We start from the raw sequence: 57482 nt of genomic DNA, 5'->3' as shown, positions 1-57482 counted from the left end.
GGTTTGCGAAAACTGCAAGCAGGACCTTGAGCAATACTGCCTTGAAGGCAACACAGGTACATACAATAGCATGGAACGTGATGGTTCGATGCCTACCTATGGTGGGTATAGCAATACCATTGTAGTACGTGAAGAGTTTGTATTGCACATATCTGAAGATGTTGATTTGGCTGCAACAGCTCCTTTACTTTGTGCCGGTATTACCACTTATTCGCCGCTGCGCCACTGGGGCGTGGGCAAAGGCCACAAATTGGCCGTGTTAGGCTTGGGCGGCTTAGGCCACATGGGCGTTAAGTTTGGCGTTGCTTTTGGCGCCGAGGTTACGGTGTTAAGTACATCGCCTAAAAAAGAAGAAGATGCTAAAAAGCTGGGCGCACATCACTTTGTAGTTACCAGCGACCCGCAACAAATTGAGGCCGCAAAGGGTACGTTCGATTTTATACTGGATACAGTATCGGCAGAGCACGACTTTAATATGTACTTATCATTACTACGCACAAATGGCGTAATGATGTGCGTGGGTGCTCCATCAAAACCTGCGGAAATTTCGGCTTTCAGCCTGTTGGGTGGCCGTAAAAGCGTTGCCGGTTCTGGCATAGGCGGTATCAAGGAAACTCAGGAAATGCTTGATTTCTGTGCCGAAAATAATATTGTATCTGATATCGAGCTGATCGACATCAAAGATATTACCGCTTCATATGAGCGTATGCTTAAGGGTGATGTACGTTATCGCTTCGTAATTGATATGGCTACTTTATAGTTAAATTAATTTGACTGAAAGGCCGCTGATCATCTAATCAGCGGCCTTTTTTTGCTTGTGAAGTTTCTCTTAATTTTATACACACTTAATAACTGTAACTTACTTTCGCCGCCAAACCAATAGAGATATGGAAAGACGATCAGTATTAAAAGGTATAGGCAGTTTGTTTTTGGCGCCGGTGTTAGCGGGCAGAGCAGGAATAGTTTCAACTAAAAAGCGTGTTTTACGGGTAGCCCACATAACTGACGTGCATTTGAAAGACAGGTTTGGTGCACCCGCTAAGTTTGTAAAATGCCTGCACCACATGCAGCAGCAAAGCCCTAAGGTAGATTTTGTGCTTAACGGCGGCGATATCGTATTTGATATGAATAAAGAAAATATCGACACTATTTACACGCAATGGAAGCTTACCAAAGACATTATGAAAGCTGAATGCAGCCTGCCTGTTCATTATTGCCTGGGCAACCATGATATTTGGTGGAGCGAAAACAATAGGGGCCAGGCTATTTACGGTAAGCAATACTCAATGGATCAGTTGCAGCTTCCTAAACCATATTACAGCATAATTAAAAACGGCTGGAAGTTTATCGTGCTGGACAGTGTGCACCTTGATGTTGACGGCACCTGGTACATTGGCAAACTTGGCGACGAGCAATTTAACTGGCTGCAAACCGAACTTCAAAATGCTGATCCATCCATGCCCATACTGGTGTTGTCTCACATTCCCATACTTACTGCCACCAGTTTAATTGAAGACGACACCGTTAATAAATGGGTAATGTTGGGCGGCGATATGCATACAGACAATGCAAAGATCATAAAGCTGTTCTATCAGCACCCAAATGTTAAGCTATGCCTGTCGGGCCATATCCACCTGCGCGATAAGGTGGTTTATAATAACGTAACCTACATTTGCGACGGTGCCGTGAGTGGAGCATGGTGGGAGGGGAACCGCCGCGAAACGGCGCCCGGTTACGGCATTATCGATCTTTATGATGACGGCAGCTTTGATGAGCAATATGTTAATTATTTAGTTTAGTCATTGATTAACCTGAGCATCCAAAACCGAATTTAGTTTACCCGCACCTCAATAATCCTTTACAAAGGCTAATTGCTTGTCTTTATACTCCGGCTTTTTTAATTGCAGCTTTAGCGCTTTGAAACTTTGTATTGGCCCTTCGGACGCAAACATATTAACCAGCCATGCGGGGATGGTGCCGCCCGGGTCAACCTGCAATACGTATTCTACCTTCACCTCATCTTTATCTATAGGTATTATAAGCCATTTGCTTTTCGAGTCGGTTATGCGTACAACGCCTTCTTTAACCGGTATTATGTTTTCGCCCAAGGGCCCATCAATAGTAACAACTTTTGTGGTATTGTTTTGTGAGGTAACCAACTGCGCTATAAAATCGCGGTTTTGCAAGGGCCAGGGCATGGCTACTTCCGAGTAGTAATAAATATCGGTAGGCGAGGCCTGTTTCAAAAATTTAAAAGATTTGGTATGATACACCCATTCGCCACGGTTTTTAACATCAGTCAGTATTGCCGTCATTTGGGTAAGAGTTGCATTAAAATTACAGTCCACCTTAAGCGCTTTCAGCTTTGAATTGGGCACGCTGCGGGTATAAACTTTTATGCCGTCTTTTTGAGTGCTTAACTTCCAGTCCTCTTGTGCGCTGGCGGTGATCGCACAGCTAAGTGTAAGCAGCGCAGCAAGTATATATTTAATCATTTTTAGTATTATAGGGTGCGCTAAGTTAATACGCCGTTAACAATATATTGTCATGCACAAAACATAACATGGTGATGTGAAGGCATTTGTTTTTGATAGTGCGCGGCTAAAACATTTATTGTTTCTTTGCGTAATTCTTAAAACTGATAAGTATGTCGATATCTACCGAAGCCGAACGCCTGGCAATGGAACAAGTGAGTGATGCAGTTGCTGTAACGCTTAAAGAAATGAGAGAATATGCAAAACCCGGCATGACGGCAAAGCAACTCGACGATTTTGGCGGCGAAATACTTAATAAACTTGGCGCACGCTCTGCCCCAAAACTTACATATGATTTCCCGGGTTGGACCTGCATAAGTATTAATAATGAAGTAGCGCACGGGATCCCATCTGCCGACAAGGTATTGCAAGAAGGAGACTTAATCAATATTGACGTATCTGCCGAGCTTAACGGCTTTTGGAGTGATAACGGCGGATCATTTGTATTGGGTGAAGATGTAAACGGCCATCAAAAATTAGTTGATGCATCAAAGCAGATCCTGCAAAAAGCTATAAACAATATTAAGGGTGGCGTGCGAATAGCCGATATTGGTAAACTGATAGAAACCGAAGCGAAAAAATCGGGCTATACAGTTATCAAAAACTTAACCGGTCATGGCGTTGGGCGCAGCCTGCATGAGGAACCGCATAATATTGCCAATTATCATGACAGGCTTGAGCTGGGCCGCTTTCGTAAAAATTCGGTAGTGGCTGTCGAGACGTTCATATCAACCAAATCAACCATTGCCGAAACTGGGGCCGATGGTTGGACATTGACAGGTAACCGCGGTGGTTACGTTGCCCAGCACGAACACACCATTATTATTACCGGTGAGAAGCCAGTTATACTCACGGCTGCAAACGGCATTTGGGATTAATTGTGGATAGGCAGCGTGAACCAAAAAGTGCTGCCTTTTCCGCTTTCACTTTTCACGCCAATTTTACCGCCGTGCCTTTCAATAATTTCGGCGCTGATATATAAGCCCAGGCCAAGGCCCGAGTACTGCAAGCCGGTAGAGTCTACACGGTAGTAGCGTTCAAATAAATGCGGGATTTTGTCTTGCGCAATGCCCTCCCCAAAATCCTGTACAGATACTCGGGCTACATTACCACGCTTATCAATTGTTATGATAATTTGACGGGAAGCTGGCGCATATTTCACCGCGTTGTTAAGCAAATTAATTACAACCTGCTCAATTTTTGCGCTGTCGGCATATACATCAAGATTGGCGTCTCCCGTAACAACCAGTTCCTGATCGCTTGTCATACGAACATGTTCGCAGCTGTCGTTAATCAAGGCAGCAAGATTAAAAGAAGTTTTTTGTAGGCCCAACTGCCCCGCACTTATCCGCGACACGTTAAGTAAGCTTTCAATCAGGTGCTGCATTTTTAACAAGCTCGTGTTAGCTTTCTGTATAAAAGTGCTCACCTTATCAGGACTGGTGCCGGTTTTAATAAGCTTTTCTAATATTTGTATTGATGCCTTGAGCGATGTCATAGGCGTTTTTAGCTCATGACTTGCAATGCTTATAAAGTCGTCTTTTTGCTGCTGCAGGCGTTTAAACTCAGTAATGTCCAATATTGTACCCAGCATACGCACCGGGGTTTGTTTTTCATCAAAGTACAGTTTCCCTTGAAATCGTATCCAATGTACGCTATTGTCGGGGTGTATAACCCTTGCCTCATAAAATAACCGCCCACTTATCAATGAGGCTTCGTGAGCTGCCAACCTTATTTCCCTGTCCTCGGGGTGAAAGCAGCTAACCATCATCGAGCGCGTTATAGGTTTATTATAACCAAATATAGCATCAAATCGTGGCGAGGTTATCGTTTCCTCGGTAAGCATGTTAAGGTCAAAGGTGCCTATCTCGGCTGCCTCAATGGCCAGGCGGCTGCGCTCTTCAGTGTCCTCTATATTTCGCCTGGACTGTACCTTATCGGTTACGTCAAACGCAATAACCATTACCGAACTGATTGATCCGTCGAAATGCCTTATAGGCTCATAAACAAAGTCTACATATAACTTTTCGGCTACATTGTTGCGTATAAGCAGCAGTTCATGTTCGTTGGCTATATATGGCACGCCGGTATCAATAACCCCTTTCATTATAGGTGCATATAAGTCGGCAGCTTCCGGTACTGCTTCCCAAATGGTATTATTTTCTAAGTCGATGCGTTTCCTGCCAACAAGTTCAAGGTAGGCATTGTTTACCACCTCAATGGTCATATCACTTGCGCGAATTATGCAAATACCCACGGGGGCCTGGCGAACAAGGTTGTTAAGCTTTAATTCGCTTTCTTCAACGGCCTGTTTTGCACGTTCAAGTTCAGTTACATCGGTATTGAATGCAACAACACCATATATGCCACCTTCAGTATTAAAAAGAGGTTTGTAAGTAAACTTATAATAAGAAGTTTCCAGTCGGCCGTTAATCATAATATCAACGCGCGAGTTGCCGCTGTCAAAAACTTGGCCCGTATGATAAACGCTTTGCAGATATCCAAAAAAAGGTTGATCGTGTAATTCAGGTAAAGCTTCGGTAAACTTTTTGCCTATAACGCTTTCATCTCTGCCCCAGGCTTTTAAAGTGGCATCATTAGCAACAGAAATAATCATGTCTTCGCCAACGCACACAAAAACCGGGAAGGGCGATAGCTCGACAATGTTGCGAAAAATAGATTCGGCGGGCTGCAATTTGCTTGTTTTAAACTAAAAAGGATTATTTCAAAAATAGCAAAATTACTGGCGTTTTAAAGTTTGTTTTAAATACATTTAACCCTGCGGGCAGCTTTGCTCATAATAAACGGGCGAAAATATTTTGCGTGTATTATTGATCAAGTACTTATATCAATGAAGACTGAAAAGCAAAAGATGATAGATGGCGAATACTACCTGGCCAGCGACGAAACACTTGCTGCTGAACGCCGTGCATGTAAAACATTATTGAAGCAGCTTAATACTACAGGTTACGTATTTGGCGATGAAACTAAGCAAATCCTGCGCAAGTTAATCCCCAATGCGCCTGCAAGCCTTTATATAGAACCGCCGTTCCATTGCGACTATGGATATAACATCAGCTGTGGTGAAAATGTATACTTTAACGTTAACTGCGTAGTGCTTGATGTTACCTATGTTAAAATTGGTAGCAATGTATTTTGCGGCCCCGGTGTGCAGATCTATACTGCGACACACCCGCTTGATGCGGTGCTGAGGCGAAGCCATGAAAACGGAAAACCCGTAACCATTGGCCATGATTGCTGGATAGGTGGGGGAGCTATAATTTGCCCGGGCGTTACTATTGGCAGCCGTTGCGTAATAGGCGCAGGGGCGGTTGTAACCAAAGATATACCTGATGACAGCCTTGTCGTTGGTAACCCGGCGCGCGTAATAAGGCAGATAGAACCGCTCGATAAAAATGTTTAAAACTTTACATGTGTAAACATCAAAATAAAGCCGTATGCGCTTGCCCGATCATATTTTTTTGATACTTTTACCGCTACCCCTCCTTTAATTAACTATTGGCAGCGTTAAATAACATTAACGCTTTTTTAATTTTAATTGAGATATAGTAGCCTTATATAGTTAATGAGTAATTTTCCTAGTGGCTTTTCGGCTGAACAGATACTTGACGTGCTGTCGCAAACCAACACAGCAACCGCCATACATTCTACCGATGAGATGATCATCGAAACTGCGAATAACGCTATGATTGCCATTTGGGGCAAGGATAAAAGCGTTATTGGCAAACCAATTGAAGAAGCTTTGCCCGAGCTTAAAGGGCAGCCTTTTTTAAGTATGCTGCAAAAAGTATTGCACACCGGTGTTACCGTTTCCGGTACCGATACCATGGCCGAATTGGTAGTTGATGGGCAGTTACAACCTTTCTATTTTGATTTTGAGTATCGCGCCATTAAGAATAGCAATGGAAAGCCTTATTGTATTCTACATACAGCTACTGATGTAACGCACAGGTATTTGTCAAAGCTTCGTGAGAAGGAACTTGAGGCCGAAGTGCAGGCCATGAACGAAGAACTTTCGGCAGCTAATGAAGAGCTTGCAGCAGCCAATGAAGAAATGGCTGCTACCAACGAGGAGTTATTAGCTACAAATGAAGAGTTAAGCGAATCGCAGCAGGAATTGTTACTTGTGAATGAAAGTTTGGCCGAAAGCGAAGCCCGTTTCAGAAATACGGTTATGCAGGCACCCGTTTGCATAGGCGTATTGAAAGGTCCAAATTTGATTGTTGATGTTGCCAATGCTGAAATGCTAAAGGTGTGGGGCAAAACAAGCAGCATAATAGGCTTGCCGCTTGATGAGGCGCTTCCCGAACTAGAGGGCCAACCATTTCTGGACATTCTTCGTCAAACGTATAGTACCGGTGAAGTATATTACGGCGATGAAGCTATGGTTACTATAGAGCATGAGGGCGTTCTGCATAATGGTTATTTTGACTTTATTTACCAACCCCTGCGCGATAAACATGGTGTATCGGGCATAGTGGTAGTTGCCGTTGACGTAACCGAGCAGGTTATTTCACGCAGAAAAGTGCAACAAAGCGAAAACAGGCTAAACAGCATGGTTAGCACCGCGCCAATAGGCATGACGGTAATACGCGGCTATGACCTGATCATCGAACGTGCAAACAAGCGTATGTTCGAGATTTGGGATAGAAAGGAAGGTGAGGTGCTTGGCAATAAACTGCTTGATGTTTTTCCGGAATTGATAGGCCAGCCATATCCCGAAATGCTTTACAGTGTGTTACAAAGTGGTGAGCGTGTTGCTATACCCGAGCTGCCTGTAAAAGTGCAAACGGACAATGGGTTGGTGGATTACATAGTAGACTTTGCTTACGACCCGCTTTTTGACATGGATGGCAAACCGGAAGCTATATTGGCAACTGTAGTTAATGCCACTGAAATGGTTAAAGCAAGGCAGGATCTTGAGAAAGCACAAGACACCCTTAAACAGGCTATCGAGTCGGCAAATATTGGTACCTGGAGTGCCGATCTGCAAAATGATTCCCTGGTAACTTCTGATGTGTTTAATCGCATTCATGGTGTCCCAGAAGCCACTGCGCTTAAACTCTCAGACGCTTTGAAAATGATTCCGGCAGATAACATTGACAATTTAAAGAATGCCGTGAAAAGTGCTATTGATATGCACGAAAATTTTAACCTCGAGTATTTAATGAACCCGATGGATGGCGGCAAACCGAAATGGCTGAAAGCTACAGGTAAGGCCTACTATGATGCTGATAATAAAGCGAATATAATATCCGGTACGGTAATAGATATAACTGAGAATAAATTCCATGATCAACAAAAAGATGACTTTATAAGCATTGCAAGCCATGAGCTTAAAACACCTGTCACCAGCCTTAAGGCGGCTTTGCAGTTGATGGATAAAGTTAAGAATAACAATCCACCATCACCCATGATGGGCAAGCTTATAGAGCAAAGCAACCGCAGTATGGAAAAGGTGAGTACTTTGATTGAAGATCTGCTTAACCTAAGCCGCATGAACGAAGGGCAGCTGCATCTCAATAAAACAGAATTTGATTTGAGCAAAACGCTAGGCCAATGTTGCAATCATGTGCGTTTGGATGGAAAACATAACTTGGTGCTTGAGGATTTGGAATCACTTATCGTTTATGCCGATGAGCACCGCATAGACCAGGTAATAACAAATTTTGTAAACAACGCAGTTAAATATGCACCCGATTCAAGGGACATCGTATTTAACCTGAAAAGACAAGGTGATTTTGCCCTAGTGTCTATAAGTGATTCGGGCCCCGGTATATCTGAAGAGAATCAAGAGCACCTATTTGAACGTTATTACCGCACTGATGCCGCCGGTTATCAAAATTCAGGTTTGGGCCTTGGTCTATATATTAGTGCCGAGATTGTGCGCAAACATGGCGGTGAAATTGGTGTAGAAAGTGAGTTAGGTAAAGGTAGTCGGTTTTGGTTTACACTACCACTTTAAACAACGGCATCTATATTAAGCGAAAACAAAAAGCGTTTAAAAGCATTGTTTAACTGATTAATTTATTGCAGATACTCGATATATGGCATCGTACCCTATACCAGATAATGAAACAGAGCGTGTTGAAGCGCTGCAATCATACAAGATACTAAATACATCTCCCGAGGAGGATTTTGACGAACTGACTGCACTTGCTTCTGAAATTTGCAAGACACCCATAGCGCTTGTATCCCTGATAGATGAGGACCGCCAATGGTTCAAATCAAATCACGGCATGTCTGATACCAAAGAAACAGCACGCGAACTGGCATTTTGTGCCCACACCATCGTTAACGAAAATGATGTTATGGTGGTAAATGATGCCCGCAAGGACGAACGCTTTGCTAATAATCCTATTGTAAAAGGAGACGAGAAAGTTGTTTTTTATGCAGGGGTACCCCTGGTTAATCCCGATGGTTATGCGCTGGGTTCACTTTGCGTTATCGATCACGAGCCTAAAAACCTTACCGAAAGTCAGCTAAAGGCCTTACGTACACTGGCCAAGCAAGTACTTGCACAAATGGAGCTTCGTCGTAAAATTGCGACATTGCAAAAAGCAAATGACGAGTTACAAGAGGCGAATGCGTTTATACAACGTTTTGCTACCACTGCGGCGCATGATATTAAAAACCCACTTAGTAGCATCGTATTAACATCGCAGGCCCTACAAAGCCGTTTAGACGGTAAGGTGGACGAAAAGAGCCGCAACCTTGTTGATATGACCATCAGTTCATCACAGCGCCTGATGGCTATGGTTGATGATATGTTGCAATATTCAACAAATCCGGCAACACTGGTAACAAAACAACAGCCGTTTGATCTGGAAAAATTGCTCAACACCGTGATTGGTCTGATAAACCCGCCTTCAGATATTAAAATTCACCTTCCAAAAGTTGATCATAAATTAACTTGCTCTTCCGTGGCGCTCGAACAAATATTCTTGAATTTGATTGGTAATGCTGTTCGATATAACGACAAGGAGGAAGGCGAGATTAGTATCAAATTCAGTCAAGATGATAAGTACTACCACTTTAGAGTGGAAGATAACGGTATGGGAATGGCCGAGAAAAACCTGGAGCGTATTTTTCATAAAGACGTTACCCTAAACGTGACTGACCGCTTTAATAAAAAGGGCACGGGCATTGGATTGTACACGGTACGTTCGCTGGTCGAAAAGTTGCAGGGTAGCATTTACGCAGAGTCGCGTATAGGTGTTGGCAGCTCATTTAACTTCTCTGTACAAATAGGCTTATCTATTGATGAACGCGCCATTTTAGCTAACTAAAAAGGCCGACGGTGTGATGCTTTAGCGTTATATTTAGCGGTTGAAAAATCGTTAGCATGGCAAGTGAAAGCATTATACCGTACAACATCATAGATCTAATTGCCGAATTTGAGATCGATGGACATATTGCTAATATAGAATCTATTAAACGGTTTGGTTTAAATGAATCATTCAGATTAAGCAATGGTGATTCTAATATGCCTGACTATCTTTTACAGCGTGTAAATCATCTTGCATTCCGTAACATTCCCGGCATGATGGAAAACATTACGCGCATTTCAACCCATATTCCCAATGGCTCGATAGAGGATGCAAATTACCTTTCATTCCCTAAGCTTGTAAAGCTGCATGATGGTAGCCTATATCATAAAGATCATGATGGCAACTACTGGCGCATGTTTTTTTATGAAGATGGTAATGACTTATCAGCCGCCACTGATAGGGCTTCAGTGGCAAGCGAAACCGGTAAAGTTTTCGGCGCTTTTTTGAGCCAATTCTCCGGCATGGATGCCATGCAGCTGCATGATACAGTTATTGGCTTGCATGATACGGAATACAAGTTAGGCTATCTCGAAGATGCTTTTCACAACAATATAGCCGGGCGGGCAGCATTGATACAATCGGAGTACGATTTTATAAACGAGAGGGGGGATATTATGTGCGGCGTGCTGTATCTCGGTATGGCCGGGCAACTGCCGCTGCGGGTAGTTCATAATAATGCCTGTCTAGGTAGTCTGCTGCAACGCAATGATGGTAGGGGGATTGTTATTGCCAACCTTGACACCGTGATGGCCGGCTACCTGGCGTACGACTTTGGCCACGCTTTCATGAGTATTACGATTGCTAACACCGATGATGATGCAGAAATTGCTCCCGATATTGATGTTAAGTTATTTGAGGCCTTTACAAAAAGTTACCTGCAGCGAGTTGCCAATGTTATACAGCCAATGGAGGTACAGTCCTTAATGCTTGGTGTTTTAATGATGCCCTATCTTCGTGCTGTGCAGTATCTTAATGATTATCTAAATGGCGACATAAGCCACCAAGTCAATTACCATGATCAAAATCTTAAAAGGGCAAGGTTTTATATCAACCTCGTCAAAAACATTGAAAACGCACAGCCGGAGCTGAAGCTGGTTATCGACAAATGTGCAGGCGAGTATGTTTCATCAATGACTAAGCCGCAATAATACACAGTCCTTTGGGATGGCGCTATAGCTTCACGTTTACAAGTTATTTATATCTATCGATTTATCAAAACTGCGTAATCTGGTATTAACTATAAAGAAAATTAGAATCATATTATATTGTAAACCAGAATTTTATGCTATTTAACGAAAGTGATTTAAAAGTTTTGATATTGCTAGGTTTGCTTACATTTGTGAGTACCAATTTAAAACAACTATGAAAAAAGCAGTTCTTATTGTGGTGAGTATGTTTTTTGGGCTTACTGTTTTTGCGCAGGATACTATTATCCCAGCAGCGCCCGGGGTAATATATGGAAAAGCCCTAACTGCTGATGAAGCAGTTAATATTGACGCTTTGAACGCAACCCTTTCGAAAGACAGTGCATACACCGGCAAAATAACAGGCACCGTAGTAGAGGTTTGCAAAAAGAAAGGCTGCTTTATTAAACTCGAGCAGGCTAATGGTAGCCCGGTAATGGTTCAGTTTACAGACTACGCTTACTTTATGCCGCAAAACATTGTGGGTAAAACTGTAGTGGTTGAAGGCAAAGCGAGAGTTAAAAAAACTTCTGTTGAGAAGTTGAAACACTTTGCAGCTGATGCCGGCAAGAGCGCCTCGGAGATTGCGATGATAACGGAACCTAAAAAGGACATAGCCATTATGGCCGACGGCGTGTTGGTAGTGAAGTAAAGCTTTCAATATAAAACAGCGGCCGGTAATCGAATGTTACCGGTCGTTTTGTTTACATGCGCCAACGTTTTCGTTAAATATTTCCCTTTTTTGCAGGAATAACCCTATAATTACAATCCGCTTGGTGAACAATTATGAAAAGTTTTCTTGACCAGGATTTTTTACTGCAAACCGAAACTGCCCGAAGGTTATACCACGAGTATGCCGCTGATATGCCTATTATAGATTATCATTGCCATTTGCCACCGGCGCAAATTGCTCATGATATCAATTTCGATAACATTACAGCTGCTTGGTTGCATGGGGATCATTACAAATGGCGGGCGATGCGCGCAAATGGCGTTAACGAAAGTTATATAACTGGCGGCAAAAGCGACAAGGAAAAGTTTGAGATGTGGGCGGCCACCGTGCCTTACACATTGCGTAATCCGCTTTACCATTGGACCCACCTGGAACTGCAACGCTACTTTGGTATAAGCTCCAGGTTAATGCCGGCAACTGCCGATGATATTTACAACGATTGCACGGTTAAATTGCAAAGCCGGGAGTACAGTGTTCAAAAGCTCATCAAGTCGCGCAACGTGGAAGTGATATGCACTACAGATGATCCTGTAGATAATTTGCAATACCATGATTTTATTTCGAAGAACGGCTTTGGCGTAAAGGTATTACCAGCTTTTAGGCCTGATAAGGCAATGAACACTGATGACCTGCCCGCGCTTAACATTTACATCAACCAGCTTGAGCAAGTTGCTGATATAGCGATGGTTAACTTTGATAGCTATTTAACGGCGTTGAAGAAAAGGCATAACTATTTTGCTGCGCACGGTTGTTGTGTATCTGATCATGGTGTGGACCGCATTTATGCCGAGGATTACACCGAGCGCGAAATAGCAGACATTTTTTACAAGATACGTTCGGGGCAGTTACTTACGCCGTTGGAAAGTGCAAAGTTCAAATCAGCAATGCTGTACCAGTTTGCCATATGGGATCATGAAAAAGGCTGGGTACAGCAATACCACATCGGCGCCATTCGCAATAACAGTACCCGTGGTTTTAAACAATCAGGACCTGATACCGGCCGCGATTCCATTGGCGATTTGCCTCAGGCCCGTAGCCTTTCAAAGTTTCTGGACAGGCTTGATGCCGACGGGCGATTAGCAAAAACCATATTGTACAACTTAAACCCGGCCGATAATGAAATGATGGCCACCATGGCCGGTAATTTCAATGATGGCTCGGTAGCCGGTAAAGTTCAGTATGGATCGGCCTGGTGGTTCCTTGATCAGAAAGATGGTATGGCAAGGCAGATCAATACACTCTCAAACATGGGCCTGCTGAGCCGTATGGTGGGCATGCTTACAGATTCGCGTAGTTTCCTGTCGTTCCCTCGCCACGAGTATTTCAGGCGCATACTGTGCAACCTGTTTGCCGATGATATCGAGAACGGAGAACTACCAAACGACTTGCAGTGGACAGGTAAGATAATACAGGATATCTGCTACTTTAATGCAAAGCGCTATTTTGACTTTGATAAAAAATAATTCAATCCTTATAAATTGATGAAAGCTAAAGAAGCTGTTTTAGATGCTATTTTAACACAGGGTATGTTGCCGCTGTTTTTCTACCCTGATGCAGATGTAAGTCTGGAAATCATTCGTACGCTTTATAAGGCAGGTGTACGCGTTTTAGAGTTCACTAACAGGGGTGATGAAGCGCTTGATACATTTGCCACCCTTAGCAAGGCTGTAAAGCAGGAAATGCCAGATATGCACTTAGGGATCGGTACGGTTAAAACGGAAGCCGATGCAGAAGCATTTGTGGCGGCAGGTGCCGATTTTATTGTATCGCCCATTATCGATGCAGGTGTGGCCAAAGTGGCCGCTAAAAATAGCATGTTATGGATACCCGGTTGTATGACACCTACAGAAATTCACCAGGCACAACAGCTCGACGCAGCGCTTATTAAGCTTTTTCCGGCTAATATTTTAGGGCAGGCATTTGTATCATCAATACGCGATTTATTCAGGGGACAGTTATTTATACCAACAGGTGGGGTGGAGATTGAGGCCGACAATATTTCAGGATGGTTCAGGGCCGGCGTGTGCGCCGTTGGTATGGGTAGCAAACTGATCAGCAAAGAAGTGTTGGACGAGCGTTTGTACGATAAGCTTTATGCTAATACCATTAAAGCGCTTGAACTAATTCAAATGAGCAGATAATGGCAGAGCAGGCTAATAATCCGCTACACGGCAAAACCCTCGAAGCCATTCTCAGCGCGTTGGTTGCCCATTTGGGCTGGCCGGAGATGGGCTATCGGATCCGCATAAATTGCTTTTTGGATAACCCAAGCATAAAATCAAGCCTCAAATTTTTAAGAAGAACCCCATGGGCGCGCCAAAAGGTTGAGGACCTATACCTCGAATATTATAAAGAGATATCGGCCAAAAATTAGTGCTTTTTCTTTTTGTTCATCTTCGCCTTCATTGACGAAGGGTAGTTGTAAGTTTTGGCATTCTCAGGTTTTTTCTGATGAAAGGCCTCACCTTTAACATACTGGTTAGGATCAACTTTATGATTTTGTTTTGGTTTTTCGGCCTTCTCAGCTTCCTTCTGCTTTCTGTCTTTTTCTATAACCAGTTCGTCAGGCAGTTCGGCGCGTTGCATCTTTTGGCCTGTAGCCTGTTCAATCTTAACTACCTCATCCAATTCAATATCCGTGGCAAATGTTAAAGCTAAGGTTTGGTTGTCGTCACTGTCAGTAGCCGTTTCAACACGTGCAATATATAGCTCCTTTTCAGCAGGGATATCAAAGTGTATAACAAATGGCAAACCCTCAAGGTCGGCAGTTACATCTATTTCATTAGCAATAATCAGCACACGATAATTGGCATCAGTCTTAAAAGCATCCACTGTATCCACGCTGTTATGCTCGTATGATAATGGCTTTATCAAGGCTGCTCTTTTACGCAACCGGTTATTTAAGCTTTTGTAAATTGTATCGGCTGTTTGGCGGGTATTAACAAAAACAATTGCTTTTGTAAACACTTCCTCATCCTGTAAAAACAGATTAAGCAAATTAAGCTTGGTGCCAAAGTTCGGTACGTTATAAAGCATTTGGGGCAATACGGGTAATTGCTCTTCCGCCGCTTCTTCAATTTCAATTGTCGTTGCGTTATCCATAAAAGGCGCAATCATTTTTTCAAGCTTATCATGCATCACCTCGGTAAATACCAGGCGCTGCGCTTTGCCAATACTATTGGCCAGCTCAACGGTAGGTAATTGAAGGCCCTTTTTAACTATAAGCTGGGCATCATCTATAACCAGCAGTTCAACCTTGTTAAGGTTAAGCGCAAGCTTTAGGTAAATAGCGCGGGCCTTGTCAGGCGTAGCTATTACAATGTCTGCACCATCGGCAAGTTCATCAAGCAAATGCTCGGTACTAACGCCCGCATGCAGCGTAACAATGCGTATGGTTTTATTTTTGTTTATCCGTTCAAAATGGGCGAGTATATCAAACACTTTGTCCTGGTCGGATGTAAGTATCAGCGCCATGGGCACGCCTTCGGCAGTGTGCTTAAAGCGGTTTAGCGTGGCCAAAACATGCGTTACTGTTTTGCCGCTGCCACCCGGGGCTATGGTTACAACATCCTGGCCGCCAATAATGCGTTTAAGGGTTTGCAGCTGCACCTCTTTAGGATGCGCATACCCAAGTTCCGTTACCGATCTTACCAGTTGCTTATTAAGCTTAAATTTTTCTGCCCAGGCCATTGTAAAAATTATAAAGAGCGCAAAGATACCATTTTAAGCTTCATGAGTTGGCACTGTAGTTTAAATAGCCTGCTCGCCAATGTCAAAAAAACCAATCTGTTTATAAATCCTCCCGCTAAATGATTTATATTGAGCCCACCAAAACATAAACCATTATTCATGGCAAAAGATAAAAACCTGGCTGCCGTAGCGCTTATTACTTCACTGTTTTTTATTTGGGGCTTTGCACTCAACCTTAACCCTATACTAATACCGCACCTCAAAAAAGCATGCCAGTTAACAGACTTTCAATCATCGCTTATCGACTCTGCATCATACGTGGCTTATTTCTTTTTGCCAATACCCGCTGCACAGTTCATGAAAAAATATGGATACAAGGGAGGTATTATATTAGGCCTGCTACTATTTTCATTAGGGGCCATGTTGTTTTATCCGGCAGCTGCCGTGCGTAACTATGGTTTTTTCCTTGGGGCGCTGTTCATCGTTTTCTCGGGCATGGCTTTCCTGGAAACCGCTGCTAACCCTTTAATTACACTCATTGGCGATCCTGCAAGTTCAACCCAACGCATTAACTTTGCCCAATCCTTTAATGGCCTGGCAGCAACGGTTGCGCCTCTAATGGGCGGCCTTTTCATATTATCTGGCAAAACACTTTCGGAGGCTGAAGAAAAACGCATGTCGCCTGGCCAGCTTAATGAATACCTAAACAAAGAGGCATCGTCTGTACAGATACCATTTGTTGTAATAAGTATTGTTGTGTTTTTAGTTGCGCTGATGGTATGGCGTACTGCTTTCCCGGCAATTAAAGAAGAAAATGACGAAAGCGTAACCGCTGATGGACAAACATTGCTATCAAGAATAGGGGTGTTGCTTAAAGATAAGCAGTTGATGAGCGGTGTGCTTGCCGAATTTTTTTATGTCGGCGGTCAGGCTTGCGTAAGCAGCTTTTTCATTCGCTTTAGTGAAAAGGTTGCGCAGATCGACGAGAAAACAGCCTCTACCATTTATCTGCCGCTTGCCTTTGCCGGCTTCATGGCTGGCAGGTTCATCGGCACATTGTTAATGAAGTATTTCAACCCCGTAAAGCTTTTGGTGCTTTATGCTGTTATTAACATCGTGCTGATCATCTCGGCAGTCAACCTTCATGGTATGGCGGCTGTGTATACGCTTATGGCGGTATGGTTCTTCATGTCAATTATGTTCCCAACCATATTCTCGTTAAGTATCGGCCACCTGGGAGCCAAAACAAAGCTTGGCTCATCATTGGTAATTATGGGGATAGTTGGCGGTGCTATATTGCCGCCTGTAATGGGCCAGCTATCAGACATGTTTAATATACAGGTAGCATACCTGGTTCCTGGTGTAAGCTTTGCCGTAATATTATGGTTTGCACTACGCAATACCAGGGTTAAAAACTTAGCCATAGCAGCTGGGCATTAATTTTATAACAATGGATCTGAATTTAAAAGATAAAGTTATTATAGTAACCGGCGGGGCAAAAGGCATTGGCGAGGGGATTGTTAAAGCGCTTGCCTCGGAAGGTGCCATACCTGTCATAATTGGCCGTAGTGAATCCGACAACATAAAAGTTGTTGACGATGTTATTGCATCTGGCGGTAAAAGCAGCCATGTTGTTGCAGAACTAACCAACCCGGCCGAATGTGAAAGTGCCGTAAAAGCAGTTGCCGATAAATACGGCCGTATTGATGGCGTAGTGAACAATGCCGGCGTTAATGACGGTGTCGGGTTGGAAAGTGGCAATTACGAGGCCTTTATGGCATCGTTGCACAAAAGCCTTGTACATTATTACCTGGTGGTACATCACGCCTTACCTTGGCTTAAACAATCAAAGGGTGCGATATTGAATATCACATCAAAAACTGCCGATACTGGGCAGGGTAATACATCTGGCTATGCTGCGGCAAACGGAGGGCGTAATGCATTGACAAGGGAATGGGCCGTGGAGCTGCTAAAATATGGCATTCGCGTAAATGCTGTTGTAGTAGCCGAGTGCTGGACACCCCTTTACGAAAAATGGATTAGCACATTGCCAAACCCCGAGGAGAAACTAAATGACATCCAATCAAAGATACCACTTGGCCAGCGCATGACCACAGCAGCAGAGATTGCCGACACTGCAATATTTCTGCTTTCGGACAGGAGCAGCCACACCACCGGGCAAATAATTTATGTTGATGGGGGATATGTGCACCTGGATAGGGCTGTAAGTTAACAACCAGCCTTTTTAATATAGCCCCGGGCCTTAATTTAATTTTGATTTAATTAGGGGATCGGTATTTTTGAGAACCAATTATTTCCTGATGCCTTATGCAATATCCTGACATACAAAAAATATTAGTAGCTGTCGACAATATAATTTTCGGTTTCGATGGCTTTAATATCAAACTGCTTTTAGTTGAACGGCCGCTAAAACCTTACAACGGTAAGTGGAGTTTGATGGGAGGCTTCATCAATGCCGACGAGTCGCCGGAAGAAGCAGCAACGCGTATATTGGAAGAACGCACAGGGCTCAAGGATATTTATATAGAACAATTCCATGTTTTTGGCGACCCAAACCGCGACCCGGTAAAGCGTACGCTATCAATTGCCTACTTTGCGCTAATTGATATACAACAATACGAAAAGCAGATAACCGACGAAAATAACCCGGAGTGGTTTTTACTGACCGAGTTGCCAGAAATGGTTTTCGATCATGCCGAAATGGTTAAGCTGGCTTTGCGCCAATTGCGTTATAAAGCGGCATTGCACCCTATATTATTCCAATTATTGCCGGGCAAGTTTACTATCCCGCAGTTACAGGCCTTGTATGAAGGTGTTTATCAAACCCGGTTTGATGATCGTAACTTTAGCCGTAAGCTACTTTCTACAGGCCTATTGGTTAAGCTGAATGAGAAAGACAAGCAATCGTCCAAAAAAGGAGCCTTTTATTACAGCCTCGATCAGTCTAACTACGAGCAAAAGTTTGGATCGTTCCTCAACCTGGTTCCTAATCCCGATAAGTTTTTTTAGTTAACGGGCGCATTGCAGATGTTCATTAATACACACAAAAATCATGCTTCCGGTTAACGGATGATTGTGTATTTTTAACCTATTCTGTATTAAGATGCCCTGTTACCCTTTTTCTGTTAATTTAAACTTTAAAGCATTTGCTGTTTTGGCTTTACTGCTCGCGCTGATGTGCAGCAGGGGCCATGGGCAAACCAACCAGGGCAAGGAGTTTTGGACAGCTTACATGTCGCACCAGGAGGATACGCAGGAAAGCCAGATGAGCCTATACATTACCGGCGATCAAAATACAACCGGTACTGTTGAAGTTGCCGATGGCTCGTTTACAATTCCGTTTAATGTAACTGCGCGGCAGGTAACGGTGGTAACAGTACCACACTCGGCGTTTATAAAGCAAGGCGGCAAGTATTTAAAAGGCGTACACATCACGGCAAAGCGAAACATTGCTGTATACGCCCATATTTTTGCGCAATCGGTTTCTGGAGCTACATTACTATTACCTGTAAATGCTTTGGGCCGTGATTATAAATCTATCAATTTTACACAAAAGTCAAACGCGAGGCAACCAAGTTACTCCACGCTGATGGTAGTTGCCACAGAAGACAACACAACTGTTGAAATTACACCTACTGCCGATTTGATAAGCCCTGCGGCCAATGCATCATTTGTGCCGTTTACAGTAGTGCTGAAGAAAGGCGAAGTGTTTCAGGGCTTGTCCCAAAAAGATTTGACAGGTTCGCGCGTCAGGTCGGTTGCATCAGCCACGGGCGAATGCAAAAAGATAGCTGTTTACTCAGGCAGTACTAAAATTGGCATCGGCTGTTCAGAAGGGGCTAACCTTGATAACTTCTTTTCCTCAGACAACTTATTCCAGCAGGTTTATCCAACATCATCATGGGGCAAAAACTATGTTACCGTGCCGCTCAAGAACAGGAGCTACGATATTTGTCGGATTGTATTTAGCGAGCCTAACACTATCGTTAAAATTAACGGTTTTGAACTCAATGCTGCGTCGACAGCAAATTCCACCTATTATGAATTTAATTCGAGCATAGTAAATGTAATTACGGCCGACAAGCCGGTTCAAGTTGCACAATATGCTGTTACTCAAGGTAAAAATGAATTTGATTGTTCCATCGACGCCAGCGATATAGGCGACCCGGAAATGATCTATTTAAATCCGCTCGAACAAACTATAGATCATGTCACGCTTTATTCATCGCCCAATGCTTATATAGTCAGCAGCTATATCAATGTTGTTATTCCAACAAGCGCTGTTTCAACGTTCTTGTTGGATGGAACGAGCGTCTCGTCGGCATTTAAAACGGTAGACGGTAACCCTGCCTATTCTTATGCGCAATTGAATGTTGCTGCTGGCACGCATTACGTAAACGCGGCTAAAGGATTTAACGCGATAGCTTATGGCTTTGGCCAACGGGAGTCATATGGTTATTCGGCCGGCACCAATCTGCAAAACCTCAACCAAAAGATTGAGTTTGTTGATGTACAAAATGGCAGTATAAAAGTAGGGGGCTGCGCTGATGTTGAATATAAGCTAAAGCTCACATTGCCTTATCAACCCAATCAAATAAGGTGGGTGTTCAGCGATGGGTCGCCAAGTTTTACTGATGCAGCACCCGTAGCAAAATCGGTATCGGTTAAAGACGGGCAATCATTATACACGTTTGAGTTTTATAAGTCTGTTAAATATGCACCAGGCGACTATACTGTAATTGCCAATGTAGTTAATCCGCAGGGTAATGATTGCGGAACGGAATCGGCCATTGAGTTTGATTTTAATATCTCTGCTTTTCCACAAGTTGTTTTTACTGCCGATAATACTTGCTTAAATGAGCAAACACAATTTACTGATGTTACCGACCAAACTAACAATACAATTAAAAGCTGGCATTGGGATTTTGGCGACGGGCAAAGCAGTAACGATAAAGACCCCATACACCCTTTTTTAACCGCTGGATCGTATACAGTAACGCTTACTGTTATCAATGAAAACGGTTGTTCATCTTTTACTTCAAAGCAGTACAAAATTTTACCAAAGCCGGCTGCATCTTTCTTGGTAACTACACCTGCATGTGTCAATACGCCACTGACCTTTACAGATCAATCTGTATCCGAAGGTGTGTTGAAACAATGGATTTGGGAATTTGGTGACGGCGCTGTAGAAACCCGGACGAACAATCAATCATTTACACATACTTATATTGCGGCGGGCACCTACCAGGTTAAACTAACGCTGGTGACAGAAAGCGGTTGCACAGCTCTAAAGCAACAACAGATCGTTATAGGCCTTAAACCTATTGTTGATTTTGCCCTGCCCGACGTTTGCATTGCCGATGCCTTTGCGCAGTTTACTAATAAAAGCGCGTTGGATAGTAGCGCAAATGGCCTTACTTACTTATGGAACTTTGGTGATAATGCAAGTGCACCCGGTCTCAATACTTCAACAGAGGCTAATCCTAAACACAGGTATGCAGCAGCCGGAGTCTACACGGTTTCATTAACCGTTACGAGCGCAGGCGGCTGTCCGCAAACCTTGAGTAAGCAATTTACAGTAAACGGCAGTGTACCCAAGGCCCGCTTTACAGTAGTTGATCCTAACAACTTATGCAGTGCAGCCGAGGTAGTGATTAAAGATGCATCAACGGTCGATTTTGGCCGGATCACCAGGATCATACTTTATTACGATTACGGTAATCAGCCACAAATATTTGAAACCTTTGCTAATACTAATATACCGACCGATGGTGTATACAAGCATCTATACCCGGTGTCTACTTCTACTAAAATATATAAAATACGTATGGCTGCTTTCTCGGGTGGGGTTTGCGAAAGCATCTACGAGCAGGATATAACAGTTAAGGGCAATCCGGTGGCAAGTATTGTACCGGTACCTCCCATGTGTTATAATGACCCGCCCGTGCCATTAACGGGTATCCACGATGGGTATAACGGAACAGGAACATTTAGCGGCCCGGGTGTAACGGCGAACGGTTTTTTTGACCCGAAACTTGCAGGTATTGGAAACTTTACCGTATCTTATCAATTTATTGCCGCAAATGGCTGCGATGTTGTTGCCCAACAGGTTATAACCGTTAATGCGTTGCCGGTTGTAAATGCCGGGGCAAACTTCACTATGCTTGAAGGTGGCCAGGCTGTATTGCCTGCTGTTGCCAGCGGTACAGGGTTAAAATACAAATGGACGCCCAGTACCGGCCTTGATCACGACGATGTGTTAAACCCGGTGATATCGCCCGTTGAAGATATTACTTATACGCTAACCGTTACAAATAGTTACGGTTGTAGCGTAAGTGATGCTATATTTGTGGCGGTATTGAAAAAGCCAATAGTTGTAAATACATTTACACCTAATGGTGATGGGGTAAATGATCTTTGGAACATAAGATATTTAGACTCTTATCCGGGCAGTACGGTTGAAATTTTTAGCCGTGCCGGGCAAAAGGTTTACTCATCTGTAGGATATGCTCACCCGTGGGACGGCAAGCTCAACGGAAGTGAGTTACCTGCGGGTACATACTATTACATTATAAACCCTAAAAATGGCCGTCAAGTTATTGCAGGCAATGTCACAATTATAAGATAATGACCAAGAACCTATACCTGCTTGTTTTACTTCTTGCATGCTCTGTTGTAACCCGTGCTCAGCAACGCCCGCAATACACGCAATACATTTTCAATAATTATTTATTAAATCCGGCAGTAGCGGGTATCGAGAACTATATAGATACCAAGTTGGGTTACCGCAGCCAGTGGACAGGACTCGAAGGCGCTCCCGTTACCAGCTATTTTTCGATAAATGCACCGATAGGCACCGATTTCCTGGAAGGCGATGCTACAGCATTTCCCGTATCAGGTGGGCAGTATCCCTCAAGCAGGATGTATACACGCGATTATCGTGCATCAGAGCCGCACCATGGTGTTGGCTTTATGGTTGTGTCTGACAAGGCGGGCCCTATAACCCAAACCAACCTAAGTGCGAGTTATGCTTATCACTTAGGTATTACAGACAGGTTAAATGTTTCGGTAGGGGTATCCGGCGGGTTTAACCATATCATATTAAATACAAACCAAATAACGCTCGAGAACCCGAATGATCCAACCATTAACAACCTTGGGCCAAACCAATGGCGGCCGGATATTGGGGTGGGTATATGGGCATATTCGTCTAATTACTACTTTGGGGTTTCGGCGCAGCAGCTTTTACCGCAAAACCTTTATTTAACATCCGGCCCTACTGCGCAGCAAAGTAAATCGAGCCCGCATTATTTTGTAACGGGCGGTTATAAGATTTTTCTCACTGATGAAGTATCCTTATTGCCATCAGCATTGATAAAGTTTATCAAGCCTGCACCGGTTACCTTTGATGTGAACATGCGTTTGTCTTTCCAGGACAGGTTTTGGTTTGGCGGCTCATATCGCCGTAATGACTCATTTGCTGCAATGGCCGGCTTCAACCTAAGCTCGTTTGTAAACGTTGGTTACTCTTACGATATGACAACATCTGCCTTGCGCACAGTAAGTAATGGCACGCACGAAATTGTATTAGGCATAATGCTTAACAACCGTTACAAGATAACCAGTCCGCAACATGGATGGTAGCAGGTAGGAGAATCAAGAGTCAAGAATGAATATTAAAAGAAATGCCCTTCAACTAAATAAAGGGCATTTCTTTATATCACTATTTTGTTTTTAGATTTGCACGTCTTGATTCTTGAATCTCACGTCTTGATTCTAATCTATAGCTCCTTCCTGAGCCTTGCCACCGGGATATTCATCTGCTCGCGGTATTTGGCAACGGTACGGCGGGCTATGTTGTAGCCGGCTTCCTTTAAAATCTCAGTAAGTTTTTCGTCGGCAAGCGGATGACGCTTATCTTCTTTACCTATATGTTCTTCCAATATTTTCTTTACCTCTTTGTTAGATACTTCTTCGCCGCTTTCGGTTTGGATGGCTTCGCTGAAGAACGACTTTAATAAGAATGTTCCATGTTCGGTTTGTACGTATTTGGAATTGGCCACACGAGATACGGTAGATATGTCCATGCCAATGCGGTCGGCAATATCTTTCAGGATCATCGGCTTTAAATTTTTATCGTCGCCGGTCAGGAAGAAATCGTACTGATATTGCATGATGGCATTCATGGTTTTAAGCAGCGTTTGCTGGCGCTGTTTTATGGCATCTATAAACCACTTTGCCGAATCGAGCTTTTGCTTTACAAACTGTACAGCCTCTTTAAGCTTTTTATCCTTTTGAGATGCCTTATCATAATGCTGAAACATCTCCTGGTACGATTTACTCACCTTAAGCTCAGGCGCGTTTTTGGAGTTTAGGGTAAGTATTAATACACCATCATTATTGCTGATGTGGAAGTCAGGAATAACCTGCATTTGCTTAGTGCTTACCTCGTTGCTGTCGCCCGGTTTTGGGTTAAGCTTCAATATCTCGTTTACAACGGCACGCAATTCTTGCGATGACATATTAAGTGAGCGCTCCAGCTTATCGTAATGCTTACGCGTAAATTCCTCCAGGTAATTTTCAACTACCAAAATGGCCTTGCGCACAATTGGGTCGCCTGCGTCTTTCTTACGTAATTGTATAAGTAAGCACTCCTGCAAGGTGCGTGCACCAACGCCGGCCGGGTCAAAGCTTTGTATCACCTTAAGCATGTCCTCAACCTCTTCGTCTTCGGCCATTACGTTCTGCGAGAAGGCCAAATCATCAGTAAGTGACATGATTGGCCTGCGCAGGTAGCCGTCATCGTCAAGGCTGCCAATAATTTGTTTACCTATGGCAAAATCTTTATCGGATAGGGGAAGCAAATCCAGTTGCGACTGCAGGCTCTCAAAAAATGAGCTTTGTACAGCAATCGGAATTTCTTTGCGTTCCTCATCATCGTCGCCATTTTGGTCATAGCGCGATCCATAATCGTTAACGCTGTCGTCCTGTAAATAATCGTCAATGTTAAACTCATCCATTTCGCCCTTATCCTCGTTCATGTCATAATTGTCATCATCGGGGTCGCGGTCGGGATATTGCTCTTCAGGTTCGTTAAGATTAGTTAAGCTGATGTCCTCAAGTGCAGGGTTTTCCTCCAGCTCTTCTTTAATACGGGTATCCAGAGATACGGTAGGCACCTGCAACAATTTGATAAATTGTATTTGCTGCGGAGATAGTTTTTGTAATAATTTTTGCTGAAGGTTCTGTTTTAACATAAGTATATAGACGCGGCATCAAAAATACACCAATTACCTTGTTATAAAAAATGGAAACTTTGTGAAACGCGTAAGTGTTAAATGCGCAAAAAAAAGATTTGTTTGGCTATCCGGTTAATTAATTAATAACTTTAAAATAAACAACACACATACAATATGGGATTCGTTAAAGAGTTTAAAGAATTTGCTGTTAAAGGCAACGTACTCGACTTAGCAGTGGCAGTAGTTATAGGTGCTGCGTTCAGCGGAATAGTAAAATCACTTGTTGATGATATTATCACCCCGGCGGTTTTAACTCCGGCGCTTAAAGCAGCTAACCTAACCAACCTTGCCGAGCTTACCGTGCCCGGTACAGCCATTAAGTACGGAAACTTTATATCGCAGGTTATATCATTCTTTATTATTGCATTATCACTGTTCCTGATCATCACAGGGATCAATAAGTTTAAAAAGAAAGAAGCTGTTGCACCAACTGTGGCCCCTGCTCCAACCAAAGAAGAAGAACTACTTACTCAGATAAGAGATATATTGGCTGCTAAAAACGGTACTGTATAGGCGCCATATGAGTCAAATAACAATCGGCCTTTGTTGCCGGTTGTTATTTAAGCTTCACTTTAAAATGTTTTGGGTAGCGATGCATCCGTCAGGATGATGTAATCGCCCAGTTTAGCGTATTTGGTCCAGTCAGGGTTTAAAAAATTTTCGTCGGCGTAAGCCTGCACGGTGATGGTTTTAATACCCGGTGCGTATTTAAGTAGTTGAGCAACCGTACCCAGTTTTTCCTCGCTGTGAAAGCCGCCATTTATCTGCATTATTTTAAAGCCCTTGTGCGCTTTGTAAAACTGCGCTATTGAGTAAGCCATGGTGGCATCCCATAAATTTTGAGATTGATATATTTTTAAATTACCCATGGCGGCGTGTCCGCCCATCAGGTTAGCAAATTTTTCATAGTAGGGACCGGTAACCGTATCAATTGGTAGCGGGGCTAACCAAGCCTTTGCAGTAGCGCTCAGTTTGTTTAGTTCGGCAAGGCCTGCGCGTGTGGTTAGGTTGGTATAACGGGTAGGGGCGTTTGCTGCAATAACAGGTATGCCTGTTGCTTTTGCTATCTCTATCATTGGGCGGTAGTCTTTATAGTTGTTCCAGGCACGGCCTTCAGTAACCAGGTTTTTTTCGCGAATCAGTCCGGCGAGGTATTCGTTTACCACTGTCTGGCAATCCGTCTGGAACATTTCCATCGATAGTGCCAGTTTACCCGGATACTTATCAGCAAGTTTTTTGAGTAAGGTGTGCTCCAGGTAATGACCAGTAGAATCATTATGTTCTTCGCCAAAAAACAGCACGTCGGCCTTGTCCATATCTTTGACGATATCATGAAGGCTTGCCGGTTGTTTTTTTGCAGTATTGTATATTTTGTAGTGCGTGTCTATACCGGCCTGGCAAAAAGCAATTGCAGGTGAGGTGAGCAATAATAGTATGTTGATTAAAAATCTCATAGCAAAATATGGTGTGTTAATATGTTGATAAAAACGGATTATCAAATTAGCGCATTAGTATTTGAATAAACTAAAAAAAAGGCTACATTTGCACTCTTATTTCAAAAAGGTCGAATAGTAAAGAATAAAATATAGCCATGAAAAGAACGTTTCAGCCCTCACAAAGGAAAAGAAGAAATAAACACGGTTTCCGTGAGCGCATGTCATCTGCTAACGGCAGGAGAGTACTTGCAGCAAGAAGAGCCAAAGGCAGAAAAAGATTGACAGTATCTGACGAGCGTCGCCATAAAGCTTAATACATACTGGTTGTTTAATTCCTTTTAACAAGGGGCCGAACCGGTTGTATAGCTCATTTAGGTTCAGCATTAACAACTATATGGACACTTTTAAAAAAGAAGAACGGTTATGTAATAAACGGCTGATTGACGGGCTGTTTCATAATGGTTCTTCTTTTTTATGTTATCCTTTTCGCGTAACCTGGCAGTACGCTACAACACCCCAGCCTCACCCGGCACAGGTTGTGATTGCTGTAGCCAAGAAGCGATTTAAACACGCGGTTGACCGTAACCTTATAAAACGGCGCATGCGTGAGGCTTATCGCCTTCACAAACAAATTGCCCTGTACCAGGCCCTTCAAACAGCCGATAAGCACATCATCATGTCGCTTTCCTATATCGGCAAAGAAATAATGCCTTTTGATGTTATTGAAAAAAAGATGCTGAAGCTAATGCAGCAGCTTAACGAGCAATTTTCAAGATGATTTGGCTTTGGCAAAATATAAAGGCTGCATTGGCCTGGCTGTTTCTGCTTATTATTAAGCTGTATCAATACCTGCTATCGCCATTATTAGGTGCATCGTGCAGGTATACGCCAACATGCTCGCAATACGGTGCCGAGGCCATTAAAAAGTATGGGCCCTTTAAAGGCGGCTGGCTTACGCTTAAGCGCATAGGCCGCTGCAACCCATGGGGTGGCCATGGGCACGACCCGGTGCCTTAATATTAAGGAAAAATTCAAAAATCAAAAGTTAAAAAATGGATTAAGCTTTTAGGATGACATTTAACACGACTTGTTTTTTAATTTTGACTTTTTAATTTTGATTTTTGACTTTCCCCAAAATGATTCTACAGATAGAAACCGCTACCACCGCCTGCTCTGTTGCCCTTGCTAACAACGGTGAAGTTATCGCCGTTAAAGAAATTAATGAACGCAACATACACGCCGAGGTTATTACGGTTTATATTGATGAATTAATTAAACAAAGCAATATTAGCTATAGTGATATTGATGCAATAGCGGTAAGCTGCGGACCCGGATCATACACCGGATTGCGTATAGGTGTATCTACAGCAAAGGGCTTGTGTTTTGCGTTAGATAAGCCTTTAATAGCTGTTGAAACGCTTGCAGCCATGGCTGATGGCGCAGTAAAGCATGGGCTTGTACCAACTGATGCATTAATTTGCCCAATGATTGATGCACGACGCATGGAAGTTTATACAGCTGTTTACGATGCAAAAGGTGATATTATAAAAGCTACCGCCGCAGAAATTATAGACGAAAGCAGCTTTTTGGACTTACTCCAGGATAACAAAATGCTCTTTCTTGGCGATGGTGCCGAAAAGTGTAGAGAAGTACTGAGCTATTCGCCTAATGCCTATTTTGCTGGAGATTTTCAAAATTCAGCTACCTATTTAACGGGTATCGCTCAGCAGAAATTCATAACACAACAATTTGTTGATGTAGCCTATTTTGAGCCATATTACTTGAAAGATTTTGTTGCCGGCAAAAAGGCAGTGGTTTAATAATTATCCTCTCCTTTGTTGAATATCTTGTGCCATAAGCGAGTGAAAAAACCTCCTTTAGGCTCACCCATGGGGATGTAGCTGGCATTCATAGGATGCTCGATAGGCTTGCCAAACTTTACTGCAAATCCCATAAATACATCTGCGCCGGTATAACTGTGGGTACGGTTTACCTGACCGTCATTGCCGTTTGCTGCTATAAGCAGGCGGGTTGAAGGTATAAGGCGCTCGGTACCTAAAAAGAATTCAACATTTGGTGTTTTTACCATTAATTGCCCACCCATGCTAAAAATACGGTTGGTTTCATACGATGCTGTAATTGTTGCACTGTAATTTTTGTAATATACAGGGTTTACCAGGGCAGCTGCAATCCCGTTATATAACATTTCCTTAGATACGATGAGGGTAGGTGAGTAGCGTAGATTGGTAGCAGGGTTTATCCAATAAGTTTTATTTGCGCTTATCTCAAACTTTGCATTAGTTGCCGTTACAAAAGAGCCTACTGTAGGGTTGCTTTTAACAATTCTTTCGGCTGTGTTGTAAATACTGTCTTCACGATGGCGGCCCGAAAGTTCATTTATAACACCAAAATCAGCAAAGCGGTAAGTATTTGACCGAGCGCTCCAGTGTATAAAACCCAGATCTTTTACGTTTGCCTGGATAACAAAATTGTCGCGCGTTTTAATGGTTGTTCCAAAGCTGATACCAGCGCCGGGGTTGCGTAGTGTTGGTAACAGATCGTGACGGGTAAAATCGCCGGGAGTGTAATTGATACGGTAGGTTCCCGCAAGGCCAAGGCTTGCACGGTCATTAGGTCTGTCAATCACAAATTGCGAATTGTCAATATCAAGATTTTGATACTCAATACCAAGCAAGGCGCTTATTTTGAAGCCAAATGATACTTTTTTATTGATATTTTCACGATAGGAAAAACCAATTTGGTGATAAGCTTGGTACCGTATATTATCATTAAAGATGTTGCTGTAGCTATCTTGCGGGAAAAAGGATGCCCCGTTAAATATTCCGACCGACTCATCGCTGAACAAGCCTCGGCCTTCGGCACGTGTTTGGGTAGAAAAACCCAGTTCAGTATTGCCATCAAGGCTGCCGAATATCCTCAGCATGATGGAGTAAACGTTGGCATCGGCATATGTTCTGTTCACACGACCTTCACCCACCCGTAAATAGGTTTTGGTGTACCTTCCTAAAAATGCGCGGCTCTTTAGTGGAACCTGCGCATCGCCTGTGAGGTAAAAATTACCCGTAAGGTTGGGTACAAAAAAGTTAAATGCAATGCTACGGCTGGAGTCTGGAATAAAACTTGATACCGAGGTGTTCTCGAAAGACTCACGGACAGTGCCGGTATTGTAGTGAGAATATTGCTGTGCTACAGCAGTTTGTATAATTAAACAAAAGAAAAAAATTGGTAGAAATATTCTCATATAATCCGCACCTTATTAATTGGGTGTTGCATTACCCATACAATCAGTTCAAAAATTGCTCCGAATCATGTTTGTGGGCTATCACAGCTTTAAACGTATTTTAAGTATAAGGGTTGTAATAATTAAAACTTTTATTGAACTTAATTTGCTGTGGTATCTCTTTGCAATTGCTGCATACAAAAGTTGGTGTAAAAATTATCATCTGCCGCCGTAAGCTGATAAGACGCAGCGTAGAAATTTTTAAACGTCCGCTCATTGTTTAAATAGTCCGAATACACATCGGTTTTTAGTTGCGATTTTAAAATTGATTGGGAATTTTTAAAATTGATGAAGAAAGCTACATTGCTTCTCTCGGACATTAAGTTGTCAAATTGTAGATACTGATCTGTTTTGTTCAATAATTTATGGTTTAAATAACTATTGGCAAAACTCTCAATCTCCCTGGCACTATTTGCCAGTATCAGCAAGTTATCCATAATCTGAAAATAGGGCCTTTTAAAGCTGTTGAATGCATCACCCATTAACAGGAACGGCACTTTGCCATAGTTAAATTGGCCAATATCATTCGTGATCATAACACTTATGTTGCTCATTACCGGGAAAAGCTTTGAGCCGTCCTTCACATCAATTATGGCAAACTTCTCCTGATAGCGGGTGGTTACTACTGCAAACTCGTTTCCTAGGGCACTGTTTAATTCATTCCTTAAGGCGATGCCTGTTTCGGCCTTAATTTTTGCAAGCAACGCATCTTTCTCTTTTCTTAAACCTGCCTTGAGTTGAAACTGATCAAGATCGGCCATGTATTTATGCGGGTCAGACACACCCATTGTCATGGCATAGGCTGTTGTTGATGGGTATAACTCTTTCAGTACATTTTTTACAGGCTTTTGAGCAGTGAAGATATTTAAATAGCTACCTGTTTTTTCTTGCTGAATGTTGGAGTAACCGCTAAACATCAGCGCGTCGGCCTTGTAGTTGAGGTTAAGCGCCGCTAACGCAGGCAATAGCCTGAAGCTTTTAAAAATATCAGAATAATGATCGGGCCTAAAAAAATTATCGAACAGCGGATTAAGCTGCTGATAGTTTACATAAAGGTTGGCCAGCGAGTTGGAATTTTGTTTATCTGGCAACAGCAAAAACGAAATCTTATCCTTGCTATGCTTAAATGCTACGCTTTTTAAAAGCAGGTCCTTAGAAAAGCTTCCTGCATATATGTTTGCTTCTTTGTGAACAATGTAAAAACGTTTTTTTAGAGCCGATAAGTAAATAGTATACCCTTGCTTATCGCCAAGCTTAAGCGGTGTTAGTACAAAGCCGCTTTTCTTTTCTTTTAAAATTTTATCAAAGCTATGAATATCAAAATTTTTTTGCGCCGCAGCGGTTAATAATATATCGGCACCTGTATCACCTTTACCATGTATGGAAGCATAAATGTTGCTTCCGGTAAATGCAGCCTGCAGTACCGCATTGCCGGCAAAGGTTTTGTTTAAAGTATCAAGCTCAGTAGATTTTTCTTCACCAATTATATTGCTTATGAGTTGGTTACCTGCAAAAATGTCGTAAAAGCTTTTCTCATTGGCAAACTCAAAAACCAGTGCAGCATCATCCGGAATAGTACGCAATATATTGCCTGCCCGCATGTTTGAGATGGTTAAGTTGTCGAAGTACTTAACGGTTACATATGCGGTAGCGGCAATTAAAATTAACGTAATAACTATCAGTCGTTTCATCCTGGGTTTGCTGGGCGCAAGTTAGAATTTTACTGTACTACAATAAAGTAATACTTTCAATTGGTTAACTTAGCCTTTTATAACTGCATGAACAAACAAATTATTATAACCGCGGCGTTTTTTGGAGTTTTGGCGGTTATTGCAGGTGCCTTCGGTGCACATGCCCTGCGGTCGTCTTTACCGCCCCGTGGTCTCGAAGTTTGGCAAACCGCTGTACAATACCAGTTTTACCACGTATTTGCGCTGCTTTTTTTGTCAACGTTTACAAGGTTTAAAAACAAGCTTATAGTTACCACATACTATCTTTTTGTGCTGGGTATTATATGTTTTTCGGGTTCGCTTTACTTATTGTCTTGCCGCGATTTATTGGGCATGCCCGGCCTGGCAGCATTGGGCCCGGTTACACCACTTGGCGGCCTGTTGTTTATAGCCGGTTGGATTACACTTGCGCTTGCCGCGTTCAGAAACAAATAAGGAATTAAATGTTAGAATTTTCGGAGAGTACATATACGCAGCGCAAAACGCTGTTTGTTGAGGTTATTTTACCACTTGCTATAAGCCGTAACTATACCTACCGTGTACCTTTTGAAATGAACAACGCTGTTGCCGTTGGTAAAAGAGTGGTGGTACAGTTTGGTAAAAGCAAACTGTACACGGCTGTTGTTGCGGCTATAACTGAGCATGCACCAAAAAAATACGAGGCGAAATACATTATTGAGATACTTGATGATAACCCTGTAGTAACGGAAGGGCAGCTTAAGTTTTGGAGTTGGTTGAGTGAATACTACATGTGCAACGAAGGCGAGGTTATGAATGCTGCGTTGCCGTCAGCATTAAAACTGGCCAGTGAAACCAAAGTAATGCTCAATAAAGATTTTGAGTATGATAAGGCATCACTTAATGATAAGGAATACCTGATAACCGAAGCCCTTAGCATACAGCCCGAATTAACCATTAGTGACATTGTAAAGTTGCTTGGGCAAAAAACAGTATTGCCTATTCTTAAAACCTTGTTTGAGAAAAACATTGTTAATATATCTGAAGAAGTAAGCGAGCGTTATAAGCCTCGACGACGTACTTACATTACTATAAACCCGGCCTATCACAATCAGGACAGCCTGCGCGAATTGTTTGCCATATTGGAAAAACGGGCACCCAAACAGGCCGACGCGGTGTTGGCGTATATCAAGTTATCGCGGCAGCAAAAGATTGTTTCCAAAAATGAGCTGATTGAGGAAAGCGGCAGCGGCGAATCCAGCATAAAATCGCTGATAGAAAAAGAAGTATTTTTTGCGGAAGACCGAAATGTTAGTCGTCTTGGCCATGATGATAGCGAGGCTATAAATGAGTTTACACTTAGCGCAGCGCAGCAATTGGCTCTCGAAGAGGTAAACCGCAGCTTTGGCGATAAAGATGTGGTTTTACTGCATGGCATAACATCATCAGGTAAAACGCAGATCTATATCCGCTTGATCGAGCAAATGGTGGCCACAGGCAAGCAGGTATTATACCTGCTACCCGAGATAGCACTTACAACCCATATTATCGAGCGCCTGCGCATGTACTTTGGCAGCGATATTGGTGTGTATCATTCCCGGTTCAATGATAATGAGCGTGTAGAGGTTTGGCAAAAGGTGCTTAATAACGAGTACAAGGTGGTATTAGGCGCCAGGTCGTCGGTGTTTTTACCCTTTAGCGATCTGGGGCTTATTATTGTAGATGAGGAACACGAAACTTCTTACAAGCAATATGACCCGGCCCCGCGCTACAATGCCCGCGATGCGGCTATCTATCTTGCTAATATGCACCAAGGGAAAGTTTTGTTAGGGTCGGCCACACCGTCTTTTGAAACCTACTATAATGCCCGTGTACATAAGTACGGTTTGGTAAACCTTTCGGAAAGGTTTGGCGGCGTACAGTTGCCTACCATAGAGGTTGTAAGCATAAGCGAAGAGTTGAAACGCAAAACCATGCAATCGCATTTTACAAGCGTTTTAATGGCTGACATGGCGCTTGCTCTTGAAGCTAAGGAGCAGGTAATTCTATTTCAGAACCGCAGGGGATATGCACCCGTGCTAATGTGTCGCGTTTGTGCTTACACACCAAAATGTATAAACTGTGATGTTAGCCTTACTTACCATAAGCACAGCGGTAAACTGCATTGCCATTACTGCGGTTACAAGGAAGACAGCCCGTCTATCTGCCCGGCATGTGGCTCAACACACCTGGAGTATAAAGGTTTCGGTACCGAGAAGGTTGAAGATGAGCTATCGGTACTTTTGCCTGATGTTAAACTGGCGCGGATGGATCTCGACACCACTCGGTCGCGTAATTCGCTCCAAATAATTTTAAATAATCTTGAGGAAAAGAAAATAGATATATTGGTTGGTACCCAAATGGTGGCCAAGGGGCTTGATTTTGCCGATGTTACCGTGATAGGTATCATCAATGCAGATAGCCTGCTTAAATATCCCGATTATCGTGCTAACGAGCGAAGCTACCAGATGCTTGCCCAGGTTAGCGGCAGGGCAGGGCGAAGGGATAAACAGGGTAAAGTAGTTATACAAACGTATGATCCTAACCACCGCGTAATAAAGCAGGTTATTGAAAATGACTACCTCGACCTGTATTTAACGGAAATGGAGGAGCGAAAGAGTTTTAAATACCCGCCATACTACCGTATCATCAACCTGGATATAAAACATAAAAATGCCGAAGTGTTGTATAACCAAGCCGAATATTTGGCTAACGAACTGCGCAAGCATTTTGGAGACAGGGTTATAGGGCCCGAGCCGCCTCTAATCAACCGTATCCGTAATTATTACATCAAATCTATCATGCTTAAATTTGAGCGTGACACCATATCTATTGTTAAAGCCAAGGCCATAGTTCGTGATGTGATCACGCAATTCCAAACCACCAAGCTTAGCAAGGGCAGTATTGTGCAGCCGGACGTTGACCCATATTAATAGGATTTTACCAAAGCATTCAGCAGACGTTGAAAAATAAATAATCTAAAAATCAAACCAATAAATTTTGCATTGGGCAATAAATCCTTTTCATCAATAAATCATGAAATCCTGTCTTAACTTTGCAGCGGATTATGGCTTATAAGTTTATTGATAATTACAGGGAGCAGGGCGCACGTAAAAGGCTGGTTGATGTGTTGCGTAAAAACGGTATCGAAGACGAGCAGGTTTTAAAGGCTATTGGTAAAGTTCCGCGTCACTACTTTTTCGATGAAACTTTCTGGAATCAAGCTTATAAGGATATCGCATTCCCTATAGGTGCCGGCCAAACCATATCCCAACCTTATACCGTTGCTTATCAAACCGAGCTGCTCCATATTAAAAAAGGTGATAAGGTGCTTGAAATTGGTACGGGATGCGGCTATCAAACCTGTATATTAATGGAATTAGGCGCTCAGGTGGTCACTATTGAGCGGCAGGAAAAGCTTTACGAGCGCACCATACAAGTATTGCCTTATATGGGCTATAAGCCAACCTTCTTTTTAGGCGATGGCTCGATAGGCCGGGCAGAACACTCTCCGTACGATAAAATAATTGTAACCGCAGGGGCACCCACCGTACCGGATGTGCTTTTAAAGCAATTAAACATAGGCGGCATTTTAGTGATACCCGTGGGCGATGAACAATCGCAAAAAATGGTCACCGTATTAAAAACCGGCGAGCACGATTACGAACGACATGTGCTGGATACCTTTAGATTTGTACCGCTTGTTGGGGATAGGGCGTGGTAAGCCCCCCGGCCCCCTGAAGGGGGAGTAGGAATTTGAATATTAGCTTTAAAATAAATGCCTTCTCCAAAAATGGAGAAGGCATTTTATTTTCCTTCCGCTCCCCCTTCAGGGGGCCGGGGGGGCGAGGCTATCTTTTCATAGCCCGGTCAATCTCAATTTTAGTATCGCGTTCTTTGAGGGTTTCGCGCTTGTCAAACGTCTTTTTACCTTGGGCAAGGCCAATTTCTAACTTGGCGAAACCGCGCTCGCTTATAAATAAGGCAAGCGGCACAATGGTTAAGCCACGTTCTTCGCCGCGGGTTTGCAGCTTTTTAAGTTCTTTTTTGTTAAGCAGAAGCACACGGTCGCGCTTGGCCTCATGGTTATAAAATGAGCCGAACGAATACTCTGATATATGCAGGTTGCGCACATATAACTGGTTATTTATAAATGTGCAAAAAGCATCATTAATGTTGGCCTTACCGTTACGGATAGATTTGATTTCGGTACCCAATAGCTGGATACCGGCCACGTACTTATCCAATATGTGGTATTCAAAATAGGCCTTTTTATTTTTTATATATACGTTTTGCTCCATTACTCATTTTTCCTTTCGGGGCTGCAAATATGCAATTAATTTTTCTGAGGCTTTACTACCAATACAGGTACGTTTACCCTGTGACGTACGGAGTTTACAGTTGTGCCAAATATCAAGTCCTTAAGCATCCTGTGGCCGTGCGAGCCCATTACAACAAAATCAATTTTAGTTTGGTTGATGATCTCGGCAATTGAATTTGCAGGGCCACCGTAGCCAATCCTGGCTTCTGCCTTGTAACCTAACTCAACCAGCGCATCCACATATTTGTTTAAATTATCGGCATCGCTTTGTGTTTCGTTATCCATAACCTGTTTGCCATGGTAACGGGCACCGGCAGTCTCAACTACGTGTATCAAGGTATAGCTGGCATTTTTGCCCCCCTGCATTAGCGCGTGACGAATACAATCTTCATCGTTTCTGCTAAAATCGATGGTCACTGCAATATTGTTGTAATGTACAGCCTGCAAATTGGTTAAAGACGCCGCAATGCCATGCGGCACGTAAGCAGGTTTATCGGCATGTTTGTAAAGCAAAGGCCTCAGGAAAACATAAAGTAACAGCAAGCCAATGGCAATTGCCAGCGGAGTGATCAGGTAATGTACCAGCGTTGCCGATTGCGGATCGCTACCGGCCCAGGTATCGATTTCCTGGATCACCAGCCTTACGTTTAAGCCCACAATCAGCGCAGCAAAAACCCACGACAGTACTTTGAGCCAGGGCTTAATGGCGAAATTGCCCATGCGCTTTTTATCGGATACAAAGTGTATAAGCGGAATGATAGCAAAACCCAGCTGGAGGCTTAAAACCACCTGGCTTAAAATCAAAAGTTTGCCCAAGCCTTCGCTACCGGCGTGCAATACGGTAAAAAAAGCAGGAACAATAGCAAACAAACGCGTTAACAAGCGGCGCAACCAGGGTGCAATGCGCAGGTTAAGGTGACCCTCCATAATGATTTGGCCGGCAAGCGTGCCCGTAACTGTCGAGCTTTGGCCCGCGGCAATCAACGCAATGGCAAAAAGTGCAGGAGCTAAGCTCCCAAATATGCCGGTCAATAATTTATGTGCATCCTGTATTTCGGCAACCTGGTGGTATCCCCGGCTAAAAAAGGCGCTCGCCGCAAGTATAAGGATAGCTGCATTTACAAAAAATGCCAGGTTGAGGGCAATGGTGGTGTCCCAAAAATTGTATTTGATAGCGGCCTTTATACCATCATCACTGCGGTCTATCTTACGGGTTTGTACCAGCGACGAGTGCAAGTACAAGTTATGGGGCATTACGGTAGCGCCTATAATACCTATGGCGATGTATAAGGCTTCGTTATTAAGTTTGCTTGGGATAAAGCCTTTGGCAATGTCAACCATATCGGGCTTAACAATAAACATCTGCACAAAAAAGGCCAAACCCACTATAAATATCAGTGAAATAATGAATCCCTCCAGCTTACGCATGCCTTTGTTTAATAAAAATAGCAGCAGCAATGTATCTAACAGTGTGATAGATACGCCCCATATCAATGGCAAACCAAAAAGCAAATTTAAACCTATTGCCATACCAATGATCTCGGCTAAATCACAGGCTATAATGGCAATCTGGGCAAGTACATACAGGCAAAAATTTACGAATGGTGGGTAGGTGTGTTTAGACGCCTGAGCCAAATCAAGGCCGCGCACAATTCCAAGCCTAACAGCAAGATTTTGCAATAGCAGCGCAATAAGGTTTGATAACAGCAGCACCCATATTAATTTGTAACCAAACTGGCTTCCCGCAGCCAAATCTGTTGCCCAGTTGCCCGGGTCCATGTAGCCAACGCTCACAAGGTAGGCGGGGCCCAAGAAAGATAGTATTTTTTTCCAGCCTGTTTTGCCCTCGGTAGTAACCGTTCCGTGTACATTGCCTAACGAATGCGTATCGTGTGTTGTCATAAAGCTATAAGCAGGTTGTTCGCCACTTCGTGGCTTATTTGTAATTCTTTATTTTCCATTTGTAAAACCACTGTATTGTCGTAAGTGATAATTTCCTTTACGGTAATATATCTGCCAATTACCAGGTTTTGTTTTTCAAGGTATTGTAAAAACGCAGCGGAGTGATCGCGCACCCCGGATATAATCCCACCGGCATTAACAGGCATTGTTGATATTGGTTTAAGGTCGTGTGCTCTAAAATTCCCATGGCTATCTGGTATTGGGTCTCCATGCGGGTCGCGAGTAGGATAGCCCATAAATTCTTCCAGCCGGTTAATCAACTCATTTGATGATATGTGCTCCATTTCTTCGGCCATGTCGTGCACCTCATCCCATTTAAAATTTAGTTTCTCGACCAAAAAATATTCCCACAGCCGATGCTTGCGTACGATATTCAAAGCAACTTTATTACCGGCTTTTGTTAAACTAACACCCTGGTAACGTGCATAATTAACCAACGCCTTATCGGCTAGTTTGCGGAGCATGTCTGTTACGGATGACGCTTTTGTGCAAAGCTCGGCCGCTATTTGGTTAGTGCTTACACTATCATCCGTGAGCGAAAGCTTGTAAATAGCTTTTAAATAATTTTCCTCGGCTAACGTATACATTTAACCAAATCTAATAAAAATTTTAGACAAGTCTAAATTTAAATTTTGGTATTTGTTTGTTAGATAGGTGAAGAAAAAATATGTTTTGGAAATTAAGATTTATGTGGAATTATATTTTGCATGATAAAGAATAATATATATTTGCATATAGCATGGCAACCGAATTGGATAAAATAGACTTACAGATACTCAAGATATTACAAGAGAACGGACGCATAACTAACCTGCAACTCTCTAATGAAATTGGCCTTTCGCCGGCGCCTACGCTTGAGCGGGTGCGCAAACTTGAGAACTCCGAATACATAAAAAGCTATCATGCTTTGGTTGACGAAGAGAAGCTTGGCCTGGGTATTAAAACCTTTATACAGATCTCGCTGGACTTCCATCAAAAGAATACCATCCAGACTTTTTTGGATGAGATACAGAGCATTAAGGAAGTAACCGAGTGCCACCACGTTACCGGGCAGTGCGATTTTCTGCTGAAGGTTTACGTACGCGACATTAAATCATACGAGCAATTGATCATGGAAAAAATAAGCCGCATTACTGTGGTTAAAACTTTTCAAACCATGATGATTATGAGTACCAGTAAAAAAGAGCCTATCGTTCCTTTGGAATATTAGTACACACAATCAGAATCAAGATATTAGAGTCAAGAATTAAGATAGCAATCTTTGGTTCTTGACTTTTTTGTTGTAGATATTTTAAAGTCATGAATCTTGACTCTCATCTCTTGATTCTAAAAAACTAGTCAATCTGCCAGTCAATTGGCGTTTTGCCCTCTTTAATAAGGAGTTCGTTTGTTTTAGAGAATGGTTTAGAGCCCCAGAAACCACGCTCAACTGAAAGGGGTGATGGATGCACCGATTTTAAAATGTGGTGCTTCGAAGTGTCGATAATGGCAACCTTAGATTGCGCGTATGCGCCCCAGAGAATAAAAACAATGCCGGTCTTCTCGTCAGATAATTTTTTGATGGCAGCATCTGTAAACTTTTCCCAGCCCTTTTTTGAGTGAGAGTTTGATTCGCCTGCACGCAGGGTCAAAGTAGCATTTAAAAGCAATACACCTTGCTCGGCCCATTTGCTAAGGTTGCCATGAGAGGGCATTTTAAAGCCGGGGATATCGGTAGCTAATTCCTTATAGATGTTATTTAACGAACGTGGAATAGCCACTCCTTTTTGCACCGAAAATGATAGACCATGCGCCTGACCAACGCCTGGGTAAGGGTCTTGCCCAATGATAACTACCTTTACATCATCAAAAGGAGTTGTGTTAAAGGCGTTAAAATATTCAGACCCTTTAGGGTATATGGTATAGCCCGCAGCTTTTTCCTGTTTTAAAAAATTTTTGAGCTCAACCATGTAAGGTTTTTCAAACTCGGGCCCTAAAACCCGCATCCACGAGGCCTCTAATTCTCCTGCCATAAATATAAAATACTGGTGTTTTATTAGCTTACAAATAACGATATTTGCGCATCATTTTTATTAATACAAATTATGTCGAATATAGTTAGGCTAATTATTGCTTGTGTTGTTATGGGAGCCGGTGTTACACTATGTGGCTTTGGCTTTTGGGGATGGGGAATACTTGCATTTTTAATTGGCGCTTTAATACTTGTTACTTTCTTTTTTAACGAGAATATGCTGATTGCGCAGTTTTACCTGCGTAAAGAGAATACAGATAAGGCACAGGCTTTTTTAAATAAAATTACCGATTACGAAAAGCAATTGCACAAAGGCCAGTGGGGCTATTATAACTTATTGATAGGTTTAATTGAGTCGCGCACGGCACCTCTTAAATCTGAAAAATATTTTAAGAAAGCTTTGCAATTGGGTTTAAATATGTCACATAACCTGGCTTTGGCTAAATTGAGCCTTGCAGGTATAGCAATGGCTAAACGCAATAAACGCGAAGCCGAAATGTATTTGAAAGAAGCGCAAAAGGATGATAAAAACAAACTACTGGCCGATCAGATTAAGATGATGAAGGGCCAAATGGCGCAGATGGATAAACAGCAGGTTATACGTGGCGGTTTCCGCCAAAAGTTTTAATAGCAGGTAAGCTACTAAAACTATTTTTCGTCGAGGCTGCCGTAATAGTCGGGCTCAGCGTTGTTGTTTTGCTTTGGCGATATACGGCGATCAGGAATTTCTAATTCGTCGTGTAAGTCACCTTCTTCGTAGCTGTCGTCTTTGGCAGCAGGCTGTGCAACCTCAACTATTTTTAACAGGCTCCTGATAAAAGATAAATTGAAATTTTCCTTGTTTAGCTTTATCAGATATTCTTTTTCTGTGATTTCAAGTGTCGAGCTCATCATATATAAAAGATTATAGTGTGTCCATCGTAAAATTAAACAAGTTTCCTATCGCGAAAGTTTTCTAATTTTTATGATTTGGTTAAGGAATTGTGAATTTTTTATAGCTGATAATCAGTAAATTCACATTCGTGGAAAAAGAGTTTCCAGCGCGATGACCTATTCGATTTTAGTAAACTTATATAATGTTAGAACGTGGTGTACTTTATTAGTACAACTTTGCAATCAATACAAACAAAAAGAGGCACAATTTCTTGCGCCTCTTTTTGCTAAGTATGTGGTCTACACTATGCAAACCATGCCATAACCTCATCTTTAGTAGGCATGTTAATTTCCAATTTAAGTTTTTTACGCATACCGCCAAGGTCATTAAATACCTTGTTGGGGTTGCCTGCTTTAAGTTCCTCAACGGTGTTAAAGCCCATTTTGTTTAATACAGGCACCCATTCAGCAGGGATGCCGATATTGGTAAAGTCTTCAATGCTTGGTGCCTTTGCTTTCTTCTCGGGGCGCATCTGCGGGAAGAACAATACTTCCTGGATGGTGCTTTGATTTGTCATCATCATCACCAAACGGTCTATACCGATACCCAAACCCGATGTTGGCGGCATGCCGTACTCAAGCGCACGTAAAAAGTCGTCATCCATGGCCATAGCCTCGTCATCACCCCGGCCGGCCAAAATCAATTGTTCTTCGAAACGCTCACGCTGATCAATAGGATCGTTCAATTCAGAATATGCGTTGGCAATTTCTTTACCATTTACAAATAACTCAAAACGCTCTACCAAACCATCTTTAGTGCGGTGCTTTTTGGCAAGCGGCGTCATTTCAATAGGGTAATCGGTTATGTAAGTAGGTTGTATCAGGTTAGCTTCTACTTTGGCACTAAATATTTCATCCACCAGCTTTCCTTTGCCCATGCTTGCATCGGTTTCGATACCAAGATCTTTACAAACCTGGCGTAAACCCTCCTCGTCCATTGCTGATACATCAATACCTGTATATTTCTTTATCGAATCATACATTGATAATTTCTCATACGGGCCTGCAAAGTTAATCTCGTTCGCGCCAACCTGCACTACCGGTACGCCATGTATGGCACGGGTTACTTTTTCCAGGCATTCCTCAACCATGGCCATCATCCATATGTAGTCTTTATAAGCTACATAAATCTCCATTGCGGTAAACTCGGGGTTATGGGTACGGTCCATGCCCTCATTTCGGAACATTTTACCAAACTCGTAAACACCGTCAAAGCCGGCTACTATCAGCCTTTTTAGGTACAGCTCATTCGCAATACGCAAAAACAGCGGCATATCCAGCGTATTGTGGTGCGTATTGAATGGGCGGGCCGCTGCACCGCCATGCACAGCTTGTAATATGGGCGTTTCAACCTCCATCCAGCCTTGCGTGTTAAAGTAATCGCGCATGGCGCTGATCACTTTTGAGCGGTTGATGAAGATTTGTTTAAACTCGGGGTTTACCGTTAAATCCACATATCGCTGGCGGTAACGCAACTCCGGGTCGGTAAAGCCGTCGTAAATATGGCCCTGCTCGTCGCGTTTTACAACAGGCAGTGGTTTCAACGATTTTGACAGCACAGTAAGTTCTTGCAGGTGTACCGAGATCTCGCCGGTTTGGGTAAGGAAAACATAGCCCTTCACACCAACGTAATCGCCAATATCCAACAGTTTTTTAAATACCGTATTGTACAGCGTTTTATCCTCAGTAGGGCAAATGTCATCACGTTTAATGTAAACCTGGATGCGGCCGGTGCTGTCCTGAAGTTCAAAAAATGATGCACTACCCATAATACGGCGGGTCATGATACGGCCTGCTATTACAACCTGTTTATAGTTCTCGGGCTTGGCTTCAAAATTATCTGTAATGTCCTGTGCCCAGGCATTAACATCAAAAGCTTCGGCAGGGTATGGGTTTATGCCCAGTGCCCGCAACTGTTGTAACGATTCGCGGCGTAAAATTTCCTGTTCGGATAGCGCAATACTCATGTTGTTTATGAATTTTATTAAGGGTGCAAAAATAAGTTTTTTGGTTGATAAAAACGTTGCGAAGTGTGGCATTATAGGTAAAGCTTTGTGCCAAATACGCTATTATTGCACTTTATAACCTTTTAACCATGAACATAAAAGTTGTAGCCTTTGATGCCGACGATACACTCTGGGTAAATGAACCTTATTTCCGCCAGTCGGAAGAGCGTTTTTGTGCATTGCTTGGCGAATATGCATCGTTGCATGAGCTTGAGCGGGAATTGCTAAAGATAGAAATTGATAACCTTGCACTATACGGCTACGGCATAAAGGGATTTATGTTATCGATGATTGAAACAGCCATGAAGGTTAGCGGTAATACTGTTAGCACTGAAGTGATTGGGCAGATAATTGACCTGGGTAAGCAAATGCTTAACCAGCCGATAGAGTTGCTTGAAGGAGTGGAGCATGTGCTTGAGCAACTGAAAGGCAAGTACCGCTTAGTGGTTGCTACCAAAGGCGATTTACTTGACCAGGAACGCAAACTTCGCAAGTCGGGATTGATCCATCATTTTCATCACATTGAGGTGATGAGCGAGAAGGATGATGCCAACTACCTGAAACTGATTAAACATCTTGACATAAAGCCGGACGAGTTATTAATGATAGGCAACTCGCTTAAAAGCGATGTGTTGCCGGTACTAAATATTGGTGGATATGCCGTGCATGTCCCTTATCATATTACGTGGGCACATGAGCAGATTGAAGATAAGATAGACAACGAGCGCTTTAAAAGTGCAGAAAGTATAACAGAAGTATTGGAGTTACTTTAATATGAGAACTAAAATTGACCAGGGTACCTGGCTGCGTAAAGACCACTTTAAACTTTTTGACAGTTTTGAAGAGCCATATTACAGCATTGTTGCTGATGTAGATTGCACCGTTGCCTATCAAAATGCAAAGGCGCTGAGCGTTTCATTTTTTCTGTATTATTTGCATTGCTCTTTGGTAGCTGTTAACCAAAGCGAGCCATTTAGATACAGGGCAGAGAAAGGCGACGTTTATTTATATGATCAAATAAACGTATCTGCAACGGTGATGCGTGCCGATAAAACATTTGGCTTTGGCTACTGGGATTATAAGCCCGCACTTGCCGACTTCGTTTTTGAGGCCCAGGCGGAAATAGCCCGCATACAAGCCACCACGGGTTTAACCGTGCAGGATAAGGGTGAAAATTTGATCCACTACTCGGCCATCCCCTGGATAAATTTTACCGGCTTAACGCACGCCCGCAGTTTTAGCTATCGCGATAGCGTTCCCAAAATATCATTTGGTAAAGTGGTTGATAAAGATGGTATTAAAACAATGCCTGTTTCTATCACAGTACATCACGGTTTGGTGGATGGATACCACATTGGGTTATACCTGGAGAAGTTTCAAGCGCTTTTAAACGCTTAACAAGCTTGCTAGATAACATATCGGTTTGCAACTTGATTAGTGGTATATTCAAGCTTCTGTATTATAAACCAATATGTCGAAAAACTTATTAGTTGCGCTCGCTTTAGCTGCGTTGTGTTTTGGCTGTAAAAAGGAGCCCTTTGTGCCCAGCAGCGCCAATGCATTGCCCGGCCTGTGGAAGCAGTTGGCCGATTTCTCGGGCAAGGGCAGGGTAAGGGCTTATGCCTTTGTAATTGGTGGTAAAGCATACATGGTTGGCGGCACATACGGCAGTGGATTTAATTACAGCCCGCTTAACGATATGTGGGAGTATGACCCATTGGCAGACAAGTGGACCAAAAAGGCAAGTTACCCGGGGCGCGCTGCCGAGTATATCCGCGGATTTACAATCAATAATAGAGCCTACATGGGTACCGGGTTTGGTAACCTGCAGTTGCCGAGCAATTCAATTCCTCAGAATAAAGATTTTTGGGAGTACGATCCTGCTACAGACACCTGGACACAAAAGGCCGACTTCCCCGGCGAGGCGAGAGAAAATGTTATTGGCTTCGAAGTTAACGGCGCTGGTTATATGGGCCTTGGAACGGATAACAGTTACACCAAAAATTTTAAAGATTTTTACCGATACGATGCGGGAGCAGATAAGTGGACAGCTGTCGCACCATATCCCGGCAAGGGCAGCTTTGCGTTATCAGCATTTGCCATTAACGGGCAGGGTTACGCAGGCTTGGGTGCTGCATCCCCCGACGTAACGGCTAATGATTTTTGGCAATATATCCCTGTTGAAAACAAATGGGTTGAAAGAGCAAATTTCACGGGTAAACCAAGGGCCTTTACAAGTCAGTTTGTTATAGGTACGGATGGTTATGTTGGTCAGGGTTCAACATTAGCTGCAACTGCGCCCGATTGGTTTAAATATAATACGCTTACAGATAGCTGGATTAAGATCACAAATTTTGACGGCCCGGCCCGGTACGATGCCGTAAGCTTCAGTTTAAACGATATAGGTTACGTAGGCACCGGAAACCCCGAAAGCCTCGCCGATTTTTGGAAATTTACGCCCACTAAAAAGGCTCCATAAAGTTTTAATGTTTATGGAGCCTTTTTGAAAAAGTTATTTATTATTTGAATCATTCTGCATCTGCTTCCTGCAAGTACATTTCGTTGATGGCATCGGCGTAGTTCTTTTCAATTACCTTGCGTTTAGCTTTTAAAGTAGGTGTGATTTCGCCGGCCTCCATGCTGAACGGGTTACGCTTTACAACGAAGTTTTTTATCCGCTCGAATTTTGCCAGCTCAGCGGAGTAGCGTTTGATATCCTGTGCCAACCAGTCAATAATCTCTTTGTCTTCAATAAATACGTCAGGTTTCTCGAAAAAGTTGTTACCCATTTTAAAGGTTTCCTGCAGCAACTCTTTTGGCGGTACTATAATGGCCGTAATATATTCACGCTTGTCGCCGATCAGAAAGATCTGTTCAATTTTTGGACTTTTTAGATAGGTGTTTTCTACCGGGGTAGGGTAAACATTTTTACCGTAGGCGTTAACCAGCATGTTTTTAAGCCTGTCGGTAATTTGCAGGTTACCACGGTAAAACCGGCCTATATCACCGGTGTGGAACCAGCCATCTTTATCGATAACGGCGGCTGTTTCCTGTGGCTTGTTCCAGTAACCCTTCATTACGCAGTGACCTCGAACAATTATTTCGCCCTCTTCTGATGTAAAGTCGGGGTTGAAGTTATCATGCGTTTGTACGGTGTAAATTTGTTGCGTATCAATGTTTTGAATAGCCACTTCCAAACCGGGGATGATGCGGCCAACCGTACCGTAAATTATCCGGTCGTTCTCGGTTACTGCCATTACCGGGGATGTTTCTGTAAGCCCGAATCCTTCTAATACCTTAATCCCCACGTTACCAAAAAACTCGCCAACGTTTTTGGGCAACGCACCGCCACCCGATACCAAAAGTTTGAGTCGACCGCCCGTTTTTTCTTTTATCTTACTAAAAACTAATTTCTCGGCCAGGGCATGTTTAGCTATTAATATAATGCCGGGCTTTTTACCCGCTTCGTTTACAAGCCGCGCCTGTTCGCCGGTTTTAATGGCCCAGGCAAATATTTTGGTTTTAATCCCACCTGCCGACATGCCGTTTTTAATTGCTTTGTCATGTATGCGCTCCAACAACCTTGGTACGCAGCAAACTACGGTTGGCTTTACTTCCATCATGTTGCGGGCCAGCAGCTCAAGGCTTTGCGCAAAGGCTATTGTACAACCTTTGTTCATACAAATGTAGTACGTTGCCATGCGCTCGAACACATGAGAGAGTGGCAGGAAGGAGAGGAAAAGATCGTCTTTATCAATCACAGGTATTTGCACCAGGCTCCATTTTACGTTTTGTGTCAGGTTGGAATGCGTAAGCATTACACCCTTTGGCGTACCGGTTGTACCCGATGTATAAATGAGGCAAGACAAGTCCGTCGGCAAAATGGCATCACGAGCTGTTTCAATTGCTTTATAGTACTTACTTACCAGTTGCAGGCCCTCATTTATTAAATCGTCAAACCCTGTTACACCTGCAGTTAGGTTAGCCTTTTCCGTATATTTTGCAAAGTCGTCAAACGCCGGGATCAGCCTGATCAACGACGGGCAATTGTTAGCTACCTTAATAACCTTGCGAAACAAAAACGGGTTACCAACGAGTATAGTTTTTGCGCCCGAGTCGTTAAGGATGTATTCAACATCAGCTTCCGAAAGGGTAGGGTAGATTGAGGTATTAACAGCGCCAATTTGCTGCAAAGCCTGATCGTAATAAATGTAATCGGGCCCATTCTCGATCATCAGTGCAAGCCTGTCGTCCTTTTGAATCCCAATTTCCAGGAACCAGGCAGATATGGCATCTATCTTCTCAATAGCTTGCTTGTACGATATATCAACCCACTCATCTTTAACTTTATGCTTAAGGAATGTATGTGTATCCGGATGTATGGTCGCGACGATGTTACGGATCAAGCCCGGTATGGTTGATTGCTCAGCAATAATGTTCATTCAGTTTATATCAGGTTATAAGTAAACAAACTTATGTTTTTTGTTAAGAAAAACAAACGGCTTAATAAGCGCACAAAAAAAGGCCCCACAAAATGGAGCCTTTTAAATATCGAATAGTAATTTACCAATTAAACCGAAAAACTTTCGCCGCAACCGCAGGTGCGGGATGCATTAGGGTTATGGAAGTTAAAGCCCTTTCCGTTTAGCCCGTCGCTAAAGTCGAGCTCGGTGCCGGCCAGGTATAAAAATGATTTCATATCCAAAGCCATGCGTACGCCTTTATCTTCAAAAAACTGGTCGCCTTTTTTCTCCTCGTTATCAAAATCAAGGTTGTATGACAAGCCCGAGCAACCGCCACCCTGAACGCTTACACGCAAAAAGTAGGAGGCATCAAGCCCGCTATCCTGCATCAGGTTGTCTATTTTCGATTTCGCTTTATCAGTTACTGTTACCATTGTTTTAGTAATTAGTATCAGGTATTAAGTATCAATACAAATTGTCTTAACACCAACACTTTTTCAATTATGAACCAATTCATAGTATCTTGTTACTTGATACTATGTACTTGCTACCAAATTAGTGATGCGATTTTTCAAGCTCAATTGGCTCCATGCCATTTTTAACACGGAAGTCATTGATGGCTGCTTTAATAGCATCTTCTGCGAGTACCGAGCAGTGAATTTTTACCGGTGGTAAAGCAAGTTCCTCAACAATATCCATATTGTCTATCTTCATTGCATCGTCAACGCTTTTACCTTTTAACCACTCAGTAGCTAAAGATGAAGAAGCGATTGCCGAACCGCAACCGAAGGTTTTAAATTTTGCATCGGTGATGATGTTATTATCATCAACCTGAATTTGCAAACGCATAACGTCGCCGCACTCAGGGGCGCCCACTAAGCCGGTACCAACTTTGTGGCTGCTTTTATCTAACGTGCCCACGTTGCGGGGGTTAGTGTAGTGGTCGATTACTTTATCTGAATAAGCCATTTTGTAAAGTTTTAAGTTAAAAGTAAAAAGTCAAAAGACCATTTACTTATTCATTTTATAATATTTCAAGCATCTGCACACTCGCACATCTGCAACTTGTACATCTTATTAGTGCTCTGCCCACTCAATAGAGTTAAGGTCGATGCCTTCTTTAAACATTTCCCAAAGCGGAGAAAGTTCGCGCAGGTGAGTAACCGCTTTTTTGGTTACTTCAACAGCGTAATCAACTTCTTCTTCGGTAGTAAAGCGACCTAAACCAAAACGAATTGATGAATGTGCTAAGTCATCACTTAAGCCCAGGCTTTTTAACACGTAAGATGGCTCCAACGAAGCCGAAGTACAAGCCGAACCTGATGACACAGCTAAATCCTTCATAGCCATCATCAAACCTTCACCTTCAACGTATTTGAAAGAGATATTTGCAACATGTGGCAAGCGGTGTTCAACGTTACCGTTTACGTAGCTTTCTTCCAATACGGTTAAAGCATCTTGCAATTTATCACGAAGGGCCGATAAGCGGATAGCTTCAGACTCCATTTCCTGACCAGCAATTTCGCAGGCTTTACCTAAGCCAACAATACCCGGAACATTTAATGTACCCGAGCGCATACCACGTTCGTGGCCACCGCCATCCATTTGTGCAGTAACTTTAACCCTTGGGCCTTTACGACGAACATATAAAGCACCAACACCTTTAGGGCCGTACATTTTGTGTGCCGATAAAGCTAAAAGGTCAATACCGTCAGCATTAACGTCAACAGGTATTTTACCAACCGCCTGGGTAGCATCTGTCATAAACAGTGCGCCATGTTTGTGGGCAATAGCAGCAATTTCTTTAACAGGTTGTATAACGCCAATCTCGTTGTTACCATACATGATAGATACCAGGATGGTTTGCGGTGTCATGGCAGCTTCTAATTGTGCTAAGTCAACAAGGCCATCTTCCTTAACAGGCAGATAAGTTACCTTACCGCCAAGCTTTTCAACGTGTTTGCAGGCATCCAATACAGCCTTATGTTCTGTAACCGCAGTAATGATGTGGTTACCTTTTTCTTTATACATTTCAAACACGCCTTTAATGGCAAGGTTGTCAGACTCGGTAGCGCCCGATGTAAAGATGATCTCTTTTTCGCTTGCGCCAATAAGTTTAGCTACCTGCTCGCGTGCATAATCAACGCCTTCTTCGGCAACCCAGCCAAAAGCGTGGTTACGGCTTGCTGCATTACCAAACTTTTGAGTAAAGTAAGGCACCATTGCCTCAAGTACCCGTGGGTCCATCGGCGTAGTAGCGTTATTATCTAAATAAATTGGAATGTTCATGTAGTAATTTTTAACAATACAAATATAAGCAAAGTTTTACTTTTACACCTTTGGGCACCTATAAACTTACGCTAAAAACCATTTATTTACAATAGCAGGACACTGATTTGTTATTACTATTTCTCCCTAAGCTTAACGGTGTTAAATATTAATTGAAGAATGGAGCTGATCTACAGTGTTTGATATAGCGGAGTGTTACAGCAATGAAATTTTAATCTACATAAGCAACAATGTTAGTAGCAACAACGTATAAAAGTACTGTGAAACAAATCAACCAAGATGTTTTACTCGGTTGCATTTTTTACTTAATACCCCTAATTCAGTTTGATATGAAGATTAAACTTTACCTTTTACGTATCACGGCGGGTTTGCTGGTAATTGCGTCGTTTGCCATGTGCGCGAAGCAAACGCTTAAGGTAGATAACCTTCCGGCCACAACACCATCATCGACAGCAGCTGCCGATACCAGCGGCAAAACTACCGACTCGGTTAAAATGCCGGTTAATACGGCTTTACCCATAACCACTTGCAGCTATACGGTGCAGGCTTCCCAGTGGATGGTTGACGGTACAAGCATTGCCCCAGGTTCTGTTATTTGTATCCCTGCCGGAACGCGGGGAGCATTGCTATTTAAAAATTTGAAAGGTACGGCAGATAAGCCTATCATAATAGTTAACAAAGGTGGCAAGGTTAATTTTTTAACATCAAAAACAGCTTCATACGCATTTAAAACACAAAATTGCCAGTATTTTAAGATTACTGGTAATGGAGCAAGCGGCATTAATTACGGTTTTATTGTGGATGGCGGAAATATCGGTATGACGATGGACGACCTGAGCAGCGACTTCGAGATATCTAACGTTCAGGTGCGTAATAGCGGCTTTGCCGGCATTATGGCCAAAACCGATCCGTCTTGTGATATTAAAACGCAACGTGGGCACTTCACCATGAAAAACGTTAGCATCCACGATAATTACGTACACGATACAGGCGGCGAAGGCTTATATATCGGTAACTCATTTTACGCCACCGGTGTATCTACCTCATGTGGCACTGCATTGCCGCACGACGTAGTAAACCTTAAAGTTTATAACAATACAACAGAACAAACCGGTTGCGAAGGTATACAGGTTGGCGGCGCGGTATCCGGCTGCGAGGTTTATAACAACATAGTTAAAACACCAGGCATAAAACCCTTTGCCAGCGCACAAAATAACGGCATACAGTTAGGAGAGGGTACAGGCGGTAAGTGTTACAACAATCTTGTTAAAGATGCACCGGGCAACGGTATTATAGTGCTTGGGCTTGGAGATAACCTGGTATTTAACAACTTTATTATCCGTGCAAGCGGGCATGGCATCTTTGCCGATTCGCGCTACACGCCGGGTCCAAACTTCGCATTCATAAACAACACTATTGTATCGCCGGCAATGAGCGGCATCAGGCTCAACTCAACAAGTATCCCGATGAATACCGCTATCAATAATGTGATCATCAACCCTGGATCTGGCCAGTATATCAGCAAGATGAATAGCAGCGTTAAACTTACATCATTAAACAATTACCAGGGGGGCGACGTAAGCGAATGTGCTTTTGTAAACTTTGCAGGGGATGATTTTCATCTGCAGGGTAAATCGCCGCTTATAAATGCCGGTGCAAATGTGCTGAGCTATGGTATTGTGTCTGATTATTATAAAAAATTGCGACCTTCGGGCCTAAGCTACGATATTGGCGCCACCGAATATTAAAGATGAATTAAAGACAATTGAGGTGTTAAAAACTTTTTAATTTTCACTTTTGATTTTTAAATTTATTAGTTACATTTGCACCTCTTTTACAAGAAGCATACGATAATGAAAAAAGACCTGCATCCATCAAACTATAGATTAGTTGTATTCAAAGATATGTCTAACGACTACTCTTTCATCACTAAATCATGCATCGACTCACGTGAAACAACTACATGGGAAGATGGTAACGAGTATCCACTTATTAAATTGGAGATATCTCACACTTCACACCCGTTCTATACTGGTAAAATGAAGTTGGTAGATACTGCCGGCCGTATCGATAAATTCCGTAGCCGTTACAATAAAAAGTAATTGCTATTTCAATAAAATATTGAATGAGTCCCCCGTTTACCGGGGGACTTTTTTAATTTTGGCGCATGGCAATTATCCTGTTCGATGATAAAGCAAGCGAAACGCTGCTGCCCTTAACCTTTACCCGCCCCGTTGCCGATTTGCGCGTGGGCATACTTACTATTGCCGAAAAGTGGGGCAAATATTTAAACAGCGAGTATTCTTTTTTTACGCAGCCTTATCTGCAATCAAAGTTTCCATTAAAAATACAAGCTGATAACCTGTTCATAAATGGTTCGGTATGCCCCGACGAGCAGTTGCTTGAGGCTATTGATAAACTTGGTTTAGGTGAGGCCATTAAAGGCGGTGATAAATTATTGGCAGTAAGGCTGGGTGAGGCAGACGCTGTAGGGTTTGATCCCCTGAACGACTATGATGCTACCTACTACAGCGGAGGCACGGTAATCATCACTTATCCTGAACATATATTTTTAAATAACGCTGCCGAGATAAGGAAGGACTTTGCGTTACTTACCAAAGGACGTAGTAGTGCAACCATAAGCGGCACCAATACCACTTTAGGAGATAACTTCTTTGCCGAGGAAGGTGCGGAGGCGGAATGTTCGATATTTAATACCAAACAAGGGCCTATTTACCTGGGCAAAAACAGTTCTGTTTGGGAGAATTCGGCAATTAGGGGGCCATTCGCATTATGCGAGAACGCTTCGGTTAAAATGGGTACCAAGATATATCCGGGTACTACCATTGGGCCGCACTCTCGCGTTGGCGGCGAAATTAATAATGCCGTTATCTGGGGGTATTCAAATAAGGGGCACGAGGGTTATCTGGGCAATTCGGTGTTGGGCGAATGGTGCAACATAGGTGCTGATAGCAATAACTCTAATCTTAAAAATAACTATGCCGATGTAAAACTTTGGGACTACAGTGCCAAAGCTTTGCGTAACACAGGTTTGCACTTTTGCGGTCTCATCATGGCCGATCATGCTAAATGTAGTATAAACACCATGTTTAACACGGGCACTGTGGTGGGCGTGGGCGCAAATGTATTCGATGGCGGCTTTCCACCCAACTTTGTGCCCGATTTTACCTGGGGTGGCCAAAAGGGAATGACCGAATACCGTTTAGACAAAATGCTGGAAACAGCAGGTAAAGTATTTGCGCGAAAAGCACACAGAGATTTTAATGGTGATGAGCAAAATATTTTGACAGAGGCTTTTAATTTGACTGCCCTGTATCGAAAATCTTTTATCAAATAGTAAAGAATATAACAGTAACAAACATAAACACCACAAGCCCTGGCTTGAGGATTAAACAAAAAGAAATGAGAAAGAAAATTGTAGCCGGTAACTGGAAAATGAACCTTGATTATAATGAAGGTTTAGCCTTGTTTTCTGAAGTAACTAACATGGTAAAAGATGAGGCAACCGGCACCCAGCAAGTTGTTGTTTGCAGCCCGTTTATACACCTGCACAGTCTTGTTCAGTTGGCTAAAGGTTACAGCAACATAGCGGTTGGCGCACAAAATGCACACCAGGCCGAAAGCGGCGCATTTACCGGCGAAATTTCTGCCAAGCAAATTAAATCTGTTGGTGCCGAGTACGTTATTCTGGGCCACTCGGAGCGTCGCCAGTACTTCGGCGAAACCAATGAGCTTTTGGCTAAGAAAACCGATACAGCATTGGCAAATGGCTTAAAACCAATTTTCTGCATCGGCGAAACTTTGCAGGAACGTGAGGCTGATACACACTTCGGTATCATCAAAGCACAATTGGAAGAAGGCATATTTCACCTGGATGCCGATAAATTTGCGCAGTTGGTTATTGCTTATGAACCGGTTTGGGCAATTGGAACTGGCGTAACTGCAACATCTGCACAGGCACAAGAAATTCACGAATTTATCCGTAAAGAAATTGCGGCTAAATATGGTCAGCAAGTTGCTGATGACACCACAATTTTATACGGTGGTAGCTGTAACCCTAAAAACGCTGCTGAATTATTTGCACAAGCAGATATTGACGGCGGCCTTATAGGTGGCGCTTCCCTTAAGTCACGCGATTTTACAGATATCGTAAAAGCGTTTAACTAAGGCACTATTTTGTATCAAGTAGCAAGTATCAGGTATCAAGTACTATGGTTTATGCTACTCTTGCTACTTGATACTATGTACTTGATACTATCCTAAATGAATTACTACGAGCTATTATTTACTACCATAACTACTGAAGATTACCAGCAGGATTTGCTAATTGGTGCTTTGGGCAATATTGGTTTTGATACTTTTGAAGAGGTTGAGCTTGGCTTTAAAGCTTACATCCCGGTTGACGAATTTAACCAGGATGTGCTTGATGCTGCGCTTTTGCCTTACCGCGAAATGTTCACTTTTAGTTACGATATCAACCTTATTCCTCAAAAAAATTGGAACGAAGTATGGGAAAGTAACTTCGAGCCAATTGAGATCGGTGATCAGGTGTTTGTACGTGCGACGTTTCATGCCGCAAGGCCCGAGTTCCCTTATGAAATAGTTATCGACCCTAAAATGGCATTCGGTACCGGTCATCATCAAACTACAGCAATGGTTATGCAATTAATGCTAGAAAATGATTTTGCCGGTAAAAAAGTGCTTGATATGGGCTGCGGTACAGGCATATTGGCGATACTTGCAGCTAAACTGGGCGCTACCGATGTTACTGCCATTGATTACGACCCGGTTTGTTACGAAAGTACAATCGAGAATTCGGCCCTGAACAATCAGTCGCAGATTAAAGCGCATTGCGGCTCGAAGGAAGCTATTCCTGATGAGCAGTATGATATTATACTGGCGAATATTAACCGCAATATATTGTTGGACCAAATGGCCCGCTATGTTGAAGCGCTTAGGCCCGGCGGCGAAATCTATTTCAGCGGTTTTTACGAATCGCCCGATTTGGATATCATCACCGAAGAGGCCCGTAAGTATAACCTGAAATACATCACCCACAAAAAAGATAAAGAGTGGGTGGCAGCAAAGTTTGTTTTGTAGGAAATAGATAAATTATATTGATAAATAAAAAAGAGGTTGTTTTGTAACGAAGCAACCTCTTTTTGTGATACGGGCATCATGTTGAGCCTGTCGAAACATTCGCCGCTTAATAGGTCTTTAATAAGCTCAGATTGACTCGGATAAATTAGTAACCCAACGTAAATCTTGTCTTTACAAATTGATTGTTTTCCAATTCGTTTAAGATAGCAACGGCAAGGTCGGCTACGGTGATCTCGTTTTTTTCGTTTTCATCAAATACAGGGTTTTCGGTACCCAGGCGGAAATTACCTGTTTTAGCGCCCGGGTGCAGGTTTATAGCAGGGCTTATGAATGTCCAGTCCAGTTCATTTTCGTCACGCAGGTAAGTTAGGTAATCCCTTGCTGCAGTAGCTCCGGTCTTCCAGTCTGCCGGGAACTCGGGTGTGTCAACCAGTTGTACGCCATCAGCAATAAATAAACTGCCCGCACCACCAACACTTAAAAAGCGTTTGACGCCGGCCTTCTTCACCGCCTCTTGTATGTCTTTTGAACCTTTTAAAAAGTTGTTGTACAAATCAGGATCTGCCCAACCCGGATTAAACGAGCTAACCACTGCATCATGACCGGATAGGGCGGATGCCAAAGCATCAACATTATAAACGTCGGCAGATACTGGGGTAACGCCTGCAGCTTTTTCAATTTTGCCGCTATCACGGGCAATGGCCGTAATTTCATATCCGCGTGTTACAGCTTCGGCTACCAATGCAGTACCAACAAAGCCGGTAGCGCCAATTATTGCAATTTTCATATTGTGTGTTTTATGTTGTAATTATATATGTTACTGTTTGTGTTGAACTGATTAATTAAATCGCGATGAAAAATTTGCTAAAGTTGTATTAGCAAGTGTACCAATAACTACATTATCAATTTCATCATAAAACTTGCTAATGTTTTGGTTTATTTGCTTGCCTACACTGCATGCCGGATTTGGCTGATTTTTAGTTGATCCTAAAACTGATCCCGTCTGCACTGTTCTAAATACGTCGGCCAGCGTAATATCGGCTGCTCTTTTACCAAGCGAATAACCACCGCCTTGTCCTTCTCTGCTATTTACAAAACCAAACTTATTTAGGTTGCTAAGCTCTTTACGCACCAAAGCCGGATTGGCATTTAAGCTCCCAGCAATAAATTGCGATGAAAGTAGTTTGCCATCTGCTTTATCAAGCAAGGTTAAAATATGTATCGCAATCTGGAATCTTCCGCTCATCTTTATGTATCTGTAATAAAAATTATTACAGTACAAACATAAGATTATATTTATGACGAAATCAACCTGATCGACAGATATTTGAATTATGAGTTGTGACTGACAAACCGAATGGTGCTATACTATACATTTGCTTGTACTAACTTTTTAGCTTAAAAAGTCAGGACATCATAAAATCATATCGATATGAAAACTTACCTTGTTCCTATTGATTTTTCTGAAGCTGCAATTAATGCTGCTGAACTTGCTGCCCTTTTAAGTAAACAAAGCGCGGTAAAGCGAATTATCTTGATGAATGCTTTTTATATATCGCCATACCAGGAGCTTTTGCCTAACCCGGATATGTTCATGATACGTGAGCAGGAAATTGAAGAGGAAGTTGCAGAGCGCATTCAGGGGCTTGAGAAACTAAAGATAGATCTATCAGCCAAAGTTAAAGAAGGGGTGGAGATTGAAGTAGTATTACAACGGTCGCACCTGATAAGAGCTGTTGTAAATACAATTGCTAGTCGTGAAGTGGATTTGGTCATACTGGGCAGTATCGGTAATACCAGCGCCAACGCCAAAAGCCTCGGCAAACACGTTACCGGTATATCAAAAGCAAGCGCAGCACCGGTGCTTATTGTACCGCCGACATTTATACCACAGCCAATATCAACAGCAGTGTTGGCATCAGATTTTCTAAAAGTTAAAGACACGTTCCCCGCTGATGCGCTGAATAGGATGTTCGGCGATAAAAATGTTGATTTGCTGGTGGTTAACATTGATGCAAAAGGAAGATATAATTTTGATGAGCCTGAATATACAATAGAGCTTGCCGCTTTGAAAGATATATTGAAAGGCTATAATGCAAGCTATTTTAACATTACCGATCGCGATGTTATTGCCGGTGTACTAAATTTTGCTGCAGCTAATAATGCGCAAATGGTTGTGGCGTTACCGCATAAGTACAGTTTTTTACAATCGGTGTTGCATAGTAGTGTGTCACGACAATTAGCGGCATCCTCTGTAGTGCCGGTATTATTATTAAAGTAATTCTAGCTGTAGCGGTTAAAAAAGTTAATTAAAATGTTAGGTTTTTTATGTTAATTTGCAGCTGTCTATAACACAGATGAGAGTACACTTTATAGCAATTGGCGGCAGCGCCATGCACAACCTTGCCATTGCCTTACACAAAAAGGGATTTGAAGTAACCGGGTCTGACGATGTGCTTTTTGAGCCTTCGGCGTCGCGACTTGCAGGCTATGGTATTTTACCACAAAGTACCGGTTGGTTTCCTGAAAAAATTACTTCAAATCTTGATGCAGTGATATTAGGAATGCACGCTCGTGCAGACAATCCCGAGCTTTTAAAGGCGCAGGAACTTGGTGTTAAAATCTATTCATATCCCGATTACATTTACGAGCAATCAAAAGATAAAAAGCGTGTTGTTATAGGCGGCAGCCATGGTAAAACAACTATTACCAGCATGATTTTACATGCGCTGCAACAGGCCGGCAAAGATTTTGACTACCTGGTGGGCGCACAACTTGAAGGTTTTGAAACCATGGTTAAGCTAAGCCACGAAGCGCCAGTAAATATTATTGAGGGCGACGAGTACCTTGCTTCACCGATTGACAGGCGACCTAAGTTTCACATATATAAAGCGCATATTGGCGTTATAAGCGGCATTGCCTGGGATCATATCAATGTTTTCCCAACCTTTGATAATTATATCGAACAGTTTAAAATATTTGCCGATACTATTGAAACGGACGGTAGCCTTATTTACAGCCAAACAGATGATGTTTTAAACAATATGGTTGCCGGGTTGCAGCATCCTGCAAACAAATTGCCTTATGCTTTGCCGCAAT

55 protein-coding genes (2 of these 55 running past the window's edge) are annotated in these 57482 nt (G+C 42.7%); 36 read left to right on the top strand and 19 right to left on the bottom strand.

Annotated elements, in window-relative coordinates; translation table 11 throughout:
* Together FPZ43_RS04375 and FPZ43_RS04370 are read left to right on the top strand one after the other, a co-directional pair.
* Window positions 1–760 carry the 3' portion of an NAD(P)-dependent alcohol dehydrogenase gene (locus FPZ43_RS04375; RefSeq protein ID WP_146380612.1) on the top strand. Its footprint begins 284 nt before the window's first position, so the window shows 760 of its 1044 coding nt (coding positions 285–1044); its start codon lies beyond the left edge, outside the window; the stop codon is at window positions 758–760.
* A 127-nt stretch (window positions 761–887) separates the two neighbouring features.
* The gene (locus tag FPZ43_RS04370) at window positions 888–1799 is read left to right on the top strand and encodes a metallophosphoesterase family protein (protein ID WP_146380611.1); all 912 of its coding nucleotides are present in this window, start codon (window positions 888–890) and stop codon (window positions 1797–1799) included.
* A gap of 48 nt (window positions 1800–1847) precedes the next feature.
* Here FPZ43_RS04370 and FPZ43_RS04365 read toward each other — a convergent pair whose 3' ends face one another.
* Window positions 1848–2495, bottom strand: coding sequence for an START domain-containing protein (locus tag FPZ43_RS04365; RefSeq protein WP_146380610.1), 648 nt, complete (start codon window positions 2493–2495; stop codon window positions 1848–1850).
* A 152-nt stretch (window positions 2496–2647) separates the two neighbouring features.
* On the opposite strand from FPZ43_RS04365, the gene map reads away from it, so the two are divergent.
* Window positions 2648–3412 carry a type I methionyl aminopeptidase gene (gene map, locus FPZ43_RS04360; protein WP_146380609.1) on the top strand — a complete coding sequence of 255 codons (765 nt, stop codon included), beginning with the start codon at window positions 2648–2650 and terminating at the stop codon, window positions 3410–3412.
* On the opposite strand, the gene FPZ43_RS04355 is transcribed toward map, so the two are convergent.
* Window positions 3409–5229, bottom strand: coding sequence for a PAS domain-containing sensor histidine kinase (locus FPZ43_RS04355; RefSeq protein ID WP_146380608.1), 1821 nt, complete (start codon window positions 5227–5229; stop codon window positions 3409–3411). The two genes, map and FPZ43_RS04355, sit on opposite strands and share 4 nt — an antisense overlap.
* A 156-nt stretch (window positions 5230–5385) precedes the next feature.
* Between FPZ43_RS04355 and FPZ43_RS04350 the strand changes: the two genes are divergently transcribed.
* From FPZ43_RS04350 to FPZ43_RS04315, 8 genes are all read left to right on the top strand, one after another.
* Window positions 5386–5958: a sugar O-acetyltransferase gene (locus FPZ43_RS04350; RefSeq protein ID WP_146380607.1), complete on the top strand. Its 573-nt coding sequence runs from the start codon at window positions 5386–5388 to the stop codon at window positions 5956–5958.
* A 162-nt stretch (window positions 5959–6120) separates the two neighbouring features.
* On the top strand, window positions 6121–8520 hold the full coding sequence (locus tag FPZ43_RS04345) for a PAS domain-containing sensor histidine kinase (RefSeq protein ID WP_146380606.1): 2400 nt from the start codon (window positions 6121–6123) through the stop codon (window positions 8518–8520).
* An 82-nt stretch (window positions 8521–8602) separates the two neighbouring features.
* Window positions 8603–9844 (top strand): sensor histidine kinase, encoded by a 1242-nt coding sequence (locus FPZ43_RS04340; RefSeq protein ID WP_146380605.1) that lies wholly within the window; start codon window positions 8603–8605, stop codon window positions 9842–9844.
* Between the two features lie 56 nt (window positions 9845–9900).
* Window positions 9901–11034 (top strand): aminoglycoside phosphotransferase family protein, encoded by a 1134-nt coding sequence (locus tag FPZ43_RS04335; protein WP_146380604.1) that lies wholly within the window; start codon window positions 9901–9903, stop codon window positions 11032–11034.
* A 214-nt stretch (window positions 11035–11248) separates the two neighbouring features.
* Window positions 11249–11722 (top strand): DUF4920 domain-containing protein, encoded by a 474-nt coding sequence (locus FPZ43_RS04330; RefSeq protein ID WP_146380603.1) that lies wholly within the window; start codon window positions 11249–11251, stop codon window positions 11720–11722.
* Window positions 11723–11856: 134 nt separating this feature from the next.
* Complete coding sequence (gene uxaC / locus FPZ43_RS04325; protein ID WP_146380602.1) at window positions 11857–13266, top strand: glucuronate isomerase; 1410 nt, start codon at window positions 11857–11859, stop codon at window positions 13264–13266.
* A gap of 18 nt (window positions 13267–13284) precedes the next feature.
* Entirely contained in the window at window positions 13285–13944 is a 660-nt protein-coding gene (locus tag FPZ43_RS04320; protein WP_186461758.1) for a beta/alpha barrel domain-containing protein, read from the top strand.
* Window positions 13944–14177 carry a VF530 family protein gene (locus tag FPZ43_RS04315; protein ID WP_146380600.1) on the top strand — a complete coding sequence of 78 codons (234 nt, stop codon included), beginning with the start codon at window positions 13944–13946 and terminating at the stop codon, window positions 14175–14177. The genes FPZ43_RS04320 and FPZ43_RS04315 overlap by 1 nt, the downstream gene beginning before the upstream one ends.
* Here the strand turns inward: FPZ43_RS04315 and FPZ43_RS04310 are convergent.
* Window positions 14174–15493 carry a DEAD/DEAH box helicase gene (locus tag FPZ43_RS04310; protein WP_146380599.1) on the bottom strand — a complete coding sequence of 440 codons (1320 nt, stop codon included), beginning with the start codon at window positions 15491–15493 and terminating at the stop codon, window positions 14174–14176. The genes FPZ43_RS04315 and FPZ43_RS04310 overlap by 4 nt on opposite strands.
* Window positions 15494–15652: 159 nt before the next feature.
* Here FPZ43_RS04310 and fucP point away from each other — a divergent pair, with 159 nt between their 5' ends.
* The 5 genes from fucP (at window position 15653) to FPZ43_RS04285 (ending at window position 23158) form a co-directional block, all read left to right on the top strand.
* Window positions 15653–16933 (top strand): L-fucose:H+ symporter permease, encoded by a 1281-nt coding sequence (gene fucP / locus FPZ43_RS04305; protein ID WP_146380598.1) that lies wholly within the window; start codon window positions 15653–15655, stop codon window positions 16931–16933.
* Between the two features lie 10 nt (window positions 16934–16943).
* The gene (locus FPZ43_RS04300) at window positions 16944–17726 is read left to right on the top strand and encodes an SDR family oxidoreductase (protein WP_146380597.1); all 783 of its coding nucleotides are present in this window, start codon (window positions 16944–16946) and stop codon (window positions 17724–17726) included.
* A gap of 95 nt (window positions 17727–17821) precedes the next feature.
* The gene (locus tag FPZ43_RS04295) at window positions 17822–18523 is read left to right on the top strand and encodes an NUDIX hydrolase (RefSeq protein WP_146380596.1); all 702 of its coding nucleotides are present in this window, start codon (window positions 17822–17824) and stop codon (window positions 18521–18523) included.
* 94 nt (window positions 18524–18617) lie between these two features.
* Entirely contained in the window at window positions 18618–22142 is a 3525-nt protein-coding gene (locus FPZ43_RS04290; RefSeq protein WP_146380595.1) for a PKD domain-containing protein, read from the top strand.
* Entirely contained in the window at window positions 22142–23158 is a 1017-nt protein-coding gene (locus FPZ43_RS04285; RefSeq protein WP_146380594.1) for a PorP/SprF family type IX secretion system membrane protein, read from the top strand. Before FPZ43_RS04290 ends, FPZ43_RS04285 begins: the two co-directional genes overlap by 1 nt.
* Window positions 23159–23295: 137 nt before the next feature.
* Here FPZ43_RS04285 and rpoN read toward each other — a convergent pair whose 3' ends face one another.
* Window positions 23296–24771, bottom strand: coding sequence for an RNA polymerase factor sigma-54 (gene rpoN / locus FPZ43_RS04280; protein ID WP_146380593.1), 1476 nt, complete (start codon window positions 24769–24771; stop codon window positions 23296–23298).
* Between the two features lie 156 nt (window positions 24772–24927).
* Here rpoN and mscL point away from each other — a divergent pair, with 156 nt between their 5' ends.
* Window positions 24928–25326 carry a large conductance mechanosensitive channel protein MscL gene (gene mscL, locus FPZ43_RS04275; RefSeq protein WP_146380592.1) on the top strand — a complete coding sequence of 133 codons (399 nt, stop codon included), beginning with the start codon at window positions 24928–24930 and terminating at the stop codon, window positions 25324–25326.
* Between the two features lie 59 nt (window positions 25327–25385).
* Here the strand turns inward: mscL and FPZ43_RS04270 are convergent, their stop codons facing one another.
* Window positions 25386–26267, bottom strand: coding sequence for a ChaN family lipoprotein (locus FPZ43_RS04270; RefSeq protein ID WP_146380591.1), 882 nt, complete (start codon window positions 26265–26267; stop codon window positions 25386–25388).
* A 137-nt stretch (window positions 26268–26404) separates the two neighbouring features.
* Between FPZ43_RS04270 and rpmH the strand changes: the two genes are divergently transcribed.
* The 4 genes from rpmH (at window position 26405) to tsaB (ending at window position 28069) form a co-directional block, all read left to right on the top strand.
* On the top strand, window positions 26405–26563 hold the full coding sequence (gene rpmH, locus FPZ43_RS04265) for a 50S ribosomal protein L34 (RefSeq protein ID WP_146380590.1): 159 nt from the start codon (window positions 26405–26407) through the stop codon (window positions 26561–26563).
* Between the two features lie 80 nt (window positions 26564–26643).
* Window positions 26644–27027, top strand: coding sequence for a ribonuclease P protein component (gene rnpA / locus FPZ43_RS04260; protein WP_146380589.1), 384 nt, complete (start codon window positions 26644–26646; stop codon window positions 27025–27027).
* Entirely contained in the window at window positions 27024–27266 is a 243-nt protein-coding gene (yidD, locus tag FPZ43_RS04255; protein ID WP_186461757.1) for a membrane protein insertion efficiency factor YidD, read from the top strand. The genes rnpA and yidD overlap by 4 nt, the downstream gene beginning before the upstream one ends.
* A gap of 119 nt (window positions 27267–27385) precedes the next feature.
* Window positions 27386–28069: a tRNA (adenosine(37)-N6)-threonylcarbamoyltransferase complex dimerization subunit type 1 TsaB gene (tsaB, locus tag FPZ43_RS04250; protein WP_146380587.1), complete on the top strand. Its 684-nt coding sequence runs from the start codon at window positions 27386–27388 to the stop codon at window positions 28067–28069.
* Here tsaB and FPZ43_RS04245 read toward each other — a convergent pair.
* Complete coding sequence (locus tag FPZ43_RS04245) at window positions 28066–29511, bottom strand: DUF5723 family protein (protein WP_146380586.1); 1446 nt, start codon at window positions 29509–29511, stop codon at window positions 28066–28068. The genes tsaB and FPZ43_RS04245 overlap by 4 nt on opposite strands.
* 140 nt (window positions 29512–29651) lie before the next feature.
* The gene (locus FPZ43_RS04240) at window positions 29652–31241 is read right to left on the bottom strand and encodes a hypothetical protein (RefSeq protein ID WP_146380585.1); all 1590 of its coding nucleotides are present in this window, start codon (window positions 31239–31241) and stop codon (window positions 29652–29654) included.
* An 87-nt stretch (window positions 31242–31328) separates the two neighbouring features.
* Here FPZ43_RS04240 and FPZ43_RS04235 point away from each other — a divergent pair, with 87 nt between their 5' ends.
* The 3 genes from FPZ43_RS04235 to FPZ43_RS04225 all read left to right on the top strand — a co-directional run bounded on the left by FPZ43_RS04235 (window position 31329) and on the right by FPZ43_RS04225 (window position 35001).
* Window positions 31329–31715 (top strand): DUF423 domain-containing protein, encoded by a 387-nt coding sequence (locus FPZ43_RS04235; protein ID WP_146380584.1) that lies wholly within the window; start codon window positions 31329–31331, stop codon window positions 31713–31715.
* Window positions 31716–31723: 8 nt separating this feature from the next.
* On the top strand, window positions 31724–34210 hold the full coding sequence (gene priA / locus FPZ43_RS04230; RefSeq protein WP_146380583.1) for a replication restart helicase PriA: 2487 nt from the start codon (window positions 31724–31726) through the stop codon (window positions 34208–34210).
* Between the two features lie 134 nt (window positions 34211–34344).
* A complete protein-coding gene (locus tag FPZ43_RS04225; RefSeq protein ID WP_146380582.1) occupies window positions 34345–35001 on the top strand; it encodes a protein-L-isoaspartate(D-aspartate) O-methyltransferase in 657 nt (218 codons plus the stop codon).
* A gap of 127 nt (window positions 35002–35128) precedes the next feature.
* On the opposite strand, the gene smpB is transcribed toward FPZ43_RS04225, so the two are convergent.
* The 3 genes from smpB to FPZ43_RS04210 are packed head-to-tail and all read right to left on the bottom strand — an operon-like array spanning window position 35129 to window position 38147.
* On the bottom strand, window positions 35129–35578 hold the full coding sequence (smpB, locus tag FPZ43_RS04220) for an SsrA-binding protein SmpB (protein WP_146380581.1): 450 nt from the start codon (window positions 35576–35578) through the stop codon (window positions 35129–35131).
* A gap of 35 nt (window positions 35579–35613) precedes the next feature.
* Window positions 35614–37500 (bottom strand): Nramp family divalent metal transporter, encoded by a 1887-nt coding sequence (locus FPZ43_RS04215; protein ID WP_146380580.1) that lies wholly within the window; start codon window positions 37498–37500, stop codon window positions 35614–35616.
* Complete coding sequence (locus FPZ43_RS04210; protein WP_146380579.1) at window positions 37497–38147, bottom strand: metal-dependent transcriptional regulator; 651 nt, start codon at window positions 38145–38147, stop codon at window positions 37497–37499. The genes FPZ43_RS04215 and FPZ43_RS04210 overlap by 4 nt, the downstream gene beginning before the upstream one ends.
* Before the next feature lie 152 nt (window positions 38148–38299).
* On the opposite strand from FPZ43_RS04210, the gene FPZ43_RS04205 reads away from it, so the two are divergent.
* Window positions 38300–38770 (top strand): Lrp/AsnC family transcriptional regulator, encoded by a 471-nt coding sequence (locus FPZ43_RS04205; RefSeq protein ID WP_146380578.1) that lies wholly within the window; start codon window positions 38300–38302, stop codon window positions 38768–38770.
* Between the two features lie 124 nt (window positions 38771–38894).
* On the opposite strand, the gene ung is transcribed toward FPZ43_RS04205, so the two are convergent.
* Window positions 38895–39572, bottom strand: a complete 678-nt coding sequence (ung, locus tag FPZ43_RS04200; RefSeq protein ID WP_146380577.1) for a uracil-DNA glycosylase — start codon at window positions 39570–39572, stop codon at window positions 38895–38897.
* A 72-nt stretch (window positions 39573–39644) separates the two neighbouring features.
* Here ung and FPZ43_RS04195 point away from each other — a divergent pair, with 72 nt between their 5' ends.
* Window positions 39645–40199, top strand: a complete 555-nt coding sequence (locus tag FPZ43_RS04195; RefSeq protein ID WP_146380576.1) for a tetratricopeptide repeat protein — start codon at window positions 39645–39647, stop codon at window positions 40197–40199.
* Window positions 40200–40219: 20 nt separating this feature from the next.
* Here FPZ43_RS04195 and FPZ43_RS04190 read toward each other — a convergent pair whose 3' ends face one another.
* Both FPZ43_RS04190 and lysS read right to left on the bottom strand, forming a co-directional pair.
* A complete protein-coding gene (locus FPZ43_RS04190; protein ID WP_146380575.1) occupies window positions 40220–40465 on the bottom strand; it encodes a hypothetical protein in 246 nt (81 codons plus the stop codon).
* A 284-nt stretch (window positions 40466–40749) separates the two neighbouring features.
* The gene (gene lysS, locus FPZ43_RS04185; protein ID WP_146380574.1) at window positions 40750–42471 is read right to left on the bottom strand and encodes a lysine--tRNA ligase; all 1722 of its coding nucleotides are present in this window, start codon (window positions 42469–42471) and stop codon (window positions 40750–40752) included.
* Window positions 42472–42599: 128 nt separating this feature from the next.
* On the opposite strand from lysS, the gene FPZ43_RS04180 reads away from it, so the two are divergent.
* The 3 genes from FPZ43_RS04180 (at window position 42600) to FPZ43_RS04170 (ending at window position 44989) form a co-directional block, all read left to right on the top strand.
* Window positions 42600–43283 (top strand): HAD family hydrolase, encoded by a 684-nt coding sequence (locus tag FPZ43_RS04180; protein ID WP_146380573.1) that lies wholly within the window; start codon window positions 42600–42602, stop codon window positions 43281–43283.
* 1 nt (window position 43284) lies between these two features.
* Entirely contained in the window at window positions 43285–43908 is a 624-nt protein-coding gene (locus tag FPZ43_RS04175) for a chloramphenicol acetyltransferase (protein ID WP_146380572.1), read from the top strand.
* Between the two features lie 73 nt (window positions 43909–43981).
* Window positions 43982–44989 (top strand): Kelch repeat-containing protein, encoded by a 1008-nt coding sequence (locus FPZ43_RS04170; RefSeq protein ID WP_146380571.1) that lies wholly within the window; start codon window positions 43982–43984, stop codon window positions 44987–44989.
* A gap of 49 nt (window positions 44990–45038) precedes the next feature.
* Here the strand turns inward: FPZ43_RS04170 and FPZ43_RS04165 are convergent, their stop codons facing one another.
* The 4 genes from FPZ43_RS04165 to FPZ43_RS04150 all read right to left on the bottom strand — a co-directional run bounded on the left by FPZ43_RS04165 (window position 45039) and on the right by FPZ43_RS04150 (window position 49262).
* Window positions 45039–46952: an AMP-dependent synthetase/ligase gene (locus FPZ43_RS04165; RefSeq protein ID WP_146380570.1), complete on the bottom strand. Its 1914-nt coding sequence runs from the start codon at window positions 46950–46952 to the stop codon at window positions 45039–45041.
* A gap of 128 nt (window positions 46953–47080) precedes the next feature.
* Complete coding sequence (locus tag FPZ43_RS04160; RefSeq protein ID WP_146380569.1) at window positions 47081–47407, bottom strand: HesB/IscA family protein; 327 nt, start codon at window positions 47405–47407, stop codon at window positions 47081–47083.
* Window positions 47408–47528: 121 nt separating this feature from the next.
* Entirely contained in the window at window positions 47529–47942 is a 414-nt protein-coding gene (gene iscU, locus FPZ43_RS04155; protein WP_146270359.1) for a Fe-S cluster assembly scaffold IscU, read from the bottom strand.
* A gap of 108 nt (window positions 47943–48050) precedes the next feature.
* The gene (locus FPZ43_RS04150) at window positions 48051–49262 is read right to left on the bottom strand and encodes an IscS subfamily cysteine desulfurase (protein WP_146380568.1); all 1212 of its coding nucleotides are present in this window, start codon (window positions 49260–49262) and stop codon (window positions 48051–48053) included.
* Between the two features lie 329 nt (window positions 49263–49591).
* Here FPZ43_RS04150 and FPZ43_RS04145 point away from each other — a divergent pair, with 329 nt between their 5' ends.
* The 5 genes from FPZ43_RS04145 to prmA all read left to right on the top strand — a co-directional run bounded on the left by FPZ43_RS04145 (window position 49592) and on the right by prmA (window position 54383).
* Window positions 49592–51010, top strand: coding sequence for a right-handed parallel beta-helix repeat-containing protein (locus tag FPZ43_RS04145; protein ID WP_186461756.1), 1419 nt, complete (start codon window positions 49592–49594; stop codon window positions 51008–51010).
* Between the two features lie 105 nt (window positions 51011–51115).
* Window positions 51116–51364 (top strand): type B 50S ribosomal protein L31, encoded by a 249-nt coding sequence (locus tag FPZ43_RS04140; RefSeq protein ID WP_146380566.1) that lies wholly within the window; start codon window positions 51116–51118, stop codon window positions 51362–51364.
* A 65-nt stretch (window positions 51365–51429) separates the two neighbouring features.
* Window positions 51430–52620 carry a putative sugar nucleotidyl transferase gene (locus tag FPZ43_RS04135; RefSeq protein WP_146380565.1) on the top strand — a complete coding sequence of 397 codons (1191 nt, stop codon included), beginning with the start codon at window positions 51430–51432 and terminating at the stop codon, window positions 52618–52620.
* Between the two features lie 65 nt (window positions 52621–52685).
* Window positions 52686–53450 (top strand): triose-phosphate isomerase, encoded by a 765-nt coding sequence (gene tpiA / locus FPZ43_RS04130; protein WP_146380564.1) that lies wholly within the window; start codon window positions 52686–52688, stop codon window positions 53448–53450.
* A gap of 96 nt (window positions 53451–53546) precedes the next feature.
* Complete coding sequence (prmA, locus tag FPZ43_RS04125; protein WP_146380563.1) at window positions 53547–54383, top strand: 50S ribosomal protein L11 methyltransferase; 837 nt, start codon at window positions 53547–53549, stop codon at window positions 54381–54383.
* 145 nt (window positions 54384–54528) lie between these two features.
* On the opposite strand, the gene FPZ43_RS04120 is transcribed toward prmA, so the two are convergent.
* Both FPZ43_RS04120 and FPZ43_RS04115 read right to left on the bottom strand, forming a co-directional pair.
* Entirely contained in the window at window positions 54529–55170 is a 642-nt protein-coding gene (locus FPZ43_RS04120) for an NAD(P)-dependent oxidoreductase (RefSeq protein WP_146380562.1), read from the bottom strand.
* A 51-nt stretch (window positions 55171–55221) separates the two neighbouring features.
* Window positions 55222–55629 (bottom strand): RrF2 family transcriptional regulator, encoded by a 408-nt coding sequence (locus tag FPZ43_RS04115; RefSeq protein WP_146380561.1) that lies wholly within the window; start codon window positions 55627–55629, stop codon window positions 55222–55224.
* A gap of 186 nt (window positions 55630–55815) precedes the next feature.
* Between FPZ43_RS04115 and FPZ43_RS04110 the strand changes: the two genes are divergently transcribed.
* A complete protein-coding gene (locus tag FPZ43_RS04110) occupies window positions 55816–56664 on the top strand; it encodes a universal stress protein (protein WP_146380560.1) in 849 nt (282 codons plus the stop codon).
* Window positions 56665–56740: 76 nt separating this feature from the next.
* Window positions 56741–57482, top strand: the 5' portion of a protein-coding gene (locus FPZ43_RS04105) for a UDP-N-acetylmuramate--L-alanine ligase (protein WP_146380559.1). Its footprint extends 629 nt past the window's final position; 742 of the gene's 1371 nt are visible here — the first part of the coding sequence; it begins with the start codon at window positions 56741–56743; its stop codon lies off the right edge, out of view.

Source organism: Mucilaginibacter pallidiroseus (genome assembly GCF_007846085.1).
Classification (GTDB): Bacteria; Bacteroidota; Bacteroidia; order Sphingobacteriales; family Sphingobacteriaceae; genus Mucilaginibacter; species Mucilaginibacter pallidiroseus.
The sequence above is the reverse complement of the archived record's forward strand: the minus strand, read 5'-3'. Positions and strand labels throughout refer to the sequence as shown.

Excerpts from the sequence above, each read along its gene's own strand:
- FPZ43_RS04140 (WP_146380566.1), top strand. The coding sequence starts at position 51,116 with ATGAAAAAAGACCTGCATCCATCAAACTATAGATTAGTTGTATTCAAA.
- FPZ43_RS04335 (WP_146380604.1), top strand. The coding sequence starts at position 9,901 with ATGGCAAGTGAAAGCATTATACCGTACAACATCATAGATCTAATTGCC.
- FPZ43_RS04120 (WP_146380562.1), bottom strand. The coding sequence starts at position 55,170 with ATGAAAATTGCAATAATTGGCGCTACCGGCTTTGTTGGTACTGCATTG.
- FPZ43_RS04350 (WP_146380607.1), top strand. The coding sequence starts at position 5,386 with ATGAAGACTGAAAAGCAAAAGATGATAGATGGCGAATACTACCTGGCC.
- FPZ43_RS04215 (WP_146380580.1), bottom strand. The coding sequence starts at position 37,500 with ATGACAACACACGATACGCATTCGTTAGGCAATGTACACGGAACGGTT.
- map (WP_146380609.1), top strand. The coding sequence starts at position 2,648 with ATGTCGATATCTACCGAAGCCGAACGCCTGGCAATGGAACAAGTGAGT.
- FPZ43_RS04150 (WP_146380568.1), bottom strand. The coding sequence starts at position 49,262 with ATGAACATTCCAATTTATTTAGATAATAACGCTACTACGCCGATGGAC.
- FPZ43_RS04245 (WP_146380586.1), bottom strand. The coding sequence starts at position 29,511 with ATGAGAATATTTCTACCAATTTTTTTCTTTTGTTTAATTATACAAACT.
- FPZ43_RS04110 (WP_146380560.1), top strand. The coding sequence starts at position 55,816 with ATGAAAACTTACCTTGTTCCTATTGATTTTTCTGAAGCTGCAATTAAT.
- FPZ43_RS04205 (WP_146380578.1), top strand. The coding sequence starts at position 38,300 with ATGGCAACCGAATTGGATAAAATAGACTTACAGATACTCAAGATATTA.
- FPZ43_RS04195 (WP_146380576.1), top strand. The coding sequence starts at position 39,645 with ATGTCGAATATAGTTAGGCTAATTATTGCTTGTGTTGTTATGGGAGCC.
- FPZ43_RS04135 (WP_146380565.1), top strand. The coding sequence starts at position 51,430 with ATGGCAATTATCCTGTTCGATGATAAAGCAAGCGAAACGCTGCTGCCC.
- FPZ43_RS04300 (WP_146380597.1), top strand. The coding sequence starts at position 16,944 with ATGGATCTGAATTTAAAAGATAAAGTTATTATAGTAACCGGCGGGGCA.
- rnpA (WP_146380589.1), top strand. The coding sequence starts at position 26,644 with ATGGACACTTTTAAAAAAGAAGAACGGTTATGTAATAAACGGCTGATT.
- FPZ43_RS04270 (WP_146380591.1), bottom strand. The coding sequence starts at position 26,267 with ATGAGATTTTTAATCAACATACTATTATTGCTCACCTCACCTGCAATT.
- smpB (WP_146380581.1), bottom strand. The coding sequence starts at position 35,578 with ATGGAGCAAAACGTATATATAAAAAATAAAAAGGCCTATTTTGAATAC.
- mscL (WP_146380592.1), top strand. The coding sequence starts at position 24,928 with ATGGGATTCGTTAAAGAGTTTAAAGAATTTGCTGTTAAAGGCAACGTA.
- FPZ43_RS04295 (WP_146380596.1), top strand. The coding sequence starts at position 17,822 with ATGCAATATCCTGACATACAAAAAATATTAGTAGCTGTCGACAATATA.
- FPZ43_RS04175 (WP_146380572.1), top strand. The coding sequence starts at position 43,285 with ATGAGAACTAAAATTGACCAGGGTACCTGGCTGCGTAAAGACCACTTT.
- FPZ43_RS04365 (WP_146380610.1), bottom strand. The coding sequence starts at position 2,495 with ATGATTAAATATATACTTGCTGCGCTGCTTACACTTAGCTGTGCGATC.
- FPZ43_RS04225 (WP_146380582.1), top strand. The coding sequence starts at position 34,345 with ATGGCTTATAAGTTTATTGATAATTACAGGGAGCAGGGCGCACGTAAA.
- FPZ43_RS04240 (WP_146380585.1), bottom strand. The coding sequence starts at position 31,241 with ATGAAACGACTGATAGTTATTACGTTAATTTTAATTGCCGCTACCGCA.
- FPZ43_RS04210 (WP_146380579.1), bottom strand. The coding sequence starts at position 38,147 with ATGTATACGTTAGCCGAGGAAAATTATTTAAAAGCTATTTACAAGCTT.
- yidD (WP_186461757.1), top strand. The coding sequence starts at position 27,024 with ATGATTTGGCTTTGGCAAAATATAAAGGCTGCATTGGCCTGGCTGTTT.
- rpoN (WP_146380593.1), bottom strand. The coding sequence starts at position 24,771 with ATGTTAAAACAGAACCTTCAGCAAAAATTATTACAAAAACTATCTCCG.
- fucP (WP_146380598.1), top strand. The coding sequence starts at position 15,653 with ATGGCAAAAGATAAAAACCTGGCTGCCGTAGCGCTTATTACTTCACTG.
- tpiA (WP_146380564.1), top strand. The coding sequence starts at position 52,686 with ATGAGAAAGAAAATTGTAGCCGGTAACTGGAAAATGAACCTTGATTAT.
- FPZ43_RS04145 (WP_186461756.1), top strand. The coding sequence starts at position 49,592 with ATGAAGATTAAACTTTACCTTTTACGTATCACGGCGGGTTTGCTGGTA.
- ung (WP_146380577.1), bottom strand. The coding sequence starts at position 39,572 with ATGGCAGGAGAATTAGAGGCCTCGTGGATGCGGGTTTTAGGGCCCGAG.
- FPZ43_RS04235 (WP_146380584.1), top strand. The coding sequence starts at position 31,329 with ATGAACAAACAAATTATTATAACCGCGGCGTTTTTTGGAGTTTTGGCG.
- FPZ43_RS04290 (WP_146380595.1), top strand. The coding sequence starts at position 18,618 with ATGCCCTGTTACCCTTTTTCTGTTAATTTAAACTTTAAAGCATTTGCT.
- rpmH (WP_146380590.1), top strand. The coding sequence starts at position 26,405 with ATGAAAAGAACGTTTCAGCCCTCACAAAGGAAAAGAAGAAATAAACAC.
- FPZ43_RS04340 (WP_146380605.1), top strand. The coding sequence starts at position 8,603 with ATGGCATCGTACCCTATACCAGATAATGAAACAGAGCGTGTTGAAGCG.
- FPZ43_RS04170 (WP_146380571.1), top strand. The coding sequence starts at position 43,982 with ATGTCGAAAAACTTATTAGTTGCGCTCGCTTTAGCTGCGTTGTGTTTT.
- prmA (WP_146380563.1), top strand. The coding sequence starts at position 53,547 with ATGAATTACTACGAGCTATTATTTACTACCATAACTACTGAAGATTAC.
- priA (WP_146380583.1), top strand. The coding sequence starts at position 31,724 with ATGTTAGAATTTTCGGAGAGTACATATACGCAGCGCAAAACGCTGTTT.
- FPZ43_RS04320 (WP_186461758.1), top strand. The coding sequence starts at position 13,285 with ATGAAAGCTAAAGAAGCTGTTTTAGATGCTATTTTAACACAGGGTATG.
- FPZ43_RS04285 (WP_146380594.1), top strand. The coding sequence starts at position 22,142 with ATGACCAAGAACCTATACCTGCTTGTTTTACTTCTTGCATGCTCTGTT.
- iscU (WP_146270359.1), bottom strand. The coding sequence starts at position 47,942 with ATGGCTTATTCAGATAAAGTAATCGACCACTACACTAACCCCCGCAAC.
- FPZ43_RS04115 (WP_146380561.1), bottom strand. The coding sequence starts at position 55,629 with ATGAGCGGAAGATTCCAGATTGCGATACATATTTTAACCTTGCTTGAT.
- FPZ43_RS04165 (WP_146380570.1), bottom strand. The coding sequence starts at position 46,952 with ATGAACATTATTGCTGAGCAATCAACCATACCGGGCTTGATCCGTAAC.
- uxaC (WP_146380602.1), top strand. The coding sequence starts at position 11,857 with ATGAAAAGTTTTCTTGACCAGGATTTTTTACTGCAAACCGAAACTGCC.
- tsaB (WP_146380587.1), top strand. The coding sequence starts at position 27,386 with ATGATTCTACAGATAGAAACCGCTACCACCGCCTGCTCTGTTGCCCTT.
- lysS (WP_146380574.1), bottom strand. The coding sequence starts at position 42,471 with ATGAGTATTGCGCTATCCGAACAGGAAATTTTACGCCGCGAATCGTTA.
- FPZ43_RS04315 (WP_146380600.1), top strand. The coding sequence starts at position 13,944 with ATGGCAGAGCAGGCTAATAATCCGCTACACGGCAAAACCCTCGAAGCC.
- FPZ43_RS04345 (WP_146380606.1), top strand. The coding sequence starts at position 6,121 with ATGAGTAATTTTCCTAGTGGCTTTTCGGCTGAACAGATACTTGACGTG.
- FPZ43_RS04180 (WP_146380573.1), top strand. The coding sequence starts at position 42,600 with ATGAACATAAAAGTTGTAGCCTTTGATGCCGACGATACACTCTGGGTA.
- FPZ43_RS04370 (WP_146380611.1), top strand. The coding sequence starts at position 888 with ATGGAAAGACGATCAGTATTAAAAGGTATAGGCAGTTTGTTTTTGGCG.
- FPZ43_RS04310 (WP_146380599.1), bottom strand. The coding sequence starts at position 15,493 with ATGGCCTGGGCAGAAAAATTTAAGCTTAATAAGCAACTGGTAAGATCG.
- FPZ43_RS04190 (WP_146380575.1), bottom strand. The coding sequence starts at position 40,465 with ATGATGAGCTCGACACTTGAAATCACAGAAAAAGAATATCTGATAAAG.
- FPZ43_RS04330 (WP_146380603.1), top strand. The coding sequence starts at position 11,249 with ATGAAAAAAGCAGTTCTTATTGTGGTGAGTATGTTTTTTGGGCTTACT.
- FPZ43_RS04160 (WP_146380569.1), bottom strand. The coding sequence starts at position 47,407 with ATGGTAACAGTAACTGATAAAGCGAAATCGAAAATAGACAACCTGATG.